General features: G+C 70.9%; 56 protein-coding genes and 1 riboswitch (1 of these 57 cut by a window edge). Of the genes, 33 read left to right on the forward strand and 23 right to left on the reverse strand.

The genetic code is table 11. From position 1 onward, the window contains the following. Positions 1-79: 79 nt before the first annotated feature. On the reverse strand, positions 80-1735 hold the full coding sequence (locus ABD073_RS01280; protein WP_343871898.1) for a peptide ABC transporter substrate-binding protein: 1656 nt from the start codon (positions 1733-1735) through the stop codon (positions 80-82). A 347-nt stretch (positions 1736-2082) separates the two neighbouring features. On the opposite strand from ABD073_RS01280, the gene secY reads away from it, so the two are divergent. The 4 genes from secY to ABD073_RS01300 all read left to right on the forward strand — a co-directional run bounded on the left by secY (position 2083) and on the right by ABD073_RS01300 (position 6642). Next, a complete protein-coding gene (gene secY, locus ABD073_RS01285) occupies positions 2083-3399 on the forward strand; it encodes a preprotein translocase subunit SecY (protein WP_343871899.1) in 1317 nt (438 codons plus the stop codon). Next, entirely contained in the window at positions 3396-3971 is a 576-nt protein-coding gene (locus tag ABD073_RS01290; RefSeq protein WP_343871900.1) for an adenylate kinase, read from the forward strand. Before secY ends, ABD073_RS01290 begins: the two co-directional genes overlap by 4 nt. Next, positions 3971-4810, forward strand: a complete 840-nt coding sequence (map, locus tag ABD073_RS01295) for a type I methionyl aminopeptidase (protein WP_343871901.1) — start codon at positions 3971-3973, stop codon at positions 4808-4810. Before ABD073_RS01290 ends, map begins: the two co-directional genes overlap by 1 nt. A 125-nt stretch (positions 4811-4935) precedes the next feature. Further along, the gene (locus tag ABD073_RS01300) at positions 4936-6642 is read left to right on the forward strand and encodes a formate--tetrahydrofolate ligase (protein WP_343871902.1); all 1707 of its coding nucleotides are present in this window, start codon (positions 4936-4938) and stop codon (positions 6640-6642) included. A 66-nt stretch (positions 6643-6708) separates the two neighbouring features. Here the strand turns inward: ABD073_RS01300 and ABD073_RS01305 are convergent, their stop codons facing one another. Beyond that, positions 6709-7788, reverse strand: a complete 1080-nt coding sequence (locus ABD073_RS01305; protein ID WP_343871903.1) for an NAD(P)H-dependent glycerol-3-phosphate dehydrogenase — start codon at positions 7786-7788, stop codon at positions 6709-6711. 209 nt (positions 7789-7997) lie between these two features. Here ABD073_RS01305 and ABD073_RS01310 point away from each other — a divergent pair, with 209 nt between their 5' ends. After that, on the forward strand, positions 7998-8372 hold the full coding sequence (locus ABD073_RS01310) for a DUF1707 SHOCT-like domain-containing protein (protein ID WP_343871904.1): 375 nt from the start codon (positions 7998-8000) through the stop codon (positions 8370-8372). Positions 8373-8396: 24 nt separating this feature from the next. On the opposite strand, the gene ABD073_RS01315 is transcribed toward ABD073_RS01310, so the two are convergent. Then, positions 8397-8690 carry a YciI family protein gene (locus ABD073_RS01315; RefSeq protein WP_343871905.1) on the reverse strand — a complete coding sequence of 98 codons (294 nt, stop codon included), beginning with the start codon at positions 8688-8690 and terminating at the stop codon, positions 8397-8399. A gap of 164 nt (positions 8691-8854) precedes the next feature. Between ABD073_RS01315 and infA the strand changes: the two genes are divergently transcribed. From infA to ABD073_RS01360, 9 genes are all read left to right on the forward strand, one after another. Beyond that, complete coding sequence (infA, locus tag ABD073_RS01320; RefSeq protein WP_094763903.1) at positions 8855-9076, forward strand: translation initiation factor IF-1; 222 nt, start codon at positions 8855-8857, stop codon at positions 9074-9076. Positions 9077-9176: 100 nt separating this feature from the next. Beyond that, complete coding sequence (rpmJ, locus tag ABD073_RS01325) at positions 9177-9290, forward strand: 50S ribosomal protein L36 (protein ID WP_002514836.1); 114 nt, start codon at positions 9177-9179, stop codon at positions 9288-9290. 325 nt (positions 9291-9615) lie between these two features. Beyond that, entirely contained in the window at positions 9616-9990 is a 375-nt protein-coding gene (gene rpsM / locus ABD073_RS01330) for a 30S ribosomal protein S13 (protein ID WP_343871906.1), read from the forward strand. 47 nt (positions 9991-10037) lie between these two features. After that, the gene (gene rpsK / locus ABD073_RS01335; protein ID WP_343871908.1) at positions 10038-10448 is read left to right on the forward strand and encodes a 30S ribosomal protein S11; all 411 of its coding nucleotides are present in this window, start codon (positions 10038-10040) and stop codon (positions 10446-10448) included. 31 nt (positions 10449-10479) lie between these two features. Beyond that, on the forward strand, positions 10480-11085 hold the full coding sequence (gene rpsD / locus ABD073_RS01340) for a 30S ribosomal protein S4 (RefSeq protein ID WP_343871909.1): 606 nt from the start codon (positions 10480-10482) through the stop codon (positions 11083-11085). A 181-nt stretch (positions 11086-11266) separates the two neighbouring features. Continuing rightward, complete coding sequence (locus ABD073_RS01345) at positions 11267-12289, forward strand: DNA-directed RNA polymerase subunit alpha (protein WP_343871910.1); 1023 nt, start codon at positions 11267-11269, stop codon at positions 12287-12289. A 34-nt stretch (positions 12290-12323) separates the two neighbouring features. Then, positions 12324-12962 (forward strand): 50S ribosomal protein L17, encoded by a 639-nt coding sequence (gene rplQ / locus ABD073_RS01350; RefSeq protein WP_343871911.1) that lies wholly within the window; start codon positions 12324-12326, stop codon positions 12960-12962. Positions 12963-13040: 78 nt separating this feature from the next. Beyond that, positions 13041-14156 (forward strand): glycosyltransferase, encoded by a 1116-nt coding sequence (locus tag ABD073_RS01355; RefSeq protein ID WP_343871912.1) that lies wholly within the window; start codon positions 13041-13043, stop codon positions 14154-14156. Then, the gene (locus ABD073_RS01360; RefSeq protein ID WP_343871913.1) at positions 14153-14767 is read left to right on the forward strand and encodes a hypothetical protein; all 615 of its coding nucleotides are present in this window, start codon (positions 14153-14155) and stop codon (positions 14765-14767) included. The genes ABD073_RS01355 and ABD073_RS01360 overlap by 4 nt, the downstream gene beginning before the upstream one ends. Positions 14768-14852: 85 nt before the next feature. Here ABD073_RS01360 and ABD073_RS01365 read toward each other — a convergent pair whose 3' ends face one another. Then, positions 14853-16079: a resuscitation-promoting factor gene (locus tag ABD073_RS01365; protein WP_343871914.1), complete on the reverse strand. Its 1227-nt coding sequence runs from the start codon at positions 16077-16079 to the stop codon at positions 14853-14855. Positions 16080-16235: 156 nt separating this feature from the next. Beyond that, complete coding sequence (locus ABD073_RS01370; protein WP_343871915.1) at positions 16236-16838, reverse strand: superoxide dismutase; 603 nt, start codon at positions 16836-16838, stop codon at positions 16236-16238. A 295-nt stretch (positions 16839-17133) separates the two neighbouring features. Here ABD073_RS01370 and ABD073_RS01375 point away from each other — a divergent pair, with 295 nt between their 5' ends. Both ABD073_RS01375 and ABD073_RS01380 read left to right on the forward strand, forming a co-directional pair. Then, entirely contained in the window at positions 17134-17907 is a 774-nt protein-coding gene (locus ABD073_RS01375; protein WP_343871960.1) for an ABC transporter ATP-binding protein, read from the forward strand. Between the two features lie 5 nt (positions 17908-17912). Further along, positions 17913-19475, forward strand: a complete 1563-nt coding sequence (locus tag ABD073_RS01380; protein WP_343871916.1) for a hypothetical protein — start codon at positions 17913-17915, stop codon at positions 19473-19475. Between the two features lie 45 nt (positions 19476-19520). Here ABD073_RS01380 and ABD073_RS01385 read toward each other — a convergent pair whose 3' ends face one another. The 11 genes from ABD073_RS01385 to trmB form a co-directional block, all read right to left on the reverse strand. Next, entirely contained in the window at positions 19521-20126 is a 606-nt protein-coding gene (locus ABD073_RS01385; protein WP_343871917.1) for a response regulator transcription factor, read from the reverse strand. Then, complete coding sequence (locus ABD073_RS01390) at positions 20123-21232, reverse strand: sensor histidine kinase (protein WP_343871918.1); 1110 nt, start codon at positions 21230-21232, stop codon at positions 20123-20125. Before ABD073_RS01390 ends, ABD073_RS01385 begins: the two co-directional genes overlap by 4 nt. Beyond that, a complete protein-coding gene (locus tag ABD073_RS01395; protein WP_343871919.1) occupies positions 21229-21987 on the reverse strand; it encodes an ABC transporter permease in 759 nt (252 codons plus the stop codon). Before ABD073_RS01395 ends, ABD073_RS01390 begins: the two co-directional genes overlap by 4 nt. Then, the gene (locus ABD073_RS01400) at positions 21984-22922 is read right to left on the reverse strand and encodes an ABC transporter ATP-binding protein (protein WP_343871920.1); all 939 of its coding nucleotides are present in this window, start codon (positions 22920-22922) and stop codon (positions 21984-21986) included. The genes ABD073_RS01395 and ABD073_RS01400 overlap by 4 nt, the downstream gene beginning before the upstream one ends. Positions 22923-22970: 48 nt before the next feature. Further along, positions 22971-23801: an ECF transporter S component family protein gene (locus ABD073_RS01405; RefSeq protein ID WP_343871921.1), complete on the reverse strand. Its 831-nt coding sequence runs from the start codon at positions 23799-23801 to the stop codon at positions 22971-22973. Further along, positions 23798-25393 (reverse strand): ABC transporter ATP-binding protein, encoded by a 1596-nt coding sequence (locus ABD073_RS01410; RefSeq protein ID WP_343871922.1) that lies wholly within the window; start codon positions 25391-25393, stop codon positions 23798-23800. Before ABD073_RS01410 ends, ABD073_RS01405 begins: the two co-directional genes overlap by 4 nt. Then, the gene (locus ABD073_RS01415; RefSeq protein ID WP_343871923.1) at positions 25390-26604 is read right to left on the reverse strand and encodes an energy-coupling factor transporter transmembrane component T; all 1215 of its coding nucleotides are present in this window, start codon (positions 26602-26604) and stop codon (positions 25390-25392) included. The genes ABD073_RS01410 and ABD073_RS01415 overlap by 4 nt, the downstream gene beginning before the upstream one ends. Before the next feature lie 2 nt (positions 26605-26606). After that, positions 26607-27209 carry a hypothetical protein gene (locus ABD073_RS01420; protein ID WP_343871924.1) on the reverse strand — a complete coding sequence of 201 codons (603 nt, stop codon included), beginning with the start codon at positions 27207-27209 and terminating at the stop codon, positions 26607-26609. Positions 27210-27321: 112 nt separating this feature from the next. Then, positions 27322-27394, reverse strand: a riboswitch (adenosylcobalamin-variant (AdoCbl-variant) riboswitch). Between the two features lie 13 nt (positions 27395-27407). Next, positions 27408-28049, reverse strand: a complete 642-nt coding sequence (locus ABD073_RS01425; RefSeq protein ID WP_343871925.1) for a class I SAM-dependent methyltransferase — start codon at positions 28047-28049, stop codon at positions 27408-27410. Then, on the reverse strand, positions 28046-28879 hold the full coding sequence (truA, locus tag ABD073_RS01430; RefSeq protein WP_343871927.1) for a tRNA pseudouridine(38-40) synthase TruA: 834 nt from the start codon (positions 28877-28879) through the stop codon (positions 28046-28048). Before truA ends, ABD073_RS01425 begins: the two co-directional genes overlap by 4 nt. Next, positions 28876-29649 carry a tRNA (guanosine(46)-N7)-methyltransferase TrmB gene (gene trmB / locus ABD073_RS01435; protein WP_343871928.1) on the reverse strand — a complete coding sequence of 258 codons (774 nt, stop codon included), beginning with the start codon at positions 29647-29649 and terminating at the stop codon, positions 28876-28878. The genes truA and trmB overlap by 4 nt, the downstream gene beginning before the upstream one ends. A 260-nt stretch (positions 29650-29909) precedes the next feature. On the opposite strand from trmB, the gene ABD073_RS01440 reads away from it, so the two are divergent. Next, positions 29910-30452 carry a DUF2087 domain-containing protein gene (locus ABD073_RS01440; RefSeq protein WP_343871929.1) on the forward strand — a complete coding sequence of 181 codons (543 nt, stop codon included), beginning with the start codon at positions 29910-29912 and terminating at the stop codon, positions 30450-30452. Between the two features lie 13 nt (positions 30453-30465). Here the strand turns inward: ABD073_RS01440 and ABD073_RS01445 are convergent, their stop codons facing one another. Beyond that, on the reverse strand, positions 30466-31200 hold the full coding sequence (locus ABD073_RS01445; protein WP_343871930.1) for a DsbA family oxidoreductase: 735 nt from the start codon (positions 31198-31200) through the stop codon (positions 30466-30468). A 113-nt stretch (positions 31201-31313) separates the two neighbouring features. Between ABD073_RS01445 and ABD073_RS01450 the strand changes: the two genes are divergently transcribed. Next, complete coding sequence (locus ABD073_RS01450; protein WP_343871931.1) at positions 31314-31778, forward strand: SRPBCC family protein; 465 nt, start codon at positions 31314-31316, stop codon at positions 31776-31778. A gap of 167 nt (positions 31779-31945) precedes the next feature. Here the strand turns inward: ABD073_RS01450 and ABD073_RS01455 are convergent, their stop codons facing one another. The 3 genes from ABD073_RS01455 to ABD073_RS01465 all read right to left on the reverse strand — a co-directional run bounded on the left by ABD073_RS01455 (position 31946) and on the right by ABD073_RS01465 (position 36180). Next, a complete protein-coding gene (locus tag ABD073_RS01455; RefSeq protein ID WP_343871932.1) occupies positions 31946-34033 on the reverse strand; it encodes an elongation factor G-like protein EF-G2 in 2088 nt (695 codons plus the stop codon). Between the two features lie 81 nt (positions 34034-34114). Continuing rightward, complete coding sequence (locus ABD073_RS01460) at positions 34115-34813, reverse strand: MOSC domain-containing protein (RefSeq protein WP_343871933.1); 699 nt, start codon at positions 34811-34813, stop codon at positions 34115-34117. Further along, complete coding sequence (locus tag ABD073_RS01465) at positions 34801-36180, reverse strand: glycoside hydrolase family 125 protein (protein ID WP_343871934.1); 1380 nt, start codon at positions 36178-36180, stop codon at positions 34801-34803. The genes ABD073_RS01460 and ABD073_RS01465 overlap by 13 nt, the downstream gene beginning before the upstream one ends. A 112-nt stretch (positions 36181-36292) precedes the next feature. On the opposite strand from ABD073_RS01465, the gene treZ reads away from it, so the two are divergent. The 5 genes from treZ (at position 36293) to ABD073_RS01490 (ending at position 41814) form a co-directional block, all read left to right on the forward strand. Continuing rightward, positions 36293-38068 (forward strand): malto-oligosyltrehalose trehalohydrolase, encoded by a 1776-nt coding sequence (gene treZ, locus ABD073_RS01470; protein ID WP_343871935.1) that lies wholly within the window; start codon positions 36293-36295, stop codon positions 38066-38068. A gap of 161 nt (positions 38069-38229) precedes the next feature. Further along, entirely contained in the window at positions 38230-38673 is a 444-nt protein-coding gene (gene rplM / locus ABD073_RS01475) for a 50S ribosomal protein L13 (RefSeq protein ID WP_343871936.1), read from the forward strand. 29 nt (positions 38674-38702) lie between these two features. After that, a complete protein-coding gene (gene rpsI, locus ABD073_RS01480) occupies positions 38703-39236 on the forward strand; it encodes a 30S ribosomal protein S9 (protein WP_343871937.1) in 534 nt (177 codons plus the stop codon). 106 nt (positions 39237-39342) lie between these two features. Further along, on the forward strand, positions 39343-40695 hold the full coding sequence (glmM, locus tag ABD073_RS01485) for a phosphoglucosamine mutase (RefSeq protein ID WP_343871939.1): 1353 nt from the start codon (positions 39343-39345) through the stop codon (positions 40693-40695). A 117-nt stretch (positions 40696-40812) separates the two neighbouring features. Further along, complete coding sequence (locus ABD073_RS01490; protein ID WP_343871940.1) at positions 40813-41814, forward strand: bile acid:sodium symporter family protein; 1002 nt, start codon at positions 40813-40815, stop codon at positions 41812-41814. Here ABD073_RS01490 and coaA read toward each other — a convergent pair whose 3' ends face one another. Next, on the reverse strand, positions 41815-42798 hold the full coding sequence (gene coaA / locus ABD073_RS01495; protein ID WP_343871941.1) for a type I pantothenate kinase: 984 nt from the start codon (positions 42796-42798) through the stop codon (positions 41815-41817). A 148-nt stretch (positions 42799-42946) separates the two neighbouring features. Between coaA and glmS the strand changes: the two genes are divergently transcribed. The 5 genes from glmS to ABD073_RS01520 all read left to right on the forward strand — a co-directional run bounded on the left by glmS (position 42947) and on the right by ABD073_RS01520 (position 47704). After that, the gene (glmS, locus tag ABD073_RS01500) at positions 42947-44794 is read left to right on the forward strand and encodes a glutamine--fructose-6-phosphate transaminase (isomerizing) (RefSeq protein ID WP_343871942.1); all 1848 of its coding nucleotides are present in this window, start codon (positions 42947-42949) and stop codon (positions 44792-44794) included. Between the two features lie 190 nt (positions 44795-44984). After that, positions 44985-45452 carry a tetratricopeptide repeat protein gene (locus ABD073_RS01505; protein WP_343871943.1) on the forward strand — a complete coding sequence of 156 codons (468 nt, stop codon included), beginning with the start codon at positions 44985-44987 and terminating at the stop codon, positions 45450-45452. 2 nt (positions 45453-45454) lie between these two features. Then, positions 45455-45811 carry a holo-ACP synthase gene (locus ABD073_RS01510; protein ID WP_343871944.1) on the forward strand — a complete coding sequence of 119 codons (357 nt, stop codon included), beginning with the start codon at positions 45455-45457 and terminating at the stop codon, positions 45809-45811. A gap of 16 nt (positions 45812-45827) precedes the next feature. Then, positions 45828-47246 (forward strand): NAD(P)H-hydrate epimerase, encoded by a 1419-nt coding sequence (locus ABD073_RS01515; protein WP_343871945.1) that lies wholly within the window; start codon positions 45828-45830, stop codon positions 47244-47246. Further along, positions 47243-47704 carry a hypothetical protein gene (locus ABD073_RS01520; protein ID WP_343871946.1) on the forward strand — a complete coding sequence of 154 codons (462 nt, stop codon included), beginning with the start codon at positions 47243-47245 and terminating at the stop codon, positions 47702-47704. Before ABD073_RS01515 ends, ABD073_RS01520 begins: the two co-directional genes overlap by 4 nt. Here ABD073_RS01520 and ABD073_RS01525 read toward each other — a convergent pair whose 3' ends face one another. After that, on the reverse strand, positions 47705-48850 hold the full coding sequence (locus ABD073_RS01525) for a glycosyltransferase family 4 protein (protein ID WP_343871947.1): 1146 nt from the start codon (positions 48848-48850) through the stop codon (positions 47705-47707). A 521-nt stretch (positions 48851-49371) separates the two neighbouring features. Between ABD073_RS01525 and ABD073_RS01530 the strand changes: the two genes are divergently transcribed. From ABD073_RS01530 to tsaD, 5 genes are read left to right on the forward strand one after another with little or no spacing between them, the layout of a single operon-like run. After that, the gene (locus tag ABD073_RS01530) at positions 49372-51705 is read left to right on the forward strand and encodes a DEAD/DEAH box helicase (RefSeq protein ID WP_343871948.1); all 2334 of its coding nucleotides are present in this window, start codon (positions 49372-49374) and stop codon (positions 51703-51705) included. 44 nt (positions 51706-51749) lie between these two features. Then, entirely contained in the window at positions 51750-52682 is a 933-nt protein-coding gene (gene tsaE / locus ABD073_RS01535; RefSeq protein WP_343871949.1) for a tRNA (adenosine(37)-N6)-threonylcarbamoyltransferase complex ATPase subunit type 1 TsaE, read from the forward strand. After that, complete coding sequence (tsaB, locus tag ABD073_RS01540) at positions 52679-53344, forward strand: tRNA (adenosine(37)-N6)-threonylcarbamoyltransferase complex dimerization subunit type 1 TsaB (protein ID WP_343871950.1); 666 nt, start codon at positions 52679-52681, stop codon at positions 53342-53344. Before tsaE ends, tsaB begins: the two co-directional genes overlap by 4 nt. Next, positions 53341-53811 (forward strand): GNAT family N-acetyltransferase, encoded by a 471-nt coding sequence (locus tag ABD073_RS01545; RefSeq protein ID WP_343871951.1) that lies wholly within the window; start codon positions 53341-53343, stop codon positions 53809-53811. The genes tsaB and ABD073_RS01545 overlap by 4 nt, the downstream gene beginning before the upstream one ends. Continuing rightward, a complete protein-coding gene (tsaD, locus tag ABD073_RS01550; protein WP_343871952.1) occupies positions 53804-54847 on the forward strand; it encodes a tRNA (adenosine(37)-N6)-threonylcarbamoyltransferase complex transferase subunit TsaD in 1044 nt (347 codons plus the stop codon). Before ABD073_RS01545 ends, tsaD begins: the two co-directional genes overlap by 8 nt. Positions 54848-54956: 109 nt before the next feature. On the opposite strand, the gene ABD073_RS01555 is transcribed toward tsaD, so the two are convergent. Beyond that, positions 54957-55345 carry the 3' portion of a hypothetical protein gene (locus ABD073_RS01555; RefSeq protein ID WP_343871953.1) on the reverse strand. The gene runs 346 nt beyond the window's last position, so only the last 389 of its 735 coding nucleotides appear in the window; its start codon lies off the right edge, out of view; its stop codon occupies positions 54957-54959.

The raw sequence follows: 55345 nt of genomic DNA on the forward strand, positions 1-55345 counted from the left end.
TCGGACGGGCCGACGCACCACCGGATGTGCGGGTCGGGTGCCGGGGGCTGTGGCCGTCACCACGGCCCCCCGCACGGGATCACTTGGTGCTGATCGCGCTCAGGTCCAGGGTCCCGAAGGGGGTCACCTTCACATTGGTCACCTTGGTGGACCAGGCCACCGGGGTGGCCGCGCTCCACAGCGGGGCGGTGGGCAGGTCGGTGGCGAGCATCGCCTCGGCCTCCTGGTACAGCTTGTTCGCCTCCTCCGGGGTGGTGGCGGCAGCCGCCTGCTTCAGCTTGGCGTCGAAGGCGGGATTGTCGTACTTGGCGTCGTTGGAGGCCGCACCCTTGGCATAGATCGGGGTCAGGAAGTTCTCGATCGAGGGGTAGTCCATCTGCCAGCCGCCGCGGAAGCCGCCCTTGAGCTCGCCGGCCTTGATCTGGGTGCGCAGGGTCTTGAAGTCCGGGGTGATGTTCACCTGGCAGTCCATGCCCAGGTTGGCCTTCAGCTGGTTGCACACGGCATCGGCCCACAGCTTGTGGCCGCCGTCGCCGTTCACCGAGATCTGGAAGGTTCCCTTGTAGCCGCCGGCCGCCTCGTAGGCGGTCTTCGCCGCGGCGGCGTCGAAGGTGCAGGAGTCACCGCAGGCGCCGGCCTTGTAGCCGTCCACCACCGGGGCCACCCAGCTGGAGGCAGGGGTGCGGGTGCCGTTGAAGACCTGCTTGGTGATCGACTCCCGGTCGATGGCGCGGGCGATCGCCTTGCGCAGCTCCGGCTTGCCCTTCAGCTGCTCGTCGGCGGGGGAGAAGGTGAGCACCTGCATGACGCCGGAGTCACGCACCTGGGTGCGGTCCGCGCCCAGGGTGTTCTTCCACTGGTCGTTGGCCAGCTGGTCGGAGGGGATGATGTCGGTGAAGTCGATCTGGTCGGCCATCAGGTCCGCATAGGCAGCCGCGGCGTCGTTGTAGATCCGGTAGGTCACCTTGTCCACGTGCGGCTTGAAGCTGCCCGCGTACTCCGGGTTCTTCTCCAGCACGATCTCGGTGGCGGTGTTGGAGGTCACCTTGAAGGGGCCGGCGCCGATCGGCTGCTTGCCGAAGGACTCGGACTTGGGATCGGTGAAGAAGGTGTCGGGCTGGGGCGAGAAGGCCGTGTAGCCCAGGCGCACCGGCAGGTTGGAGACCGGCTCGCTGGTGGTGATGGTGAAGGTGTGGTCGTCCACCACCTTCAGGCCGGACAGCTTGTCGGCCTTCGGCTTGGTCTTGCACTCCTCGTCGCTGCACTGCAGGTCGGCGTAGCCGGCCACCGGCTCGAAGAAGTAGCCGTTCTGCTGGCCGTTGGGCATGTAGGCGGCGTAGTTCCAGGCGTCGACGAAGTTCTTGGCCTTCACCTCGGTGCCGTCGCTGAACTTGTAGCCGGGCTTGATCTTGACCGTGAAGACCTTGTTGTCCTTGGTCTCGATGCTCTCGGCGATGTCGTTCTCGGGAGCGGCGGTCTCGGAGTTGTAGCGGACCAGCTTCGCGGTCACCGCGTCCACGACGTTGCCGCCGCAGACCTCGGTGGTGTTGGAGCCGAGCAGCGGGTTCTCGGGCGTGCAGCCACGGATGATGATCGCGCCCCCGTCCTTGGTGGCCGCGGCATCACCCGAGCCGGAGCCGGATGCGGCGGGAGTGCTGGAGCTGCCTCCGCAGGCGGTCGCCGCGAAGGCGACGGTGGCCATGGCGGCGGCGGCGAGAGAGCGAGAAACTCGCATGAAGTGCCTCCTGTGTGGTGGGGACCGTGCCCCCTGGATCGACAGTGCGCCCCGCCGTCCCGTGGTCGACGTCGGCCCCGGGCACCTGCTGCGGTGCGGTGGCCGAAAAGCTACACGCGCGCTCCCGGGCGGGGAACAGCCTCGGCGCCGGTGACATCACATCGTTACCTTTTTGATCACATCGGCCCAAGCTTTGCCGGGAGGCGCGAGGGTGCGGGCCCCCGGCGTCGATGTGGGTTTGGGCTGCAACGGTTGATAGGCTGCCAAGGCTGTCCGCCGTCGGCGGGAGCATGCCCAAGTTCCACGGCCGTCGGGGCCGCGCCGGACGATCGAAGAGAGTTCCACGAATGCTGTCAGCCTTCGCCAATGCGTTCAGGTCACCGGACCTTCGCAAGAAGATCCTGTTCACCCTGTTCATCCTGGCCGTCTTCCGGCTGGGTTCCACGGTGCCGGCGCCCAATGTGAACATCGCACGAATCGACGAGTGCCGCCGGCTGGCCGAGGACGGCAGCGCGGCCGGGCTGTACTCGATCATCAACCTGTTCTCCGGCGGCGCCCTGCTGCAGCTGAGCATCTTCGCGCTGGGCATCATGCCCTACATCACCAGCTCCATCATCCTGCAGCTGCTCACCGTGGTGATCCCGCGGCTGGAGACGCTGAAGAAGGAGGGCGCCGGTGGTCAGCAGAAGATCACCCAGTACACCCGCTACCTGACCCTGGTGCTCGCGGTGCTCAATGCCACCGCCTTCGTCACCATGGCGCGCAACGGCCAGCTCTTCCAGGGCTGCGAGGGCATCATGTACGACGAGGGCATCTTCCCGATCATCGTGATGATCCTCACCATGACCGCCGGCACCTCGATCATCATGTGGATGGGCGAGCTGATCACCGACCGCGGCGTGGGCAACGGCATGTCGGTGATGATCTTCACCCAGATCGCGGCGCAGTTCCCCACCTCGCTGTGGGCCATCAAGACCTCCCGCCAGGGCGCGAACGCCTGGCTGGTCTTCGCGCTGGTGATCGCCATCGGCCTGCTGGTGATGGCCGCCATCATCTTCGTCGAGCAGGCGCAGCGCCGCATCCCGGTGCAGTACGCCAAGCGGATGGTGGGACGCCGGCTGATCGGCGGCACCTCCACCTACATCCCGGTCAAGGTGAACCAGGCCGGCGTCATCCCGGTCATCTTCGCCTCCTCGATCCTGTACCTGCCGGTGCTCTACGCCACCTTCCAGCCGGACAGCCCGGCGGCGCGCTGGATCTCGGCCAACTTCTCCGGACAGGGCAGCCAGCACCAGCCGCTGTACAACCTGGTCTACTTCCTGCTCATCATCGGCTTCACCTACTTCTACGTCGCCATCACCTTCAACCCGGTGGAGATCAGCGACAACATGAAGAAGTACGGCGGCTTCATCCCCGGCGTGCGCGCCGGCAAGCCCACCGAGGACTACCTGGCCTACGTGCTGAGTCGCCTGACCGCCCCCGGTTCGCTCTACCTGGGCCTGGTGGCCCTGATCCCCACGCTGGCCTTCGTGCTGCTCGGGGCCTCGCAGAACTTCCCCTTCGGAGGAACCTCGATCCTCATCATCGTGGGCGTGGCGCTCGACACCGTGAAGCAGATCGAGAGCCAGCTCCAGCAACGCAACTACGAAGGATTCCTGAAGTGAGACTTCTCATCATGGGCGCCCCCGGCGCCGGCAAGGGCACCCAGGCCAAGCTGATCAGCAACCACTACCGCATCCCCGCGATCTCCACCGGGGCGATCTTCCGCGCCAACATCGCCGCGAAGACGGAGCTGGGCAAGCGGGTCGACGAGCTGATCCAGGGCGGGAACTTCGTGCCCGACGTGATCACCACCGCCGTCGTGGCCAAGCGCCTGATGGAGCCCGACGCCAAGGGTGGCTTCCTGCTGGACGGCTACCCCCGCACCAGCGAGCAGGTGGAGGCCCTGGACATCATCCTGGCGGACCTGCGCACCAACCTGGACTGCGTCGTCTCGCTCGACGTGGACATCGACCAGCTGGTGGACCGGCTGCTGAAGCGCGCCCAGATCGAGGGCCGCGCCGACGACAACGAGGAGACCATCCGCCACCGGATGGCCGTCCACCAGGCCGAGACCGCCGAGCTGATGGACATCTACCGCGACCGCGGCATCCTGGTGAACGTCGACGGCGAGGGCACCGTGGACCAGGTGGCCGAGCGGATCTTCGCCGCCATCGACAAGTTCAGCGGCCGCTGATGTTCTCCCGCGGGATCGAACGCAAGACGCCCGAGCAGGTCATCGCCATGCGACGGCCCGGGCTGGTCGTCGCCCGGATCCTGGCCGAGCTGGAGACCATGGTGGCGCCCGGCGTCACCACCGGTGAGCTGGACGCCGCCGCGCGCGAGATGCTCGCCGAGATGGGGGCCACCAGCAACTTCCTGAACTACGGAGCGGAATGGGGCTACCCGCCCTACCCGGGTGTGGCCTGCATCTCGGTCAACGAGGAGATCGTGCACGGCATCCCCGGCGAGCGCACCCTGGCCGAGGGAGACATCGTGAGCGTCGACTTCGGCGCCATCATCGACGGCTGGCACGGCGATGCCGCGCGCACCTTCGAGGTGGGGCAGGTCTCGCCCGAGGCGCACCAGCTCAGCGTCGACACCCGTGAGTCGATGTGGGCCGGCATCGGCGCCGCACGGCTGGGCGGTCGGCTGAGCGACATCTCCCATGCGGTGGAGCAGTCGGTGCTGGGCACCGGCCGTGGCTACGGGATCGTGCGGGAGTACACCGGCCACGGCATCGGCACCGCGATGCACCAGCCGCCGGACGTGCCCAACTACGGCAAGCCGGGCAAGGGTCCCAAGATCACCGAAGGACTGGTGCTGGCCATCGAGCCGATGCTGGTGCTCGGCGACGAGGAGACCGCCACCCTGGAGGACGACTGGACCGTGGTCACCCGCGACGGCTCCTGGGCCTCCCACTGGGAGAACACCATGACCGTGACCCCCAAGGGGCTCTGGGTGCTGACCGAGCTGGACGGCGGCGAGGCGGAGCTCACCGCCCGCGGCCTGCCCTTCGGTCCACTCGCCGACTGAGGACCACTTGGACGGCCCGAACCCTCACGGGGGTTCGGGCCGTCGTTGTCCCGCTGGCCCGGCGCCGCGATGATTTGTGGCGGGGCTGGCTGACGGCAGGAAATTGCGTGCTGTTTACTGGGGTCATGCCTACGAATTCTCTGCCCTCCGACCTGGAGATCGCTCGCGCAGCGCAGCTCGAGCCGATCGAGGACATCGCCGCGGCCGCCGGCATCGACGCCGCCCGCCTGGAGCACTACGGACGCCACGTGGCCAAGGTGGACCTGGCCGCCGTCGACGACCTGGCCGATCGTCCCGACGCCAGGTACGTCGTGGTCACCGCCCTGACCCCCACGCCGCTGGGGGAGGGCAAGACCACCACCGCGGTGGGGCTGGCCCAGGGTCTGGCGCAGCTCGGCAAGCGCTCGATGCTGGCCCTGCGCCAGCCCTCGATGGGCCCCACCTTCGGCGTCAAGGGCGGTGCCGCCGGTGCCGGCTACTCCCAGGTGGTACCGATGGAGACGCTGAACCTGCACCTGACCGGTGACTTCCACGCCATCACGGCGGCGCACGACCTGCTCAGCGCCATGATCGACAACCACCTGCACCACGGCAACGAGCTGGGCATCAACCCCTGGTCCATCTCCTGGCGTCGGGTGGTGGACATCAACGACCGTGCGCTGCGCAATGTCATCGTCGGCCTGGGCGCCAAGCTCGACGGCGTGCCGCGCCAGACCGGTTTCGACATCACCGCCGCCAGCGAGGTGGGCGTGATCCTGGCCCTGGCCACCGACCTGGCCGACCTGCGGGCGCGGCTGGGGCGGATCGTGGTGGGCTACACCTTCGAGGGGAGGCCGGTGACCGCCGAGGACCTGAAGGCAGCCGGCGCGATGGCCGTCATCATGCGCGAGGCGATCAAGCCGAACCTGATGCAGACCATCGAGCACACCCCCGTGCTGATCCACGCCGGGCCCTTCGGCAACATCGCCACCGGCAACTCCTCGGTGATCGCGGACCGGGTGGGCATCAAGGCCTCCGACTACCTGCTCACCGAGGCCGGCTTCGGTGCCGACATGGGCGCGGAGCGCTTCTTCAACGTGAAGTGCCGGGTCTCCGGACTGCGCCCCGACGCGGCGGTGCTGGTGACCACGGTGCGCGCGCTCAAGACCCATTCCGGGCGTCACAAGGTGGTGGCCGGCAAGCCGCTGCCGCCCGAGATGCTGCAGGACAACCCCGAGGACGTGCGGGCCGGCGCCGCCAACCTCACCAAGCACATCGAGATCGTGCGCTCCTTCGGGGTGGCGCCGGTGGTGGCCATCAATGTCTTCCCCACCGACCACCCCGACGAGCTGGAGACCGTGCGCGAGATCGCCGAGGCGGCCGGGGCCCGGGTGGCGATGAGCACCCACGTCGCCGACGGTGGTCAAGGCGCCGTCGACCTGGCCCGGGTGCTGGTGGAGGCCTGCGAGGACGAGACGGACTTCGCCTTCACCTATGCCGACGACGACTCGCTGGAGGAGAAGCTGCGCAAGGTGGCCACCCAGGTCTACGGCGCCGAGGGCATCGAGCTGTCCGCCCAGGCCCGCAAGGACCTGGCGCACTTCGAGGAGCTGGGCTTCGGCCAGCTGCCCGTGGTGATCGCCAAGACCCACCTGTCCATCTCGCACGACCCGACGCTGCGCGGGGCCCCCACCGGCTGGCGGCTGCCGGTGCGCGAGGTCCGGCTGGCCGCCGGCGCCGGCTATGTCTACGCCATCTGCGGCGAGATGCGCACCATGCCGGGGCTGGGCAAGCACCCCGCCGCCGAGCGGATCGACCTGGACGAGGACGGCCAGATCGTCGGCCTGTTCTGAGCCCGGGCACGACGACGCCCCCGCAGCCGGGCTGCGGGGGCGTCGTCGTTCAGCAGCGGGGCAGGCTCAGCGGCCGTCGCCGTGCTGGCCGAAGAAGGTCTTCCACGGCACGTCGACGGGCTTGTCCTCGCCGACCACCTCGTAGAGGTGGCGCAGCAGCGGGAACTGCTCGGGCGGGACCACGCCACGCTCGGTGAGCTTCTTCAGGGCCTCGCCCACCACGACGATGCAGGTGGCCCCCTCCAGGGTGACGCCGGGCATCTGGGCCTTGGCCTCGCTGAAGGTCATGCCGGTGCCCACCAGGGTGCCGACCTTGACATTGCGGCCGCCCATCGAGGTGACGAAGCAGTCACCGATGCCGGCGATGCCCATCACGGTCTGCGGATCGCACTCCAGCAGCTGCAGCCACTCCTGCATCTCGATGGAGGCCTGGCCGAACAGGGCGGCGCCGTAGTTGTAGTTGACGTACAGCGGATCGGACTCGCCGCTCTCCTCGAGCATCCGGGTGAGGGTGCCGTGCATGAAGCCGGCGCCGAAGGCATAGCAGTTCTTGGTGGCGGCCATCAGCTCGATGCCGGTCAGGTCGGTATTGGTCCACACGTGGTAGAAGTCGGTCTCGAAGAGCTCCTTCCACATGTCCAGGGCCGCCTGGTCCTTGCCGGCGAAGGTGACACAGGTGTGGCGGTGCACGGCCACCTCACCGGCGATCGAGGGCCCGGCGATGGCCGACCAGGTGACCTGGTCGCGCACCTCCTCGGGCACCTGGCGCATCAGCACGTTGGGCAGGATGTCCAGGTTGCCCTGGTCATCGGCGCGCATGCCCTTGGCGAGCGCGATGACGTGCATCCCCGGGCGCAGCAGGCCCGCGAGCTGCTCGCCGGCCCACTCCACGCCGAAGGAGTTCACGCCGCTCATCACCAGGTCGACGCCCTCGAACGCCTCGGCGGCATCCTCCAGCTGGTAGGCGGTCGTGCCCTCGGGGACCTTGAGCTTCAGGTTCGGGTGGATGCCGGTCTTCTGGATCGAGTCGATGATCTCGCGGTCCAGGTGGGTGCCCACCAGCCGCACGGTGTGCCCGTTGTCTGCCAGAGGGGTGGCCAGCGCGGTGGCCATGATGCCGGAGCCGAGAACGACGAGAGTCGCCATGGAATGTCCTTTCGATGTGACGCGTCCTGGTCGGGCGACCTCGCCCGACAGCGTCCCTGCCCCCACCACGCTAGTCCGATCGGCGCCCCACGAACAGGGATCGCCGAGCAGGATTCCCATATTTTGTGTGAATTTTCCCCTGCTCGACGATGTGGCCCGTCCCGGGCAGCAGGCTGGGTCAGGCGCTGGCTCGCGGCTACGCTGGAGGCGTGAGCAACCTGCCGATCTCCTCCAAGTACCGCAGCACGCCCGAGCGCCCCGTCGACGAGGCCGAGCGCGAGGACCTGACCAAGCGGCTCAACGAGGCCTTTGAGGCGGGAACCGTCAGCCAGGACGACTACCGCGCCCTGCTGGACCGGGTCTTCGCGGCCCGCAGCCTGGGTGAGCTGGTCCCCGTCGTGGAGCAGCTGCCGGCGAAGTCCACCCACGACCAGCCCGAGCTGGTGCGTCAGGAGGGTGACCTGCCGCCCGGTGAACTGCTGCCCGCCGGGATGAGCCAGGCCACCGCCAGCACGGTGATGAAGGCGATCAGCGGCGCCGGTGTGCTGGTCATCCTGCTGGCGGCGCTGATCCTGCTCTTCTGAGCCGGCGGCTCACCGGCCTCGGGGTCAGTCCCGTCCGGCCAGGACGCCGATCACCGGGTTCCACTCGGCGACGTCGGTGCGGGCCACCAGCCCGAGCTGCTGGAAGGGGTCACCGGCCAGCAGGGCCCGCACCTGCTCCTCGCTCTCGGCCCGCAGCAGGATGAGCGCGGTGGCGGGGCTGGTGCCGAGCATCGGACCGGAGGCCACCAGCTGGTCACGGGCCGCCAGCTCGGAGAGGTAGGCGCGGTGCGCGGGGCGGTTCTCGTCCATGGCGACGGCGTCGTCGGCATAGGTGTAGATGACTGCGTAGTAGGCCATGGCGGTGAGCCTAGCGAGGCCCGCCAACTGATTTGGCCGCTCTGGACTGCTGGCGTAGAGTGGTGTGTCGGTCACCTGTGTCCCCGCACCCGCGGGGTTGCGCAGATGGTCGTTCGTGCCCTCGTCCGGACGGTCGGGGGAGCAGTCGAAGAGATTGAGAGTCCATGGCCAAGAAAGAGGGAGCCCTCGAGCTTGAGGGAACCGTGGTCGAGTCCCTGCCCAACGCGATGTTCCGCGTCGAGCTGGTGAACGGTCACAAGGTACTCGCCACGATCAGCGGCAAGATGCGGCAGCACTACATCCGCATCCTCCCGTCCGACCGAGTCGTCGTCGAGCTTTCTCCGTATGACCTGACTCGCGGACGCATCGTCTACCGCCACAAGTGATCCCTGGGGCCGGGCAACCGGTCCCGCAGCAGACACATCCACCACAGAACTGGGGACGGCCCTGTGCCCAACCGGTTCGCCGATCGAAAGAGAAGCTCGAATGAAGGTTCAGCCGAGCGTCAAGAAGATCTGCGACAAGTGCAAGGTGATTCGCCGGCACGGTCGCGTGATGGTGATCTGCGACAACCCGCGCCACAAGCAGCGCCAGGGCTGACCAGCCAGGCAGTGCTGCCCCTCCGTTGAGGGGCGACGGGCGGTGACTCGCAGAACATCGCAGGTGCACGGTCACCCGTCGGGCAACCGACGAGGCACCTGCCGGACAACTCAACAAACGTGAACGCAAGGCCGGAGATGAATACCGGTCGCACCCCTGGACGAAGGCCAGGGCCCCGACGGCAGCCAGCAGGCCGCCACAAGGCATCGGGGACGCGTCACGCCACACACCTTCGCGGCCCAGAGACCGAGCTCCACAACCCGCTGGAAACGGGGGAGCGCCCCGCAAGGGGACCCGGGTCGACAGATTGAAAGGTAACCGCCTGATGGCACGCCTCATTGGTGTCGACCTCCCGCGCGAGAAGCGTCTGGAGGTCGCCCTGACCTACATCTTCGGCATCGGCAAGACCCGTGCCAAGGAGACCCTGGACGCCACTGGCATCAGTGGTGACATCCGTGTCCACACCCTCACCGACGACCAGCTGGTCGCCCTGCGCGACCACATCGAGGCCAACTACGAGACCGAGGGTGACCTCCGTCGCGAGGTCGCTGCCGACATCCGTCGCAAGATCGAGATCGGCACCTACCAGGGCCGTCGCCACCGCGCCGGGCTCCCGGTCCGCGGCCAGCGCACCCGCACCAACGCTCGTACCCGCAAGGGCAAGAAGAAGGCCGTCGCCGGCAAGAAGAAGGCGCGCTGACCTCGCGGTTGGTGCAGACACGACAGATTCCAGGAGAGAACTGACACATGGCTACTGCAGGCCGTAAGGGCGCCGCCGCCAAGACCAAGGTGCGCCGCAAGGAAAAGAAGAATGTGGTTGCCGGCCAGGCCCACATCAAGAGCACGTTCAACAACACGATCATCGCCATCACCGATCCCACCGGTGCTGTGATCTCGTGGGCCTCCGCCGGCACCGTCGGTTTCAAGGGCTCGCGCAAGTCGACCCCCTTCGCAGCGCAGATGGCGGCCGAGGCCGCCGGCCGTCGTGCGATGGACCACGGCATGAAGCGCGTGGACGTCTTCGTCAAGGGCCCCGGCTCCGGCCGTGAGACCGCCATCCGTTCGCTGGGAGCCATCGGGCTCGAGGTCGGCGCCATCGCCGATGTCACCCCCGTGCCCCACAACGGCTGCCGCCCGCCCAAGCGCCGTCGCGTCTGATCCCGAGAACACAGAAAAGGACTGATCAACAATGGCCCGTTACACCGGCCCCATGACCAAGAAGTCCCGTCGTTACGGGACCGACCTGGTCGGCAACGACAAGGCTTTCGAGAAGCGCCCCTACCCGCCGGGCGTGCACGGCCGCGGCCGTACCAAGGACAGCGAGTACTCGCTGCAGCTGCGTGAGAAGCAGAAGGCCCGCTTCGCCTATGGCGTGCTGGAGAAGCAGTTCCGCCGCTACTACGCCGAGGCCGACCGCGTCCCCGGCAAGACCGGCGACGCCCTGCTGCAGATCCTCGAGAGCCGTCTGGACAATGTGATCTACCGCGCCGGCTTCGCGCAGACCCGCCGCCAGGCGCGTCAGCTCGTGGTGCACGGCCACTTCTTGGTCAACGGCCAGAAGGTGAACATCCCCAGCTTCCGCGTCAGCCAGTACGACGTCATCGACGTCAAGCCGAAGTCCATGGACCTGCACCCGCTGGTGGTGGCCCGTGAGACCCACGGCGAGCGCGAGGTTCCCGCCTGGATGGACGTGCGTCCCAACAAGATGCGCATCCTGATCCACCAGCTGCCCACCCGTGAGCAGATCGTCGTGGACGTCCAGGAGCAGATGATCGTCGAGCTCTACTCCAAGTGAGGTCCTGCGGCCCTGGGCCGCACCGGTAGCGGCCCAGCGCCACTGCCACCGTGCCTCACCCGGCCTGGTCGGGGCGCCCTGCGGGGCTCCCCGACCCGGCCCGTCCGGTGCCATCACATGTCGGTTGGCACCAACACCCACCCTGGTCCTCAAATAGCGGGGGACCGAGAAAAGGAACACGATGCTCATCGCACAGCGTCCGACCCTGTCGGAAGAGGCCGTCGGCGAAAACCGTTCGCGCTTCATCATCGAGCCCCTGGAGCCCGGCTTCGGCTACACCCTGGGCAACTCGCTGCGTCGCACCCTGCTGTCGTCCATCCCGGGCGCGGCCGTGACCAGCATCAAGATCGAGGGCAACCAGCACGAGTTCTCGACCATCGAGGGTGTCGTCGAGGACGTCACCGAGCTGATCCTGAACCTCAAGAACCTGGTGCTGTCCTCCGAGGAGGACGAGCCCGTCACCATGTACCTGCGCAAGCAGGGTGCTGGTGAGATCACCGCGGCCGACATCCAGCCCCCGGCCGGTGTGGAGATCCACAACCCGGAGCTGCACATCGCCACCCTGAACGAGAACGGCAAGCTCGAGATGGAGCTGGTCGTGGAGCGTGGCCGTGGCTACGTCTCCAGCGCGCTGAACAACAACCCGGACGCCGAGATCGGCCGCATCCCGGTCGACTCCATCTACAGCCCCGTGCTGAAGGTCACCTACAAGGTGGAGGCCACCCGCGTCGAGCAGCGCACCGACTTCGACAAGCTGATCGTCGACGTCGAGACCAAGCCCGCCATCCGTCCCCGCGACGCCATGGCCTCGGCCGGTCGCACCCTGGTGGAGCTCTTCGGCCTGGCCCGTGAGCTCAACGTCGACGCCGAGGGCGTCGAGATCGGCCCGTCGCCGGTCGACGAGCAGCTGGCGGCCGACCTGGCCCTGCCGGTGGAGGACCTGAACCTGACGGTTCGCTCCTACAACTGCCTCAAGCGCGAGGGCATCCACACCGTGGGTGAGCTGGTCTCGCGCAGCGAGCAGGACCTGCTCGACATCCGCAACTTCGGCTCCAAGTCCATCGACGAGGTCAAGCTGAAGCTGCACGAGATGGGCCTGTCCCTGAAGGACTCCGCTCCTGGCTTCGACCCGCTGCAGGCTGCGGATCGTTACGAGGACGACGTCGAGGGCGACGAGGACTTCGCCGAAACCGAGCAGTACTGAACCGCTCTGCTGACCAAGAATCTGGAGAACTGACATGCCTACACCCACCAAGGGTCCCCGCCTCGGCGGCACCCCCACGCACGAGCGGATCATCCTGGCCAACCTGGCCAGCCAGCTGTTCGAGCACGGCCGGATCACCACCACCGAGACCAAGGCGAAGCGCGTTCGCCCGCTCGCGGAGAAGCTGATCAGCAAGGCCAAGCGCGGCGACCTGCACAACCGTCGCCTGGTGCTGAAGACCATCACCGATTCCGGTGTGGTCCACACCCTGTTCACCGAGATCGCCCCGCAGATGGCCGATCGCGACGGTGGCTACACCCGCATCACCAAGATCGGCAACCGCAAGGGCGACAACGCCCCCATGGCCGTCATCGAGCTGGTGACCGAGGCCGTCGTCAAGAAGCCGGCTCGCTCCAAGGCCGCCCAGGCCGAGGACGTCAAGAGCCAGATCGCCGGTGCCTCCGCCGCCGAGACCCAGGCTCCCTCCGAGGCCGAGGTGGAGGGTGACGCCACCCCCGCCGCCGACCAGTCGGAGACCCCCGCCGTCGTCGAGAGCACCGAGAACATCGAGGCTCCCGAGCAGGGCGAGGCCACCGAGCCGGCCGTCGAGGCCGCCGAGGTCGAGTCCGGCACCACCGCGGACGCCGACGAGACCAAGGTGGAGCAGGCCTGATCCGTCCGCTATACGAACCGCCCGAGGGGCGCCCCACCACGGTGGGGCGCCCCTCGTCGCGTTCGCTAGGCTCGGGCCATGACTTTGCGGATCGCCCAGCTGGCCAACTTCGTGGGTCCGGTCTCGGGCGGCATGAGGGTGGCGATCGACGCCCTGGGCCAGGGCTATGTCGAGGCGGGTCACGAGCGCATCCTGGTGATCCCGGGTGAGCAGGACAGCACCACCGAGACCGAGCACGGCATCGTGGTGCAGGTGCGTTCGCCGCGGATCAGCCGCGACTACCGCATGGTGGCGACCCCGTGGCGGGCGCTCAAGGTGCTGGAGCGCTTCCGGCCCACCTCGGTGGAGGTGAGCGACAAGTGGACCCTCTCCCCGGCGGCGCGCTGGGCCCGGCGCCACCAGGTGGGCTCGGTGCTGTTCAGCCACGAGCGGCTCGACGACATGCTCTCCGGTTGGCTGCGGGCCCAGTTCGGCGTCGAGACCGCCGTCGGCGCCCTGAATCGGCGCCTGGTCAAGGAGTTCGACGCGATCGTGGTGACCAGTGACTATGCCGCCGAGGAGTTCGCGGACCTGGGCGCCGACCTGGTGAAGGTGCCGCTGGGCGTCGACCTGGCCACCTTCGACCCCAGCCGTGGGCAACCGGCCGACGACGGTCTGGTGAAGCTGTGCTACGTGGGCCGGATGTCGCACGAGAAGAACCCCGAGCTGGGCATGCGGGCGGCCATGGAGCTGCACCGTCGCGGCCTGCCGGTACGGATGGACCTCTACGGCGTGGGCCCGGACCTGGAGCGGATGAAGGCCGAGTCCGCCGGCTACCCGGTGAGCTTCCACGGCTTCGTCAGGGGCCGCGAGAAGGTGGCGGAGGCCTTCGCCCGCAGCGACATCTCGATGTCTGTCTGCCCCTCGGAGACCTTCGGCCTGGCGGTGCTGGAGGCCTTGGCCTGCGGCACGCCCGTGGTCACCAGTGACCGCGGGGGCGCCCACGAGCTGGTGGACGCCGGCTCGGGGGAGAGCGGCCCGCCCGATCCTGCCGGACTGGCGGATGCCGTGGAACGGCTGGTGCCCCGGCTGGGGCCGGACCTGCGCCGGGCCGCCAGGGCCCGCGCCGAACAGTTCACCTGGGCCGCCAGCGTCGAGCGGATGCTGGAGCTGCACCACCGGATGGCCGACAAGTACCAGGAGGCAGGCCGATGAGCCGCACGTCGAGAACCCTCGCCCTCACCGGGGCATCCGCCGCCCTGCTGGCGCCGGCCCTGCTCACCGCCCCGCGGCCCACCGGGCCGGGCCTGGACGTGGAGCAGGTGACCAGCAGCTGCCGTGCCAGCGGTCTGGCGGGCTGGGAACTGGTGGACCGTGCCACCCGCAGCGTCCACGACGGCTTCACCCACCACTCGCTGTGGCACCTGTGGGAGAGCCCGACGCAGGCCCTGCGGCACGGCCGCGGCTGGTCGGGACAGTACAACCGGGCGCTGGCCCAGGTGCTGCGCTCACTGGGCTTCCAGGTGGTCGTGGTCCATGCCAGCCGGGTGCGCGGCCTGGGTCGCAACCCGTGGTGGCAGACCGGCCACACCTGGCTGCAGGTCACCCACCAGGGCCGCACGCTGGACGTCTGTGCCTCCCGGCCGGACAACCGTGCCGGGCAGGTGGGCTTCGTGCCGATGACCCAGGTGCGGCCGGTGCACCCGTGGACCCGTGAGGTGGTCACGGCCGCGCTGGTGCCCGTGGTGGCCGTCGAGGGCTGGCGGATGCTGCTGGGCGGTGATCTGCCGCGCTGGCTCTACCGGGGCTTCGACGAACCGCTCTGAGACGCCATCACGGTCCTGTCCCGACGACGAAGGGCCGGCCGCTCCCGAGGGGGAGTGGCCGGCCCTTCGTGCTGCCGAGGTTGGCTCAGGCGGCGTGCGCGCAGCCCCAGGGCTGCAGGCCACGCTGGGCGTAGAGCTTGTTGGCGATGGTGATCTGCTGGGCGCGGCTGGCCAGGTTGGCCGTCGGGGCGTAGGCGCCGCCGCCGTTGGCCAGCCAGGTCTGGCGGTCGAACTGCAGGCCGCCGTAGTAGCCGTTGCCGGTGTTGATGGACCAGTTGCCGCCCGACTCGCACTGCGCGATCCGGTCCCACATGGCCGCGCGGGCCAGGTTGGAACCGCCGGCGCTGCTGGAGCTGCTGCTCGAGGCGGTCTTCGTCGAGGCCGTGGCGCTGGTCTTCTCGGCCGGCTTCGAGCGGGTGCTCGACGAGGAGGAGCTCGACGAGGAGGAGCTGGTGGAGGCCTTCTCCACCTCGGGCTCGTCCTGGCGGGTGCCCACGGTGACCTTCTCGGTGACGGGCTTGGTGGTGACCTTGCTGCTGACCAGCTTCTTGCCGGTCTGCTTGCCGTCGGTGAGGGTGATCAGCCAGGTCTTGGTGGTGACGCCGTCCTTGCCCTCGGTGGTCACCTTGGTGGTGCCCGCGTCGAGGCTGTCGGAGCGGGTGCGCACCGTCTCGTGCTCGATCGGCTCGGTGCTGGTGGTCTGCTTGGTGGTGACGCGCTGCACGGTCACCGCCAGCTTGTCCGTGACAGGAGCGTTCAGGGCGGGCTTGACGACGTCCTTGGCGCCCACGGCGATCTTCTGCTCGGCGAGCAGGTCCCTGACGGTGGCGGCGGTGGACTCCACCGAACTCTTCTTGCCGGCCACCACCAGGCTGACCTGCTTCGGGGTCACCACGTCCACGGCCAGGCCCTGGCGGCCCAGCGGCGTGGAGCGGCTCACCGAGGTGCGCGCATCCGCGTCGGTGACGCCCAGCTGGCGCAGCGCATGGTCCAGGGTGGTGGCGGTGGTCCACACCAGCGTCTTCTTGCCGTCCAGGGTGACGGTGAGGGGGCGGCCGTAGTTGACCGTGATCTCGGTGCCGTCGCTGATCGGGCTGTTGCTCGACGGGACGACCGAGTCGTGCTCGCCCAGCGTGATGCCCTTGGCCTGCAGGGCGTCGGCCACGGTGCCCCCGAAGGTGTGCACCTCGGTGGCCGGTGCGCCGTCGACAGCCACCTGGACCTCCTTGTCGGCGACGGTGTACCCGACGCCGCCCAGGGCGGCCACGGCCGCCGTTGCTGAGGCGATGATCCCGATGGTCTTGTTCTTCACTGCGCTCCCTCGTCCTTGGCTTCCTCCATTGTGCAACCTTGCTGAGAAAATCCCGAACGGGACGCGGGTTTTCTCAGGTTCGCCCCAGAAGCGGGCCCCAGGACGCGAAGAGCCCCCGCCACGAGGGGGCGGGGGCTCATCGGAACGGCGGGCGGCTCAGGCCTGACGGGCCTTGGTGAGGCGCTCGGTGACGTCGGCCCAGTTGACGACATTCCACCAGGCCTCGACGTAGTCGGCCTTCACGTTCTTGTACTGCAGGTAGTAGGCGTGCTCCCACATGTCGAGCTGGAGCAGCGGGGTCTGGCCCAGCGGGACATTGCCCTGCTGGTCGAAGAGCTGCAGCACGTTGAGGCGCTTGCCCAGGCCGTCCCAGGCCAGCACGGACCAGCCGGAACCCTGGATCGCCTTGGCGTTCTCGTTGAACTGCTTCTGGAAGCCGTCGAAGGAGCCGAAGAACTCGTCCAGCGCGCTGGCCAGCTCGCCCTCGGGGCGGCCGCCGCCGTTGGGGGTCATGTTCTTCCAGAAGACGGAGTGGTTCACGTGACCGCCCAGGTGGAAGGCCAGGTCCTTCTCCAGCTTGTTGATGTTGGCGAAGTCACCCTTGGCGCGGGCCTCCTCCATCTTCTCCAGCGCGGTGTTGGCGCCGTCCACGTAGGTCTTGTGGTGCTTGGAGTGGTGCAGCTCCATGATCTCCGGAGCGATGTGCGGGGCCAGGGCGCCGTAGTCGTAGTCGAGATCGGGCAGGGTGTAGACAGCCATGTTCTCCTCTTCCGTCAATCACCGGGCGGGGTGGCCCGGCGGGGCCCGGTGGTGCGGCCCATGTAGCGGTCAACCCCGATGCTAGGCAATTTGTTCCCGACCCGCGAGGGCTGCGGCGACGATTCAGCCCGTGGTGAAGACGGCTGGCCTGCGCTCCGGCAGGCGGTCGGGGGGGCGGCCGTCCTCAAGTGGTGCGCTGGGGTGCTGCTCTGCACGATCGGACGTTGTGGCGGGCGGGTGCGCGGAGTTGGATGGAGGGGTGATCGCCCAGAACCCGCCGGCGGTGCCGGCCCTGATGATGCACGGCCTGTGCAAGGCCTTCGGCAGCCCGGCGACCGGCTGGAAGGTGGCCGTCGACCAGCTCTCGCTGCGGGTGCCGGCCGGCTGCCTGTTCGGACTGGTCGGGCCCAACGGTGCGGGCAAGACCACCAGCCTGTCGATGGCCACCGGCCTGCTGCGTCCCGACGCGGGCCGCGTCGAGGTCTGGGGCCATGACGTGTGGAGCGACCCTGCCGGGGCGAAGGCCGTGATGGGCGTGCTGCCCGACGGGATGCGCCTGTTCGACCGGCTCAGCGGGCTGGAGCTGCTGCGCTTCAGCGCCCAGATGCGCCGGGTGCCGCCCGACCAGGTGGAGCAGCGTTCCCAGGCGCTGCTGGAGGCGCTCGGGCTGGCCGGGGACGCCAACACACTGGTCTGTGACTACTCGGCGGGCATGACCAAGAAGATCGGGCTGGCCTGCGCCCTGGTGCACAACCCGCGCCTGCTGGTGCTCGACGAGCCGTTCGAGGCGGTCGACCCGGTCTCCGGGCAGGCGATCCGGCAGATCCTGCGCGACTTCGTCGCCGGGGGCGGCACCGTGGTGCTGTCCAGCCACGTGATGGAGCTGGTGGAGAGCCTGTGCGATGCCGTGGCGGTGGTCTCCGCCGGACGGATCCTGGCCGCCGGCACCGTCGAGCAGGTGCGCGCCGGGCGGAGCCTGCAGGAACGTTTCGTGGAGATGGTCGGCGGCGGGCGAGCGGATGCAGGAGAGGGGCTGACATGGTTGGGACACTCGTCCGCCTCAAACTGAGGCTGATGTCGCGCGCCCTGCGGGGCAAGGCCGTGCTGATCCTGGGCGCGGTGCTGGCAGGGCTGTACCTGCTGGGCGCCTTCGCCGTCATCGCCGGCGGCCTGTTCCTGCTGCGGGGCGAGGCGCTCGACCTTCGCGGCGGGCTGACCACCGCCGGTTTCGCAGCCCTCACGCTGGCCTGGCCACTGACCACGCTGGTGGTGGTGGGCTCCGACCAGACCCTCGACCCGGGACGCTTCGCGCTCTACCCGGTGCGGGCACGCCAGCTGCTGCCCGGGCTGCTGGTGGTGGGCCTGGTGGGCCTGGGTGGGATCTTCACCTGCGCCTGTGCGCTGGCCTACGTGGTGAGCTGGTCTGCCGACGCCGGCCAGATGGCCGCGGCCGTGGTGGGCGCCGTGCTGGGCGTGCTGACCTGCGTGCTGCTGGCCCGCACCCTGACCAGCTGGTTCTCCAGCGCGCTCACCAGCCGCCGCTACCGCGATTCCGCCGCGCTGGTGCTCGGCCTGTTGGGCATGGTCTTCGGTGTCGGCGCCCAGTTCCTCGGCCGCTGGGTGCAGGCTGCCGACCAGGTGGCCGACCGGGCCCGGGCGATGGCCGGTGCGCTCGGTTGGAGCCCGCTCGGGTGGGCCTGGTCGCTGCCCTGGGCGGTGGGACGTGGTGACTGGCTGGCCGCGGGCCTCCGGCTGGCGCTCGCCGCCGGCCTGGTGGTGCTGCTCTGGTGGGCCTGGGGGCGGGCCCTGGATCGCGCGCTGGTCAGCCCGCTGGAGGCACGCAGCGGCGGGGGCAGGGCCAAGGAGCACGGCCTGGCCGACCGGCTGGTGCCCACCGGCCCGGTGGGTGCGATCGCGGGACGTTCGCTGCGCTACTGGCGACGAGACCCTCGCCACCTGGTGCAACTGGCCAGCGTCGCGCTGATGCCGGTGCTGATCGCCGCCCCCGTGCTGGTCAACCAGGGCGACTCGATGTCGATGGGTCGTGGCGTGCTCGCCTTCCCGGTGGGGGCCATGATCGTGGTGATGGGCATGGTGGTGGCCCAGGAGATCGGCTACGACGGCAGCGCCCTGTGGATGGAGATCTCCGCCGGGGTGCGGGGCCACGAGGACCGGCTGGGCCGGCTGGTGGCCTGCGCCTGGCTGCTGCTGCCGCTGGTCCTGGTGATCGACCTGGTCTTCCTGGCGGTGAGCGGCTACTGGTCCGAGGCCCCCGCACTGGTCGGCGCCTCGCTCGGCGCGACGCTGGCCTGCGCCGGGGTGGGCAGCGTCACGGGCGCGCTGTGGCAGGTGCCGCAACCGCCGCCCGGCAACGGCGGCCTGGCCCGCTCCTCCGGTGGAGGCGTGGCCGCACTGCTGATGTCGCTGGCCAGCATGGTGGGCGGGCTGGTGGTCAGTGCGCCGGTCTGGCTGCCCGCCCTGCTGCAGGATGCGATCGGCCACTGGGTCGGCTGGGCGCTGCTGCCCTGGGGGTTGGCCTATGGCTGTCTGGCCTGCTGGCTCGGCATCCGGTGGGGTGGCTCCCTGCTGGAGCGGCGCTGGCCGGAGGTGCTGCGTGAGGTGACCTGGACCGGCTGACGGTTCCTGACCCGCCTCGGCACCGCCAGGCATGGCTGTCCGCCCTCAGAGCCAGCCCTTGTCCTGGGCCTCCCGGGCGGCCTCGGCGGCACTGCTGGCGTCGGTCTTGCCGATCGCCGAGGAGAGGATGTTGCGGACCGTGCCGGGGGACAGGTGGAGCCGGCGTGCGATCTCGGGCGCGCGGTGGCCGAGCAGGGCGATGCGCAGCACGTCGCGCTCACGGGCGGTCAGTGGAGAGGCACCTCCCAGCAGCGACTCGGTGGCCAGGGTGGGGTCGACCACGCGCAGCCCGGCGTGGACCCGCCGGATGGCCTCGGCCAGCTCGCAGGCCGGCGAGTCCTTGACCACGAAACCGCAGGCTCCGCCGTCGAGTGCGCGACGGACATAGCCCGGCCGTCCGAAGGTGGTCACCACCAGCGCCCTGACCCCCGGGGCGGCGTCGGCGAGCTCGGCGATGACCTGCAGGCCGTCGCGGCCGGGCATCTCGATGTCGACCAGACAGACGTCGGGGGCACTGGCGCGGACGGCGGCGAGCACCTCGTCGCCGCGACCGACCTGTGCGACGACCTCGAGGTCGGGCTCCAGGCCGAGCAGGGTGGCGAGGGCCTCGCGGAACATGGTCTGGTCGTCGGCCAGCAGCACCCGGATCACAGCTGCACCTCCAACCTGGTGCCGCGCCCCTCGGGGCCGGCATCGATGGTGAGCCGGCCCGCGGCGGCCTCGACGCGCTGGCGGAGGCCGGAGAGCCCGTTGCCCTCGCGGCCGCGCATGCCTCCCCCATCGTCGCCGACGACCAGGCTGGAGGGGCCGAGCACCACGACGCAGTGGCCGGCGCCGGAGTGACGCACGACGTTGGTGACGGCCTCACGCAGCGCCCAGGCGATGACGGTGCGGTGACGCGGGTCCACCACGGCGGGGTCCTCGGGCAGGTCCCCCGTGATGCCGGCCCCGTCGAGCGCGGACCGGGCGGAGGCCAGCTCGTCGGCCAAGGTGGGGACCCGCAGTCCGACAACCGTCTCGCGGACCTCGACCAGGGCGGAGCGTGCCAGCGACCTGATCTCGGCCAGCTCGGTGCGGGCCCGCTGCGGATCCGCGTCCAGCATCCGCTCCGCCACCTCGGTCTTGACGACGACCAGGGTGAGGGAATGGCCGAGCAGGTCGTGGACATCACGCGCGACCCGGTCACGTTCCCGGGCCAGTTGCAGCGCGTCGCGGGCCTGGGAGTACTTCGCATCCTTGTCGCCCACCACCCGGCTGAGGGTGCTGATGGAGATCACCGAGACCAGCACGATCCCGAAGAAGGACCAGTTGCCGAACTGCCCCCGCGCCAGGGGCAGGCCGACGGCGGCCGGCAGGAGGGCCAGTGCGAGCGGCAGACCGGCCTGCAGGGGCAGTGTGTAGATGGCGAAGCTGGCCAGGAAGGGCGTCATGGCCAGCGCATCGAGACCGATCACCGGCACCGTCGCCAGCGACAGGAGGAGCAGGCCGGCGAGCCAGGCCCCCGACACGGGATCGAGACGGCCCTCGCGGCCCGAGCCCCACTGCCGGTCCATGCCCACCGTGAAGGCCGCCCCGAAGCTCACGACCAGTGCGACGGTCACGGCGCGCTGCCAGGGGGCGTGGGGCGCCTGGACCGCGCTGATGAGCGGTCCCGTCAGGAAGACCAGCCAGACGGCGGCGAAGAGCCAGCCGTAGCGCGACCAGGGACTGGGCAGGCCTTCCGCAGCATGCTCGGGCCCGGTGGGCAGGGGGCTCACTGCCGATGACGGCTGCGCCGCACCAGCAGGATCGCCAGCCCGGCGAAGACCAAGAGCCATGCGGCCACGTTAGCGGTAGGGATCCACAGCGACTCCTGCTGCAGCGACCCGTCGCGCGCCAGCACCATCCCGTCGGTGAGCGGCCGGCGCGCCAGCTGCGAGACGCCGTACAGCGGCGTGAGGCGGGCGAGGGTGAGCATCGTGCCCGACAGGGGCATGAAAAGGCTGCCCAGGAAGGCCAGGATGACCAGTGAGCCGCTGGCCGCGCCGGCCGCCGAACGGGACCTCAGCCCCAGCCCGAAGCACAGCCCGTACAGGGAGAAGACCACGGAACCGAGCAGCGCGAGCAGGGCGCTGAGCAACCAGACGCTGGCCTCGGCCCGTGCCCCGGTGGCGGCGCCGATCGTGTAGATCAGCGCCACGGGGAGGGCCGCGATGGTGATCGCGGAGGCTGCCTTGACCATCACGAAACCGCGGTCGGTGAGCGGGGTGAGGCCGAGCTGGCGCCCCCAGCCGAGCATCTTCTCGGTGGCGGCGGCCGCGCCGACCGACGAGGTGGCGGTCACCGCTCCGTACATGGCCATCGAGATCATGATGTGGGCCGCGATGTTGCCCCGGCCGACGTCCTGCTCCGCGTAGGACTGGGTGGCCCCGAAGACGACATACATGAAGGCCGGCAGTGCGACGGTGAAGAACAGGCCGATCCGGTCGCGGAACTCGCGGAGCAGTTCGTAGCGGTAGTAGGTGGGATTCATCGCGTGGCTCCGCTCAGGTCCTGGCCGGTCAGTTCGAGGAAGGTCTGGTCCAGCGATCCGCGCGAGACCTCGAGCTCGCGGCCGCCCAGGTCGAACAGGGCACGGGCGACCGCGTCCGAGTCGTGGCACCGGACGGTCAGCCGAAGGCCACCGTCGGGGGCCTGGCTGGCACCCGTGTCCAGCACGCCGGGCATGGCCCGCACCGCGGCGCGGGCCTGGTCCGCCCGCGCGGGGGAGAGGTCGGCGGAGACCGTGCGGGCGCTGGTGCTGGCCCGCAGCTCCGCGGTGCTCCCGTCCGCCACCACCTTGCCGTGGGCGACCAGCACGATGCGCTGGGCGAAGGCCTCGGCCTCCTCGAGATAGTGGGTGGCGAAGATCACCGTCCGCCCGGACTGCGCATCGCGGTGCATGGTCTGCCAGAACTCGTGGCGCGCGGAGACGTCCATGCCGGCGGTCGGCTCGTCGAGGACCAGCAGCTCGGGCGACGGGAGCAGGGCCAGCGCGAAACGCAGCCGTTGCTGCTCGCCGCCCGAGCACTTCAGCACCCGGCGGCCGCGCAGCGGTTCCAGCCCGGCACGCGCGATCACCTCGTCGACACCCAGGTGCCGGCGGTACATCGACGCGACCAGCCGAACGGTCTCCTCGACGGTGAGGTCGTCCAGCAGGCCCCCGGACTGCAGGACGGCCGAGACCTTGCCGTCGAGGACGGCCTGCCGGGCGCCGGTCCCGAGCACGCGGACGCTCCCGGCGCTGGGTTCGGTCAGGCCCAGGACCATGTCGAGGGTGGTCGTCTTGCCGGCCCCGTTCGGTCCGAGGAAGGCCACGATCTCACCGCTGCGGACCACCAGGTCCAGGCCGTCCACGGCCACGACGGGATCCGAGGCGCCCGGGAAGACCTTGCGCAGGCCGGACAGTTCGAGGACTGGCGTGTTCATGGCACCCACTGTGCCGCCCGGCCTGCCCCCCGGGGCGATGGTCAAGCGTCAGTGCTTCGACGTGACACCTGTCACCCGGCTCTCCCCGGCCTCGACGAAGTGGGCGGTGCGGGCCGCGCGTCGCAGCACCCGCAGCAGGGGAGCGCCCAGTGCCCCGATCAGCACCGCATTGCTGATCGCGCGCCCGGCATCCCAGGCCATCGCGGTGGCCAGCTTGTAGAGGGCGAAGACGTGCAGGTTGCGCAGCGGCCCGGCCGCCGGGTCGAAGGAGAGCTGGGTGCCGTTGCCCAGGTTGAAGGGCCAGAAGGCGAAGTCCATCACCCAGCCGTAGCCGAAGCCGGCCACGAAGCCGTAGGCCGCCAGCAGGGCCACCTCCGCGGCGCCGCGCAGCCGCGGCAGCAGACCGGCGCCCAGCCCCACGAAGCCCGCGGCGATCATCTGGTAGGGCAGCCAGGGCCCGACGCCGCCGGTGAGCAGCGCGGAGGTGAACAGGGTGGTGGAGCCCAGCACGAAGCCGAAGCCGGGCCCGAAGACCCGCCCGGCCAGGATGATCGGCAGGTAGACCGCCTCCAGGCCACCGGTGCCGGCACCCAACGGCCGCAGCACCGCGCCGACGGCGGTGAGAACGCCCAGCATGGCCAGCGCCTTCACGTCCAGGTCATTGCTGGTCAGCTCGCTGAGCACCACGGCCAGCAGGGCGGGCAGCACCAGTGCGAAGAGCAGCGGGCCCAGCTGGGCCTGGTCCAGGTGGGCCGAGGGCGGCACCAGCAGCGGCCAGGTGAAGGCCAGCAGGCCGGCCAGGGCCACCACCGCCAGCATCAGCCACTGGTGGCCGCGCACCCGCACCGCGTCGGCGCGTCGAGGCTCGGGAGCCTTCATGGCGCCAGCCGCCGCACCTCGGCGGCGGAGAGCAGCGGCGAGGGGCGGAAGACCTTGGCCACCTGCGGCGCGAAGGCCGGTGAGCTGGTGAGCACCTCGCGGGTCGGCCCGTCGGCCACCACGTCGCCGTCGGCCATCACCAGGGTGCGGTCGCAGCAGGCGGCGGCGAACTCGACGTCGTGGGTGCTGAGCAGGATGCAGCGTCCGTCGGCGGCCAGCCGGCGCAGGATGGTGCGCAGCTGCTCCTTCATCTCGTAGTCCAGGCCGCGGGTGGGCTCGTCGAGCAGGATGACGCCCGGCTCGCTGGCCAGCTGGATGGCCAGCACCAGCGCCAGCCGTTGCCCCTCGGACAGGTCACGCGGGTGGCGCTCGGGCGGCAGGTCGGCGCCCAACCCCTGCAGCAGCGCGGCGGTGGTGCCCGCGGGCACACCGGACTCGGCGTCGGCCTGGGCGCACTCCTGCTCGACGCTGTGCAGGTAGAGCAGGTCGGCGGCGCTCTGCGGCACGAGGGTGACCAGGCTGCGGGCGGTGGCCGCGTCCACCGCGCGGGGGTCCCGGCCGCCCACCACCAGCCCACCCGTCGAGGGCAGGGCGCCCTGCATCGCCCACAGCAGCGAGGACTTGCCGGCACCGTTGCGACCCATCAGGGCGGTGATCGTGCCGGGGGCGAAGCCCACCCGAAGGTCGTTGACGGCCAGCACGTCGCCGCGCTGCACCGACAGGCCCTGCAGCTCGACGGCCAGCGCCCCGTCCGGGCCGGGGCGCCAGGGCTCGGGGGCGGGGGCGATGCGCAGTTCTTCGGCGATCACCCGTCGCCGGGCCTCGCGCACGCTCAGCGGCACCTGCTGCCAGTCGAGCCGACGGGCCAGGGCGGCCAGCGGCGGCACCACGTCGCAGCGGCCCAGCAGCTCGCGGGCCGGGCCCAGCTGCACCCCGCCGGTGCCGTCCAGCCAGGCCACCGAGTCGGCGGCCTGCATCACGCGCTCCAGCCGGTGCTCGGCCAGCACCACGGTCATGCCGACGTCGTGCACCAGGGTGGTGATGGCGCCCAGCACGTCCTGGGCCGCGGTGGGATCGAGGGCGCTGGTGGGTTCGTCGAGCACCAGCACGCGCGGCTGGGCGGCGAGCACGGCGGCGATGGCCACCCGCTGCTGCTGGCCGCCGGAGAGCTCGGTGAGCGCGCGGCCGCGCAGGTCGGCGATGTTCATCAGGTCGAGGGTCTCCTCGACGCGCTTGCGCATCGCCGCCGGGCTCAGCCCCAGCTGCTCCATGCCATAGGCCAGCTCGTCCTCGACCCGGTCGGTGACGAAGCTGACCAGCGGGTTCTGTCCCACCCAGCCCACCAGGTCGGCCAGCTCGCGGGGGCGGCAGTCCCGGGTGGAGCGGCCGTCGATGCGGACCTCGCCGGACATCGTGCCGCCGCTGAACCAGGGCACGAGCGCATTGATCGCGCCCAGCAGGGTGGACTTGCCGGTGCCGGTGCGGCCCACCACCAGGCACAGGTCGCCCTCGGGGATGGTGAAGCTGGCCTGGCGCAGCACCGGGTGCGCGGCGTCGGCATAGCTGATCGTGACCTGGTCGAAGCTGATCACAGGCTGTCCTTCGACGGTGCCGGGGTGAGCACGGCGGGCAGCGCCAGGGCCAGGGCGGTGAGCGGCATCAGCGGGTGCAGCTCGGGCCACTGCGGCGGGCTGGTGACCGGTGTCATGGCACCGGGGGCCAGCTGGAGCAGCAGCAGGCTGAGGGCGACGGCGGCCAGGCCGCAGCAGATGGCCCCGGTCTCCGCGGGAAGCCAGGGGTCGGGCCGGTAGTGGCTGATGGCCAGCCGTCGTCCTGAGATGCGCAGGCCGGCCACCACCAGGCCGAGACCCACCAGGATGCCGGCGACGCCGAGCAGCGTGGCGCCGGGGATGCCCAGCACCGCGAAGCTGCCCAGCACCATCAGCATCATGCCGCCCAGCAGGGTGGTGGCGGTGGCGCGGCCCAGCGGTTGCAGCGACAGGGTGCGCCCGTAGCCCCGCGACTCCATGGAGGCGGCCAGCTGCATGGATCGCTCGATGGAGTCCTCCAGCACCGGCACCAGCAGGCCGCGCAGGGCGCCGCGCCCCCGGCTGGTGGAGGCCCGCAGCCGTCGGGCGCGACGGACCCGCTGCCCGGACTCGATCAGCTGCGGCGCCACCGAGAGGGCGATCACCACCGCGGTGGAGATCTGGTGCAGGGCCGGGGGCACCGACTTCAGCGCCCGGCGCGGGTTGGCCAGTGCATTCGCCGCCCCGACGCAGACCAGGATGCCGGCCAGCCGCAGCGTGTCGTTGAGGGTGAAGAGCAGGGCGTCGAGGGTGACCGGGCCGCCGAAGTGCAGGCCGGCCAGCCAGTCCGGCGCGGTCCACGAGGGCAGGGTGAACAGCACGGTGCCGCTGCGCATCCGCCCGATCACCACCTGGAAGAACATCCGCATGGCCAGGATGAAACCTGCCAGCAGCAGGTAGGCGCGCACCGAGCGGGCCCAGGGCGCGCGGGTGCGGCGGGCCAGCACCACGGCCACCACGGCGCCGATGCACAGCAGCAGCATCAGCGGGTTGAGGGTGAGCGAGATGGCGGTGGCGGCGCACAGCGCCCAGCCCCACCAGGCCCACGGGTGCAGGCTGCGTCTGGGCCCGGCGCTCCTGCGGGTCTCCGCGGCCGACTCGGGCCGGGTGCCGGGCCGGCGGTCGCGCGGGTCCAGGGCAGGCTGCGGCCGGCCGGCGTCGACGCGGGGCGCCGTCGCCGGCAGCTCGCGCTCGATGCCGACCAGCCTGCTCATGCTCAGGCCTTGCGACGGCGGGCCAGCACCAGGCCCGCGATGGCGGCCAGGGCCAGCACGGCAACGGTGGTGATGACGCCCCAGGGGGTGCCCTTGCTCTCGCCAGCCGGGGCGGTGGCCTCGGCGGAGGCCGAGGGCGAAGCGGAGGCGTCGGTGGCGGCGGGCAGCGATGCGACGGCCGGCATGCTGCACTCCTTGCCGTAGCACCAGCCCTCGAGGGTGCCGGCGGCCGGGACGCTGTTGTCGGCGCCCTTCTCGCTCATCTTCCAGCCACCGTCCTTGGTGCCGAGCCAGTAGTGCCAGTAGTTGCCGTCGAACTTGGCCGGGCAGGTGGCCGGCTCGCCCTCCATGGCGCAGACGAAGCCCTTGGCGTCCTTGGTGACCTTGACGCCGGCGTCGGTGAGCAGCTGGCTGCCGGTGGCGGCCTTCTCGACGCACCTGTTGACCAGCAGCTCACCCTTGGAGTCCTGGATGGCGAGCCAGACCTTGCCCTGGTCGAGGCAGTCGGTGGCGTCGTTCATCGGGGCGGCCTGGGCGGCCAGCGGGGCGGAGGCCAGGGCGGCGAGGGCCGCGGTGGTGGCGAGGGCGGTGCGCAGGGTCTGCACGAGGGGTCCTTTCGGGTGGGCCCGCGCCTCGAGTGCCAGCGTCGGGAACCACCGGAATGACCGGGCGGTCCTCGGCTCGGCCCGCTCTCCGCGACAGGCATGATGAGTCCGAACCATGCCAGGCATTCCGACTGTGACGGCTGCGGGTCAGTCCCGGACTTGCACCGGGTTCCCCTGGACGTGGTTACCCGCCAGAGACTACTGCAGCCCTGCCGGCCGCTGCACGGTGGGTGCGGCCCCGGTTGCCACGGGCCGACGCACCTCGAGCACCCGGAAGCCCTTGTGCGAAGCCAGTCGGGTGCACTCCCAGCCCTGCTCGCCCAGCCAGCGCTGCAGCGAGTCGGCGCCCAGGTTCTTGCCCACCACCATCACGGCACGGCCCTGCGGGGCCAGCCGCGGCAGCCAGGTGAGCAGCAGCTCGTGCAGCGCCGCCTTGCCGATCCGGATCGGCGGGTTGGACCAGATCTCGTCGTAGCGGACCTCGGGATCGGCCTGCTGGGGCAGCAGCGTCCGCACCCGGTCATCGGCACCGGCACGACGGGCGTTCTCGGCGGTCAGGGCCAGCGCACGTTCGTTCACGTCCACCGCGTCGACGGTGCTGGTGGGGCACTCGGCGGCCAGGGCCACGGCGATCGGACCGTAGCCGCAGCCCAGGTCGAGCAGCCGAGCGCCGTCCTCGGGAGGGGGCAGCTCGTCGAGCATGATCCGGGTGGCGGGGTCCAGCCGGGAACCGGAGAAGACGCCGTTGGCGGTGACCAGGACGTGCTCGCGGCCCCAGATGGTGGCGCGTACCTCGCGACGCTTCTCCTCGCCCTCGGGGGTGGTGAAGTAGTGGCTCATCGCTCCTCCTCGTCCAGGCTGGGTGTCTCGTCCAGGGTGCGCACGGCGCGGGCCAGCTCGGCGCGCTCGGCCAGCCGGTGGTCGGCGGGATAGCCCACCTCCTCCAGGCACAGGCCCTTGGCGGGCATCACCGTGACGCCGTTGTGGCGCTTCGGGCTGGCCATCACCTCGGCCAGCCAGGCCTCGTCGCGGGCCCCGGTGCCCACCGCGGTCATGGCGCCCATCAGGGAGCGCACCATGGAATGGCAGAAGGCGTCGGCGACGACGGTGAACTCCACCACCCCGTCGGCGCGCCGCGCGGCCTGCAGCCCGGTCAGGGTGCGGATGGTGGTGGCCCCGTCGCGGGGCTTGCAGAAGGGCGCGAAGTCGTGCAGGCCCAGCAGCATGGTGGCCGCCGCATTGGCCCGCTCCAGGTCGAGGTGGCCGCGCAGCCCCACCACGTGGCCGCGCAGCAGCGGGTCGGGGATGCTCTCGGTGTCCCACAGCCGGTAGCAGTAGCGGCGCCAGACGGCGGAGAAGCGGGCGTCGAAGCCCTCGGGGGCCTCGCGCACCGACGCGATGACGATGTCGCCGTCTAGCACCCGGGAGAGCCGGTGCTGCAGCCGGGAGGTGTCCACCTCGTCGGCCAGGTCCAGGTGGGCCACCTGGCCGCGGGCGTGCACGCCGGCATCGGTGCGTCCGGCCACGGTGAGCTGCACGGGGGAGGCCAGCCGCAGCACCTGTGTGGTCCAGCGTTCCAGTTCTCCCTGCACGGTGCGCAGCCCCGGCTGGGCGGCCCAGCCGGAGAAGTGGGTGCCGTCATAGGCCAGGTCGAGCCGCCAGCGCCTCATGAGCTCTTCCGGTAGGTCAGGTCGTGGATGGTGCGGCCGGCCGCCAGGCCCTTGCGCTCGTACTTGGTCACCGGGCGCAGCTCCAGGCGGGGCGCCCAGCCGGTGCCCTCGGGGTCCGAGGGGTCGAGGTGCTCATTGGTCAGGCCCTCGGCGACGTCGAGCACCTCGCGCATCCACAGCGCGTAGTCCTCCCAGTCGGTGGCCAGCCGCCAGCGGCCGCCGTCGACCAGCCGGCTGCGCACCAGCTGCGCGAACTCGGGGCTGACCAGGCGACGCTTGTGGTGGCGGCTCTTGTGCCAGGGGTCGGCGAAGAAGAGCCACAGCTCGCTGATGCTGCCCGGTGCGAAGAGTCGCTCCAGACCCTGCTGGCCGTCGGCCATCACGATCCGCACGTTGTCGACGCCCTCGCGCGCCAGCTTGCCGAGGGTGTTCGCGACCGCGGGCTGGAAGACCTCGAAGGCCACCACGTTCGCCTCCGGATGGGCGGCCGCCATGGGCACCAGGGAATCACCCGTGCCGGAGCCGATCTCGACGATCAGCGGGGCCCGTCGCCCGAAGACCTCGTCCCAGTCGATGCTGGCGTCCTCGGCGATGGAGGTCTCGGTCTCGCCCTCGGACACCCGCACCACCCGGCTCTGGTTCCAGGTGGTCCAGGCCTTGAGCTGGGAGTCGTTCATCCGGGCGCTGCGGCGCACGAAGCTCACCACGTCGCGGCGGACGCGACGTTCTCCGGTGCGGCGGTGGGGCTCGAGCGGTGGCGGTGTGGGCACCGGGCAAGCCTACCGGCGACGGGGCTGGGGGCCGTCGCCGCGACGGCTGCGTGACGCCCAGTGGCCCGGGCGGAAATCCGGGTGCGCCGCAGCGGACGGTCTGGCACAGTGGTGGTGACGGCGCCGCCCGCGCCGAGCTCGCGCGAGGACCCCAGCTCCCGCGTCACGGCGAAGGGGAGCAGATCCTCGGGCACCTGGACTTGTCGTTCTCGTCCGACCGTGGTGCCGTGCTGGGGGCGTGCCCGTGGTCGAGGTGAGAGATGACTCGAGACAAGGACTTCAAGGCGCTGGTGCGCTCCCGGATGCGCGAGACCGGCCAGACCTACACCGCTGCGCGGGCCCACCTGGCCGACGAGCAGGAGGCCGGTGGTCGGGGAGGGCCCGGCGGTTCCGGCGCCACCCCGGCCCCGAGCGCCCAGCCGGTGCTGCAGGAGAGCGAGCGCTGGCGCCTGGCCCGGGAGGAGCAGGAACGCGTGGTGGGCCGCTTCGTGGGCGACGGACGCCTGGTGAACTTTCCCGCCCGACGCCGGGCCCGGGCGCACGTGCTGCTCCACCTGGCCGCCCGTTTCGAGCGCGGACGCATCTGGAGCGAGCCCGAGGTGAACCAGCGGTTGGCCGAGGTGGTGGAGGACCACGCCTTCTGGCGTCGCGAGCTGGTGGACTACGGCTACCTGGAGCGCGAGGCGGGCCGCTACTGGCTGGCCCGCCGGCTTCCGGTGCGTCCGGCGCACATGGCGCAGGAGATCCCCGACTGGGAGGCGCTCTGGCTACCGGGGCACCTGGGGCTGGGCGATCCCGCCTGAGGACCGCCCGCGATCAGGCACAGCCCTCGGGGCCGCAGGCCTCGCCCTCGGTGGCCAGCGGCGCCAGCACGGGCTGCTCGTTGGCCTGCTTCTCGCTCCACACCTGCTGCAGGGCCTGGACGAAGGCTTCGGTGGGCTGGGCGCCGGAGATGCCGTAGCGCTGGTCCACCACGTAGAAGGGCACGCCGCTGATCCCCAACGAGCCTGCCGTGGCGACCGACAACTGCACCGCCTCGTCCAGGGAGGCGTCGTCGATGGCCCGGAGGGCCAGCTGCTCCTCCATCCCGCAGGCGACAGCGGCCTCGACGAGCACCTCGTCGTCGCCGATGTCCATCCCCTGCTCGAAGTGGGCGCGCATCAGCCTCTCGTTGAGGCGACCGACCAGTCCGTCGGCCCGGTTCTGCTCGGTGGTCCGCCGGGCTGCCTGCAGCAGGCGGTGGGCGCGTCGGGAGCTGGCGACCACCAGGCTCTCGAAGTCATAGGCCAGCCCCTCCCCGGCGGCCACCTCGGTGACCTGGGCCAGCATCTGCGCCACCTGCTCGACGGGCATCTGCTTGCGCTCGGCCAGGTACTGCGCCTCGCTGCCCTCGTAGCGGGTGGGCAGCTCCGGGTCGAGCAGGAAGGAGTGGTAGTCGACCTCGAGCTGGTCGGCGAAGGGCAGCTGTGCCACGGCGGCGTCGAAGCGACGCTTGCCGATCAGGCACCAGGGGCAGGCGATGTCGGACCAGATGTCGATCTGCAGGGTCATGGCGTCGAGGCTAACGCGGCTTTGAACGTGCTACCCGCCAAGGCTGCCCGGCGCCTGATCGCGCAGGGCGAAATGGCTTGCCGCGCTGCCGCAGCCCTTGCAGTGTGGAGCCCATGGCTGACAACGAGAACGTGACCGTCTCCCGCGTCATCGACGCCCCGGCGAAGGACATCTACGAATTCCTGACCCTGCCCCGCAACCACGTGGCACTCGACGGCTCGGACATGGTGCGTGGCGCCGTGAACGGCGACCAGCGGCTGTCCGCGGTGGGCGACGTCTTCACCATGGACATGTACGCCGACAGCCAGGGTGGTGACTACCAGCGCGACAACCACGTCAGCGGCCTGGTGGAGAACAAGGTGGTGGCTTGGAAGCCGGCCAAACCGGGGGAGCAGCCCGGTGGCTGGGAGTGGGTCTACACCCTCGAGCCGCAGGGCTCCGAGGCCACCGAGGTCACCCTCAGCTATGACTGGAGCGAGGTCACCGATGCCAAGCTCAAGGCGCGCTTCCCGATGATCCCGAAGGAGGCCCTCGAGGCCTCGCTGGGGAACCTGGCCCAGGCGGTCTCGGAGAAGTGACCCCACGGACCCGGGTCCTCGGACCCGGCGTCGGTGTGGTGGGCATCACCTGGGTGCCTCCGGATGATGACCGCCACACCGACATCTGAAGAACAGCCAGTTTCCACTGGCTTGGGTACAACGCGGCAGGGCCCCGCACCCCTTGGGGTGTGGGGCCCTGCTGAATACTACGCCCTGTCGAGCAGTTTCTGCGCCAGCTGCGGCGGCACCAGCTCGTAGCCGTGCGGGCTACGACGGAAGGAGCCGCTGCCCCGGGCCAGGCCACGCAGGTCCACGGCATAGCGTTCCAGCTCGGCCACCGGGACCAGGGCCCGCAGGATCGACTGGCCGGCGCCGTCGGTGTCGGTGCCCAGCACCTGGCCCCGCCGGTTCGACAGGTCGGTCATCACCGCGCCCAGGTACTCGTCGGCCACCCGAACCTCCACCTCGTCGACGGGTTCCAGCAGGGCGACGTTCTGCTCGGTGGCCGCCTCCTTGAGCGCCTGCGCTCCGGCGGACTGGAAGGCCATGTCGGAGGAGTCCACCGAGTGCGCCTTGCCGTCGTGGAGGGTGACCTGCACGTCGACCATCGGGAAGCCGTAGACCGTGCCGCGCTCCATCTGGGCCCGCACGCCCTTCTCCACCGAGGGGATGAACTGGCGGGGCACCGCGCCGCCCACCACCTTGTCCACGAAGGCGAAGCCCGCGCCCCGCTCCCGGGGCGCGATCTCGATGTCGCAGACCGCGTACTGGCCGTGCCCGCCGGACTGCTTGACATGGCGGCCGTGGGCCTTCGCCGGCGCGATGAAGGTCTCGCGCATCGCCACCTTCACCGGCTCGGTGGTCACCTTCACTCCGTAGCGGTCGTTCAGCCGGCCCAGCAGCAGGTCGGTGTGCGCGGTGCCCATCGTCCACAGCAGTTCCTGGTCGGCCTCCACGGTGCGCTCCAGGCGCACCGTGGTGTCCTCGACCACCAACCGGGCCAGCGCCCCGGCGAGCTTGTCCTCGTCATTGCGGGTGGCGGGCTTCAGCGCGGTGGGCAGCAGCGGTTCGGGCTGCATCCAGGGCTCCACCAGAGCGGGGGAGTCCTTCGCGCTGAGCGTGTCGGAGGTCTCGGCGTGCGAGAGCTTGGCCACCAGCACGATGTCACCGGAGATGGCGACGTCCTTGGTCTTCAGCTCCAGGCCCACCGGGAAGGCCAGCGGGCCGATCTTCTCGTCCTCCTCGTGGCCCGGGTGGTGGGCGTCCTCGGTGCCGGTGAAGACCTCGCGGTGCCCGGCGACGTGCACCACGTCGTCGGTGCGCAGCGTGCCGGAGTAGATCCGCACCATGGACTGCCGGCCGGCATAGGGGTCGGAGGTGGTGCGGATCACCTGGGCCACCAGCGGGCCGTCGGGATCGCAGCCGATCTCCACCAGGTCGGTGCCGTCCACGGTGGTGATGGTGGGCATCGCCTTCTCCGCCGGGGTGGGGAAGCCGTTCTCCACCAGCCGCAGCAGTTCCTCGGTGCCCACCGCATTGGAGACCTGCACCGGGATCACCGGGAACAGGGTGGCGCGGCTCATCGAGACCAGCAGGTCGCGGCGCACCTGGTCGACGGCCAGCTCCTCGCCCTCGAGGTAGCGCTCCATCAGCGAGTCGTCCTCGCTCTCGGTGATCACGCCCTCCAGGAAGTCACCCCGGTAGGCGGCGATCTGCTCGGCCTCCTCCTGGCTGGCCGGGCGGGTGCTGCTCTGGCCGCCGCAGTACTCGTGCACGTTCTGGGTGACCAGCGACATGTTGCCGACGATCTCCCCACCACCGTCGGTCAACGGCAGGTAGGCGGGCACGATGCCCTCGCCGAGCACCTGACGGCACTGCTCGACGGCACTGGTGTAGTCGCCGCGCTCCACGTCGAGCTTGGTGACCACGATGGCGCAGGGCATCTTCACGGCCTTGCACTCGCGCCACAGCGCGGCGGTGGCGTTGTCGACGCCGTCGGCGGCCGAGACCACGAAGAGGGCGGCGTCGGCGGCGCGCAGGCCGGCGCGCAGCTCGCCGACGAAGTCGGGATGGCCGGGGGCGTCGAGCAGGTTGATCACCACGTCGCCGCTGGAGACCGACGCGAGGGTGAGGGCGGCGGCACGCTCGGTGTCGTCCTTGGCGGGCCGGTGCCCCGGGATCCGGGCGGCCAGCAGGTTGTCGAACAGTGTGGTCTTGCCCGACCCGGACGACCCGACCAGGACCACATTGCGTAGGTCGACGGGGCTGGAGACCTTGTTTGCGGAAGCGCTCACCTTTGAACTCATGGCAAAACATTGCTCCCCTGTGAGCCCTCCGACAAGGGCAGATGGTTGTGGGGAATGCCACAGCCACGGTCAGCCCGGCAGCAGCGCTGCCTCCAGCTCGCCGAGCGCCAGGCTCCCCGGCGCCAGCACCCGGCAGCCCCAGCCGAGCAGCACCCCGGGGCGCAGGCGGCCCAGCAGGCGCTGGTCGCGTCGCCCGGTCACCGGGTGGTGGTCGATCACCAGGCAGCGCTCCAGTGGGGCCTCCACGTGCAGCACCACGGGCCCGAGCCGCAGCCGCATCCCCGGCTCCGGACGGATCGGCTCGGCACGGTCGTCGAGCACGATGTTGGGCCGGTAGCGGTCGGTGTCCAGCGGCAGGTCGTCGAGCTCGGAGCGCAGCAGCAGGCTCACCGGGGAGGACCAGATGAATCCCCGGCGCCCCGTGGTGCGGGCCAGCAGCAGCTCCTGGCCGGCGGCCTCGGAGAGCCTGCGCGCCACCTCGCCGCCGTGCACCAGCGCGCTGAAGCGACGGTCGTAGTACAGGACGGTGCGCTCCCGGCCGTCGAGCAGCAGGTCGTCCGGCCCGGGCAGCTCCGTGGGCTCCACCCGCAGACCGGCCAGCCAGGGCAGGTCGGTGGCGCGGACGCAGCGCAGGTCAGGGGTGACCGGGGACCAGAGCCGGTCACCCTCGATGCCGTCGCCGTCCAGCTCCAGGCGCTCGGCCGACAACCAGCTGGTGCCCTTCACAGGGCTCCAGCCCAGCCGCTCGACGCTGGTCACCGGGCCCACCGGACCTCCTCGTCGCCGTGGGCCAGCTGGTCCACCAGCTCGCAGAACATCATGTTGGCCCAGCTGAACCATGCCCGGGTGAAGTCGGCCGGGTCGTCGACGTGGAAGGACTCGTGCATCATCCCGGTGTCCGCGGTGGTGGCGGCCAGCAGCCGGGCGAGCCCGACGGCCTCCTCGCGCGAGGTGGCGGTCAGGCCCTGGACCGCCAGCGCGATCGGCCAGACGCGGGCGCCCGGGGTGTGCGGGCTGGAGATGCCGCTCGCTGCCCGGCCCCGGTGCCACCAGGGATTGGCGCCGCTCAGCACCCGCGCCCGGGTGGCCAGGTAGTCACGGTCCTGGCGGTCGACCCCGGCGGTCAGCGGCAGACCCAGCAGGCTCGGCAGGTTGGCGTCGTCGGCGGCCAGGCTGCCGCCCAGGCCGTCCACCTCGTAGTACCAGCCGCCCTCGGGGTGGTGGGCGTGGGCCGCCACGCCGGCGCGGATCTCCTCGGCCAGGCGCTCGCAGCGCAGTGCCAGCGGCTCGTCGGCCCAGACCTCGCGAGCCAGCTCGGCGGCCAGGTGCAGGCTGTGCGCGGCGGTGAGATTGCCGGGCACGTTGTAGCCGAAGGTGCAGGCATCGTCGCTGGGCCGAAAGCCCTGCCAGGTCATCCCGGTGCGCGCCACCGGGGCACCCCGGCCGCGGCGCGGGAGGCTCTCGGAGGCCTGGCGCCGCAGCACCGCGTCCAGCCGGACGAAGCGGTAGTCGGAGGACTCGTGGTCCTGCTCCAGGCGCCACAGCTCCACGACCCGGTCGAGGCCGGTCCGCACCTCGGAGCCGAGGTGGTCGGGCTGTCCGGTGGCCCGCCAGAGCTGGTGGGCGAGCTGGATCGGCAGCGCGAGCGAGTCCAGCTCGTACTTGCGCTCCCAGATCCACGGGTCGGCGCCCAGCCGCCAGACGTGGTCGTCCAGCAGGTGGTGGGTGCCGCCCACCGGCCCACGGTTGAAGGCATTCGCGCGCCGGTCGTGGCCCAGCAGGTGCCACTGCATCCGCACCACGCCGCGCAGCATCCCGGCCACCTCGGTGCTGTGGGCGGCCAGCGCCAGCCAGGGGCGCATCTGGGCCGAGGAGTCGCGCAGCCACATCGCCGGGATGTCGCCGGTGACGACGAAGACGCCGTCGCGGCCGGGGCGCAGGGTGCGCGTCCAGGTGTCGCCCATCAGATCGCGGTAGAGCCTTCCCATCCCGTGGCCGAGCGCGGTCTCGACGGCCTCACCTCGCTGCTCCAGCAGTGCGCGCACCGGTTCGGGCAGCGGCAGGGGCTCGGGCGGGCGACGGCTGCCGGGGCGCAGCAGGGCGGGCACCAGCGTGCCGGGGCGGGGCAGGGGCATGGGCCAAGGCTAGTTCGCCCTCGGCGTGGAGGCTGCCCACGGCTGGCGGCGATGTCGGCGGCAGGCGCTAGGTTGGTGAGCACCCCCGCACGCAACCCCTCAGGAGATCCCTGTGCCTCTGTCCTTCGATGTCTGGGCCCCCACCCCCGAACGCGTCGAGCTGGTGGTCGACGGCCAGACCGTCGAGCTGCAGCGCGCCGAGGAGGGCTGGTGGCGCCTCGGCGACGAGCACGCCGACCTGGCGGTGGACGGGGCACGCTACGGCTACCGGCTGGACGGCTCCGAGCAGGTCTACCCGGATCCGCGCTCGCGCTGGCAGCCCGACGGCGTGCACGGCCTGAGCCAGGCCTACGACCCGGCCGGCTACAACTGGGCCGACGGCGACTGGACCGGCCGCCAGCTGGCCGGCCACTCCATCTACGAGCTGCACGTGGGTACCTTCACCGAGCAGGGCACCCTGGTGGCGGCCATCGAGCGGCTGGACCACATCGCCGAGATGGGCTTCGACTTCGTCGAGCTGATGCCGGTCAATGCCTTCAACGGCGTCCACGGCTGGGGCTACGACGGCGTCTGCTGGTACGCGGTGCACGATCCCTACGGCGGTCCGCGCGCCTACCAGCGCTTCGTCGACGCCTGTCACCAGCGTGGCCTGGGCGTGGTCCAGGACGTCGTGTACAACCACCTGGGCCCCAGCGGCAACTACCTGCCGCTCTTCGGCCCCTACCTGGACGAGAGCGTCAGCACCCCCTGGGGCGGCGCGATCAACCTCACCAAGCAGGACTCGGACCACGTGCGGCGCTACATCATCGACAACGCCCTGATGTGGCTGCAGGACTTCCACGTCGACGGGCTGCGGCTCGACGCGGTGCATGCCCTGATCGACACCTCCGCGATCCACCTGCTGGAGGAGCTGTCGGTGGAGGTGGGTGCGCTGAGCGCCTTCCTGGGCCGCCCGCTCTCGCTGATCGCGGAGAGCGACCTGAACGACCCGCGGATGATCACTCCGCGCGAGGCCGGCGGCTACGGTCTGGACGGGCAGTGGAGCGACGACTTCCACCACGCCCTGCTGGCCAATGTCACCGGTGTCGATTCCGGCTACTACGCCGACTTCGCCAGCCTCGACGCGCTGGGCAAGGTGCTGGAGAACGGCTTCTTCCACGACGGCACCAAGTCGAGCTTCCGGGGCCGGCGCCACGGGCGACGGCTGGACACCCCCACCCTGCCCACCTGGCGGCTGGTGGTCTGCAGCGACAACCACGACCAGATCGGCAATCGCGCCGACGGGGCCCGGCTGGCCGCCATGTGCTCCACCCGGCAGCTGCAGATCTGCGCCCTGCTCACCCTGCTCAGCCCCTACACCCCGATGGTCTTCATGGGGGAGGAGTGGGGTGCCTCGACCCCCTTCCGCTTCTTCAGCTCCCATCCCGAGCCGGAGCTGGCCGAGGCGGTCAGCAAGGGCCGGCTGGAGGAGTTCGCCAAGATGGACTGGGATCTGTCCACCATCGTGGACCCGCAGTCGGAGGAGGCCTGGCGCAGTTCGGTGCTGGACTGGGGCGAGGTGGACGGCGACGTGCACCGCGAGATCGCCCAGACCTATCGCGAGGCGCTGGCCCTGCGCCGCACCTATCCCGACCTCACCGACCCCCGCTTCGAGTGGGTGCAGACGCTCTTCGACCCGGACTCGCACTGGTTCCAGCTGGACCGCGGCGAGACCATGAGCGTGGTGGTCAACTTCGACGCGGACCCGGTGGAGATCGAGCTGGAGGACTCCTCCGAGGTGCTGCTGCGCGTCGGCGACGTGCAGATCGTCGAGGGAAAGGTGCTGCTGGGCGCCTACTCGGGTGCGGTGCTGCACCTGACCCGTGATGCCCTGGTGGGACGCTCCTGACCAGCGCCGTCGATTCCGGCACCGGCTCGTTTTGACCCGTGCCGGGGCCGCGGGGTAGCCTGAGTCGCTGTTGCGCCTTGGAATGGTCGTGGCGAGGAATCGCCGACCGTGACTGCGCTGCCCAACTGTTCAGCAATCTAACGGAAGATGGTCTGCGACCCGTGTCTACGTACAGCCCGAAGCCTGGCGAGATCACCAGGAATTGGCATGTGATCGATGCCGAGAACGTCGTCCTCGGACGCCTCGCGGTGACTGCCGCCACCCTGCTGCGCGGCAAGCACAAGGCCACGTTCGCCCCCCACGTCGACGGCGGTGACTTCGTGGTCATCATCAACGCCTCGAAGATCGCGGTGACCGGCAACAAGCGCACCGACTCGATGCGCTACCGCCACTCCGGCCGTCCCGGTGGCCTGACCGCCACCCCGATCGGCGAGCTGCTCGACAAGGACCCGCGCAAGGCCGTCGAGCTGGCTGTCTGGGGCATGCTGCCCAAGAACAAGCTGAGCCGTCAGCTGATGAGCAAGCTCAAGGTCTACGCAGGCCCGGAGCACCCCCACGCCGCGCAGAAGCCGCAGGTGTACGAGATCACCCAGATCGCCCAGTGACGATCGAAACCGTGAGCCAAGGAACAATTGTGTCTGAGACCGTAGAGACGACTGACGAGAACCTCGAGACCGAGGTCACCCCGTTCACCGACGAGAACGATCGCGAGATCGCCTACCGCACGGATTCGAACCCGACCCCGGCCACCAACCCCTCGGGTCGCGCCGCGGTGATCGCCGCCGGCGGTGCCACCGGTCGTCGCAAGGAGGCCGTCGCCCGCGTCCGCCTGGTGCCCGGCAGCGGCCAGTTCTCGATCAACGGTGGACGCAGCCTCGAGGACTACTTCCCGAACAAGGTTCACCAGCAGATCGTCAACGAGCCCTTCGTGACCGCCGGTGTCGCCGACTCCTATGACGTGATCGTGCGCATCAACGGTGGCGGCATCACCGGCCAGGCCGGTGCCCTGCGCCTGGGCATCGCCCGTGCGCTGAACGCCATCGACGAAGAGGCCAGCCGTCCCGCCCTGAAGAAGGCCGGCATGCTGAGCCGCGACGCCCGCATCAAGGAGCGCAAGAAGGCCGGTCTCAAGAAGGCCCGCAAGGCCCCGCAGTACAGCAAGCGTTGATCCTGCGCTGCACCAGCAGCACGGCTCGCGAAGGCCGCCATCCCATCGGGGTGGCGGCCTTCCGCTTGTCCGGATCCGGCCCGTGCGGGCGGTAGGCTCGTGTCCCATGGCTCGACTTTTTGGCACCGACGGCGTGCGCGGACTGGCAAACAAGGACCTGACGGCCGAACTGGCCCTGGACCTCTCGGTGGGCGCGGCCCACGTCCTGGGCGAGGCGGGCGTCTTCGGCGCCAAGCGCCCCACCGCCCTGGTGGCCCGTGACCCGCGCGCCTCGGGTGAATTCCTGGAGGCCGCCGTGGTGGCCGGCCTGGCCAGCGCCGGCGTCGACGTGGTGCGGGTGGGCGTCGTGCCCACCCCCGGCGCCGCCTTCCTGGTCAACGACGGCAACTACGACCTGGGCGTCATGCTCTCGGCCTCCCACAACCCGATGCCCGACAACGGCATCAAGTTCTTCTCCCGCGGCGGCGTGAAGCTGGACGACACCCTGGAGGACGCGATCGAGGAGCGGATGGGCGAGGAGTGGGAGCGTCCCACCGGCGCCGCTGTGGGTCGCGTCACCGACGACCACGGGGCCGTCGAGGCCTATGTCGCCCACCTGGTGCGCAGCCTCGGCAGCGAGGGCAGCCTGGAGGGGCTGAAGGTGGTCCTGGACTGCGCCAACGGCGCCTCCTCCATGACCGCCGTGGCGGCCTTCGAGACCCAAGGTGCCGAGGTGGTGGCGATCCACAACACCCCGGACGGCGAGAACATCAACCGCGACTGCGGCTCCACCCACATGGGCGACCTGCAGGCCAAGGTGGTTGAGGTGGGCGCTGACCTGGGCCTGGCCTTCGACGGCGACGCCGACCGCTGCCTGGCCTGTGACGCCGAGGGGACGCTGATCGATGGCGACCAGATCCTGGCGATCCTGGCGCTGGCGCTCAAGGAGGACGGCAAGCTGCACTCCGACACCGTGGTGGCCACCATCATGAGCAACCTCGGCTTCGTCAACGCCATGCGTGAGAACGGCATCCGCGTCGACCAGACCAAGGTGGGCGACCGCTACGTGCTGGAGAGCATGAATGCCAACGGCTTCACCCTGGGCGGCGAGCAGTCCGGCCACGTCATCATGAGCGAGTTCGCCACCACCGGCGACGGCGTGCTCACCGGCCTGCACATCGCTGCGCGGATGGTGCAGACCGGCAAGAGCCTCAGGGAGCTGGGCGCCGTGATGACCCGCCTGCCGCAGACCATGATCAACGTCAAGGACGTCGACAAGCTGCGTGCCGGCATCGACCCGCAGATCCAGTCGGCGGTCAGCGCCGCCAACAAGGAGCTGGGCACCACCGGCCGCGTCGTGCTGCGTCCCTCGGGCACCGAGCCCGTGGTCCGCGTCATGGTGGAGGCCGAGACCATGGAGCGCGCCCAGCAGGTCTGCGAGGAACTCGCGGACGTCGTCAAGGAGCGCGTCAGTCTCTGAACCCTTCCCGGCCCGGCGCCGGCACCACGGGCCCGTCACCAGCGGTGGCGGGCCCGTGGCCTGTCCGCTGGCTGGTCAGGGCCTCGCGGGCGTCGCCCGATGCCTAGCCTCGGCCGCATGACGTCACCCGCCCAGACCCCCGCGGCCCCCACCGCCCCCATCCCCGAGGCCCCCGTGCGGGCCGGGGAGGAGCGCAGCGCCCGGATCGCGGTGACCGTCTTCCCGCTGCTGATCCTGGCCGCGGCCGCTTTCGGCTTCTTCGTGCCCGGTGCCGCCAAGCAGATCACCCCGCACGTCACCACCCTGCTGATGCTGATCATGTTCGGCATGGGCCTGACGCTCACCGTGCCGGACTTCGCCCTGGTGGTGCGGCGCCCGCTGCCGGTGCTGCTCGGCGTGGTGGCCCAGTACGGCATCATGCCGCTGCTCGGCTACGGCGTGGCACAGCTGCTGGGGCTGTCCCCGGAGCTGGCGGCCGGCGTGATCCTGGTGGGCTGTGCCCCCGGCGGCACCGCCTCCAACGTGATCAGCTACCTGTCCAAGGCCGACACGGCGCTGAGCGTCACCATCACCTCCATCTCCACCCTGCTGGCCCCGCTGCTCACGCCGCTGCTGACGCTCTGGCTGGCCGGCACCTACATGCCGGTCGACGGCGCCAAGATGGCCGGCGACATCGTCAAGATCGTGCTGCTCCCCGTGCTGGGCGGCCTGGTGCTGCGGCTGCTGCTGGGCCCCTGGGTGAAGCGCATCCTGGGCCTGCTGCCCTGGATCAGTGTGCTGGCCATCTCCGGCGTCGTGGCCGGGGTGGTGGGCCCGTCCGCGGACAAGCTGGTCAAGGCCGGTGGCATCGTGCTGCTGGCGGTGGTGCTGCACAACTGCCTGGGCTATGCGCTGGGCTACGGCTTCAGCCGACTGTTCCGGCAGAGCGAGCGCACCGCCCGCACCGTCGCCATCGAGGTGGGCATGCAGAACTCGGGACTGGCAGCCGGCCTGGCCGGGGCCTACTTCAGCCCGGTGGCCGCCCTGCCGGGTGCGGTCTTCTCGGTCTGGCACAACATCTCGGGCGCCGTGCTGGCGATGGTCCTGCGACGCACCGCTGAGCGCCACCAGAGCTACTGATCAGATCTTGCGGATCCGCACGCTCTCCACGTCGTGGTCCGCGCCCTTGCGCAGGATGACCGTGGCGCGCGGGCGGGTGGGCTGCACGTTCACGCGCAGGTTGGGTCCGTTGATCTCGTCCCAGACCTGGTTGGCGAAGGCGATCGCCTCCGCATCGCCCATCGTGGCGAAGCGGGTGAAATAGCTGTCGGGATCGCTGAAGGCGGTCTCGCGCAGCGCCAGGAAGCGCTCCACGTACCAGCGTCGGATGTGCTGCTCCTGCGCGTCGACGTAGACGCTGAAGTCGAAGAAGTCGCTCAGCGCCAGGCCCACCGCGCCGTCGCTGCGGGTCCGGGCCGGCTGCAGCACGTTCAGGCCCTCGACGATCAGGATGTCCGGCTGGCGCACCACCTCCACCTCGTCGGTGATGTCGTAGGTGATGTGGGAGTAGACCGGGGCGCTGACCTCGGGGACGCCGGACTTCACGTCCACCACGAAGCGCAGCAGGGCGCGCCGGTCGTAGCTCTCCGGGAAGCCCTTGCGGTCCAGCAGTCCGCGTCGTTCCAGCTCGGCATTGGGGCGCAGGAAGCCGTCGGTGGTGATCAGGTCCACCTTGGGACGGCCGGGGGAGCGGGAGAGCAGCTCGCGCAGCAGGCGCGCCGTGGTGGACTTGCCCACCGCCACCGAGCCCGCCACGCCGATCACGAAGGGGGTGCGGCGCACCTCCAGCTCCAGGAAGGCATTGCTGGCGCGGTAGAGGTGGCCGGTGTGGCGCATGTGCAGGTGGATCAGCTGGGTGAGCGGCAGGTAGACCGCCTCCACCTCGTCGCGGCCGGTGGGGTCGCCCAGGCCGCGCAACCGGGCGAGCGTCTGCTCGTCGAGGTCGATGTCGGTGTGGTCGGCCAGCCCGGCCCAGTCCCCGCGGCTGAGTTCCACGTAGGGTCCCGAGGGGTTGTCGTCCTCGGGGGAGGCCTGGCCGCCGCCGTCGTGCTGAAGGTCTGTCATCGTTGCGCGCCGAATCGCGGTGCGGCGCCTCCTCAGGGGCTAGATTCACACTGCGGGGGCGTTGCTGTCCATCCGGCCGCAGCCCGTCCCTCGGTGCGGTTGCGGTGCGCATTCGCAAAACGCTCAATGGTTTTGTACACTTCTTGCCATGTGTGGAATTGTGGGATATATCGGGCCGCGCAGCGCCCAGGACGTTGTCATTGAGGGCCTTCGTCGGCTCGAGTACCGCGGGTACGACTCCGCGGGCATCGCCGTCGAGGCGGACGGAAGGATCGAGGCCCGCAAGAAGTCGGGCAAGATCACCAACCTGGACGCTGAGCTGGAGGCCAACCCGCTTCCCGCCAGCAACCATGGCATCGGCCACACCCGGTGGGCCACCCACGGCGGCCCCACCGACCAGAATGCGCATCCCCACGTGAGCCAGTCCGGCCGTGTCGCGCTGGTGCACAACGGCATCATCGAGAACTTCGCCGAGCTGCGCGCCGAGCTGGAGGGCCAGGGCGTCAGCTTCACCTCCGAGACCGACACCGAGGCCGCCGCCCAGCTGCTGGGCAAGCTGGTCGACGAGGGCACCCCGATCGCGCAGGCCATGCACCAGGTGGCCAACCGCCTGCAGGGCGCCTTCACCCTGGTCGCCATCGACGGCCAGGACCCCGAGCGCGTGGTCGCCGCCCGTCACGACAGCCCCCTGGTGGTGGGCGTCGGCGAGGGCGAGAACTTCCTCGGCTCCGACGTCGCCGCCTTCCTCGAGTTCACCCGCGAGGCCATCGAGCTGGGCCAGGACCAGGTGGTCGAGATCACCCGCGACGAGGTCACCATCACCAACTTCGACGGCACCGAGGCCACCGCCGTCAAGCCGTACCACATCGACTGGGACATCGCCGCCGCCGAGAAGGGTGGTTACGACTGGTTCATGCGCAAGGAGATCTACGAGCAGCCCCAGGCCGTGGCCGACACCCTGCTGGGCCGCTACGACGCCGAGGGCCAGCTCACCCTGGACGAGGTGCGCATCAGCCCCGAGGAGCTGCGTCGCATCAACAAGATCGTCATCGTGGCCTGCGGCACCGCCTACCACGCCGGTCTGGTGGCCAAGTACGCCATCGAGCACTGGACCCGCATCCCCTGCGAGGTCGACATCGCCAGCGAGTTCCGCTACCGCGACCCGATCATCGACCCCAACACCCTGGTGGTGACCATCAGCCAGTCCGGCGAGACCGCCGACACCCTGATGGCCATCCGCCACGCCCGCGAGCAGCACGCCAAGGTGATCGCCATCTGCAACACCAACGGCGCCACCATCCCGCGCGAGTCCGATGCCGTGATCTACACCCACGCCGGCCCCGAGCGCGGCGTCGCCTCCACCAAGGGCTACCTGACCCAGGTGGTGGCCTGCTACCTGCTGGGTCTCTACCTGGCCCAGGTGCGCGGCATGAAGTACGGCGACGAGATCAAGGCCGTCACCGACGAGCTGGCCACCATGCCCGAGAAGATCCAGAAGATGCTCGACGCCGACCAGCAGGTGCTGGACATGGCCGCCGAGCTGAAGGACGACCCGTCCTTCCTCTTCCTGGGCCGCCACGTGGGCTACCCCTCGGCCCTGGAGGGTGCACTCAAGCTCAAGGAGATCGCCTACAAGCACGCCGAGGGTTTCCCGGCCGGCGAGCTGAAGCACGGCTCCATCGCCCTCGTCGAGGACGGCATCCCGATCTTCATCGCCGTTCCGCCGCAGGGTCGCGACCAGCTGCACGACAAGGTGGTCTCCAACATCCAGGAGGTGCGTGCCCGCGGCGCCAAGACCATCGTCATCGTGGAGGAGGGCGACGACTCGGTGGTTCCCTATGCCGACGTCATCATTCGCCACCCCAAGGCCTCGACCCTGCTCCAGCCGATCCTGTCGATCGTGCCGCTGCAGCTCTTCGCCTGCGAGGTGGCCACCCAGCTGGGCCACGACGTCGACCAGCCCCGCAACCTGGCCAAGTCCGTCACGGTTGAATGAGGGAAGGGGGACGACCCCCTTCAACCCCCGCGCCCTGGGTGCGTTCACGGTTCGCTCGTACCTCGCTCACCGGCACGCAGGGAACGGAAGGACGGGGACGACCCTCTCCAATCCCCGCGCCTGAGTTCAACACTGCCCCCGCCCTTGTGGCGGGGGCGGTGCTGTGCCTGCAGCCGGTAGGCTCGCGCTCGTGAGCGAGCAGATCGAGCAGGGGCCCGGCTGGCAGATGGACCGCACCACGCTGCGGCCCACCATCACCGACGCCGAGGCCTTCCGCGCGGACCGGCAGGCCGACCCCTACACCGAGGTGCTGGTGGCGCTGTGGGGCGGGGACCCGACAGGCGCCGAGCAGCTGCTGGCCGACCAGCCCGATGCCTTCCGCACCCGGGCGCTGCGCGCCGACGCGCTGCGCGACCAGGGCCGCCACGACGAGGCCATCGCCGCCTACCGTGAGCTGCAGGCCTCCTCCCCGGCCGGGGCGCAGTCGCTGCTGGCCTACCACCTGGGCATCGCCCTTTTCGACGCCGGCCGCCCGGCCGAGGCCGTCCACGAACTCTCCCAGGCCCTGATGCTGCGCCAGAGCGGCGGCTCCTCACCGGCCACCGTCGCCAGCACCCGCCACGCCCTGGCCGTCGCCACGAGCCGCACCGGGAACTGAGCATGGCCGTCGTCGGGGTCGGCATCGACCTGTGCTCCATCGCGCGCTGGGAGGCGATGCTGCAGCGTCGGCCCGGCCTGCTGCAGCGCATCCTGAACCCGGCCGAGGCCGCCACCTCCACCGCCTCGCAGGCCGCCCGCTGGGCCGCCAAGGAGGCGCTGGCCAAGGCCATCGGCGCGCCGGCCGGCATGGCCTGGCTGGACTCCGAGGTGGTGCGCACCGAGTCCGGTGCGCCACGCTTCGAGGTGCGGGGCAGCGTCGCCGCCCGCGTCGCCGAGCTGGGCATCACCACCATCCACCTGTCCATGTCCCACGACGGTGGCATGGCCACCGCGATCGTGATCTGTGAGGACGCATGAGCCGAGAGGAGCCGGCATGATCGCCGTCCACACCGCCCAGCAGGTGCGCGAGGCCGAGCAGGCCTTCTTCGCCGCCAACCCGGGCGTCGACCTGATGCAGCGCGCCGCCGATGGCCTGGCCGAGGCCGTGGAGAACTTCCTCGAGGGACGCGGCCCCGGCGTCGACGGTGCCCGGCTGCTGGTGGCTGTCGGGCCCGGCAACAACGGCGGGGATGCCCTGTTCGCGGCCGCCCGGCTGGCCCGTCTGGGGTGCCGGGTGGAGCTGTGGGCCACCCACGGCGACGCCCACGAGGCCGGCCTGGCGGAGGCGCAGGCAGCCGGCTGCCAGCAGATCGACGCCGGCCAGGCCACCACGGCGCTGGCCGAGGCGGACCTGCTGCTCGACGGCGTGCTGGGGATCGGCGGACGCCCTGGGCTGGATGCGCCGGTGGCGACGCTGGCCCGCGAGGCCCGTGACCTGGGGATCCCGGTGGTCGCCGTCGACCTGCCCTCGGGGCTGGACGCCGATTCCTCCACTCCTGCCGAGGAGAGCTTCCACGCCACGCTGACCGTCACCTTCGGTGCCCTGAAGCCCTGCCACGTGCTGCAGCCGGCCGCCTCGCGCTGCGGTGAGGTGCGCCTGGTGGACATCGGGCTGGAGCTGGGGGAGCCCTGGGCGCTCGCCGCCGCGCCCGGCGACATCGCCCAGCGCTGGCCCCTCCCCGGCCCCACCAGCGACAAGTACTCCCGCGGCGTGGTGGGCATCGACACCGGTTCGGTGCACTACCCGGGTGCCGCGGTGCTGGGCACCGTGGGTGCGCTGCACGCCGGCGCCGGGATGATCCGCTTCTGCGGCCCCGGGCCTGCCGATGGCCTGATCCGCGCCGCCCTGCCCAGTGTCACCCACGGCGAGGGCAGGGTGCAGGCCTGGCTGGTGGGCTCCGGTTGGGGCGACGAGCCCGGCGACGCCGAGCGGTTGGCCGGCCGCCTGGCCGACGGCCTGCCCACCGTGGTCGACGCCGATGCGCTGCGCCTGCTGCCCGACCATCTGCCGGCCGGCTGCCTGCTCACCCCGCATGCCGGAGAACTCGCCCGCCTGCTCGATGTGGAGCGTGAGGAGGTCACCGCCGACCCGATCGGCCACGCCCGTGCCGCTGCGGACCGCTGGCAGGCGGTGGTGCTGCTCAAGGGCGCCACCCAGTACGTGGTGCAGCCCGACGGGGCGGTGTGGCTGGCCGTGCCGGGACCGCACTGGAGTGCCCAGGCCGGCTCCGGCGACGTCCTGGCGGGGATCTGCGCCACCCTGCTCGCCGCAGGGCTCGACGCGGCCCGGGCGGCGCTGCTGGGAGCCTCGGTACAGGCGATGGCGGCGCGACGTCGTCCCGGTCCCTACCCGCCCGACGACATCGCTCGCGAGGTGCCCGCCGTGGTGGGCGGCTTCGAGGTGGTGCGGTGAGGCGCGTGGACCACGCCCAGCGGGTCCACCCGACGGCGATCCTGCTGCTGGGGGCGGGCATCGTCCTCGCGATGGGCGCCAGTTTCGCGCTGCTGCAGCCGCACCGCAGCCGGCTGCCGATCAGCGCCGGGTTGCCCCTGGCACTGGTGGGCATCGCGCTGACGCTGGTGGTGCTGATCCGCTGGGGCCACTTCTGGCTGCGCCACTACGTCTGGGGCGTCCTGGGTGGCACGGCCGCCCTGGTCGTGGCCGTGACCGCCGGGGTGCTGGTCAATGCCCCGTTGGTGGTGCTGCCGCGCCGGACCATGCTGGTGGGCTCCTTGGCGGGCACCACCGGATGCGGGCTGGGCCTGGGGCTGCTGGGCCTGTTCGAGGCGGACCGCGAGATGCGTCACCACCTGTGGTGGGTCGGCGCCTTCATCGTGCTGCTGCCCGGGCTGGTCCTGGTGCTCGGCTGATCAGCGGGTGGAGTTGGTGAGCCGCGGGATCCGCACCCCGGTGCGCACCGCCTCGCGGTAGTGGCCCACCAGCTGCTCGCAGATGAAGGGCCAGGTGCGGTGCTCCACGCTGGTGCGGGCGGCCTGGCCCATCGCCTGGCGCTTGTAGTCGTCGCCCACCAGGTCCGCGACGTAGCCGCGCAGCTGGTCCAGTCGGCCGGGCTCGTAGAGCCAGCCGGTGCGCGAGGGGTCCACCAGGTCGATCGGGCCACCGCGGCGCGGGGCGATCACCGGCAGCCCGCTGGCCTCGGCCTCCTGGATCGACTGGCAGAAGGTCTCCAGCTCACCGGTGTGCACGAACAGGTCGAAGCTGGCCAGGCAGCGGGGGAGCTCGTCGCCGGTCTTGAGGCCCAGGAAGAGGGCCTGCGGCAGCTGGCGCTCCAGCTCGGCGCGCTCCGGGCCGTCGCCGATGATGACCAGCCGGATGCCGGGGATGTCGGCGATGGCGGCCAGGTGGTGCACGCTCTTCTCCGCCGCCAGCCGTCCCATGTAGCCGACGATCCGCTCGCCGTTGGGGGCCCAGGAGCGGCGCAGCTGCTCATCGCGCCGCGCGGGGTGGAAGCGCGTGGAGTCGACGCCGCGCGCCCAGATCCCCACCCGCGGGATGCCCTGCTGCAGCAGCTGGTCGCGGGCATAGGTGGAGGGGGCGAAGTTCAGCGTCGCCAGGTTGTGGGCCTGCTTGAGCCGGTACCAGAGCACCGGCTCCAGGGCGGGGAAGCCGTACTGGGCGGCATAGGTGGCGATCTCGGTCTGGTAGATCGCCACCGAGGGGGTGTTCAGCCGGGCCGCGCTGAGCGCCGCCTTGTAGCCGATGGCGAAGGGGGCTGCCAGGTGCACCACGTCGGGGCGGAAGTCAGCCAGCGCCCGCTCGATCATGAAGCGGGGTGCGGTGTTCACGCGCACGTCGTTGTAGCCGGGCAGGCCCACCGAGGCCAGCGGCACCACCGGGAAGCCGAGGTAGTCGTGCGGGACGCGCCCGCCGTCGTTGGGGGCGAGCACCATGGCCTCGTGGCCGGTGGCCCGCAGGTGCTCGAGCATCCTGAGCACCGAATTGGTGACACCGTTCACCTGGGGAAGGAAGGACTCCGCCGCGAAAGCTACACGCACATCTCGATGGTAACCATGTGACCAGGCCTCACCGCCCAGCCTGGGCCACCAGCGGCTGAACGTTGGGCGACGAAGCTGAACAGCCGACGACGCACATGAACCACACGCGAAGGCACCCTGGGCGAGTGGTGGCGGCCGGGGTGGCGGCTGGCCACTGGCAGCCGGCTGAGCCCCGGATCGTCACCGATTCGTTGCGAAACGCCCTTGACTGGTAGTGTTGCCATCTGAAAGGGCAATTCGCGGGTCACCTCCCCGAGGTCGACCAGCGGTAGTTGCCCCATGATGCGAATCAGTTGCAGCTTGGATGAGGCGACCAATTCGCCACCCAAGCGCCTGACGCCACATGGCCCATCCAGCCCCGGCTTCGAGCGCCATGTTCCGCCGCCATCACCTGCGTTGTGAAAGTGCATGTTGGTGCGCCGCGGTTCCATCCGTCTCCTCGACGAGGAACGGCCGAACCAGTCGAGACACCATCGGCTGCCCCGACGGGCGCCCAGCGGCGCCCAGAAGTGAGTACCACCATGCCCCGTCCCACCCCGCACGGCCGCAAGGCCGCCAAGGCCCCCGGTTTCAAGCCCGCCAAGAAGGCTGGCCCCAAGAACCGTTGGAGCAACGAGCAGCGCGCCGCCCAGGGCCACAAGCCCCGCAAGGCCTGGGAGCCCCGTGAGGAGCGCCAGGACCGCGGCTACCGCTCCGACGACCGTCGCGACCAGCGCTCCGACGACCGTCGCGACTTCCGCGCGGATGATCGTCGCGGTTTCCGCGCGGATGATCGTCGTGATGCCCCCCGCACCGACAGCCCCCGCACCAGCGACTCCCGCGGCCGCAACTTCGAGTCCGCCCGCCCCAGCGATGAGCGTCGCGGCTACTCCTCCGAGCGCCGGGAGGGCGGCTTCGGCGGCCGCGCCCCCCGCAAGTTCGAGCGCGATGACCGCGGCCACCGCGGTGACCGTCGTGATGAGCGCAACGAGCGCCCCCGTTTCGAGCGCGACGACAAGCCGCGTTTCCAGCGCGACGACCGCCCGCGCCGTGACGACCGTCCCCGCTTCGAGCGTGACGACCGTCGCGACGATCGTCCCCGTTTCGACCGCGAGGAGCGCGGTGCGCGCCCCGGTTACGCCTCGCGCCCGGTGCGCCAGGAGCCCCCGACCCGGTGGGAGCCCCGTGCCGAGCGCAAGCCCTGGGACCGCCCCGAGCGCCCCCGTCGCGAGGAGCGTGGCGATCGTCCCCGCTTCGAGCGTGACGACAAGCCGCGCTTCGAGCGTGACGACAAGCCGCGCTTCCAGCGTGACGACAAGCCCCGCTTCGACCGCGACGAGCGTCGCGGCCGTGACGAGCGTCGCCCGGCCTGGGGCCGCGACGAGAAGCCGCGCTTCAACCCGGAGCGTCGCGAGGACCGTCCCTTCAGCGAGGACCCGGACCAGATGAGCTGGACCGCCACCGACCTGGGCGAGATCGACGAGACCGGTGTGGAGGAGGGCCAGGGCTTCGCCGCCCTCGGCGTGCCGAAGATCATCGTCGCCGCGCTGGACAAGCAGGGCATCACCGCCCCCTTCCCGATCCAGGCCGCCACCATTCCCGACGCGATCGCCGGGCGTGACGTGCTGGGCCGTGGCCAGACCGGCTCGGGCAAGACGCTGGGCTTCGGCCTGCCGATGCTCACCCGGATCTCGCAGGCGGACCCCACCGGTGGCGCCCCGCGCGGCCTGGTGCTGGTGCCCACCCGTGAGCTGGCCCTGCAGTGCGCCGACGTGCTGGCCCCGCTGGCCAAGACCCTGCGCCTGGACCTCACGCTGATCGCCGGCGGCATGGGCTACGGCCCGCAGCTGCGCGCCTTCGAGCGTGGCGTCGACATCGTCGTGGCCACCCCCGGCCGTCTGATCGACCTGCTGGAGCAGGGCGCCGTGGACCTCTCGCAGGTCATGGTCACCGTGCTCGACGAGGCCGACCACATGGCCGACCTGGGCTTCATGCCCGCCGTGACCACCCTGCTCGACTCGGTGCCGGCCGACGGCCAGCGCCTGCTCTTCTCGGCCACCCTGGACCACGCCGTGGACCGGATCGTCAAGAAGTACCTGCACGACCCCGTCACCCACCAGGTGGACACCGACCGCGCCTCGGTCAGCACCATGGAGCACCAGCTGCTGCAGGTGCTGCCGCACGACAAGAACGCCATCACCGCGGAGATCGCCAACCGCAAGGGCCGCAGCGTCCTGTTCGTCCGCACCCAGATGGGCGCCAACCGCGTCGCCGAGCAGCTGCGCGGCGCCGGCGTGATGGCCGGTGCGCTGCACGGCGGCCTGACCCAGGGTGCCCGCACCCGGATCCTGGCGGCCTTCAAGGAGGGCACCGTCCCGGTGCTGGTGGCCACCGACGTCGCCGCCCGCGGCATCCACGTCGACGACGTGAGCCTGGTGCTCGAGGTGGACCCGCCGATGAGCTCCAAGGACTACCTGCACCGCGCCGGCCGCACCGCCCGCGCCGGTGAGAAGGGCGTGGTGGCCTCCATCGTGCTCCCGCACCAGCGCAAGACCATGGCCCGCATCGCCGGCCAGGCCGGCGTGAAGGTGGACCCGCTGCCCGTGCGCCCCGGCGACGAGAAGCTGCACGAGACCACCGGTGCCCGCGTCTGCGAGAGCGCTCCCATCGAGGAGGCCGAGTACGAACGCCTGATCGCCCCGCGTCGCGGTGGCGGCAAGGGTGGCCCCCGTCAGGGTGGTTACAAGGGCGGACGTGGCGGCGGCTACCGCGGCCAGGGCGGCGGTGGCTACCGCGGCCAGGGCGGTGGCGGCCGACGCTTCGGCAACGACCGTGGCGATCGTGGTGGCAACCAGGGCTGGCGCCGCGAGCGCTGAGCCACGCCCGGCACCGCCGGTGACGAGGACTAGAGTGGGACGACGTGACTGACACCTCCGTGGACCTGCGCATCGCCGGGGCGGCTGACGCCCCGGCGATGCTGCGGCTCGTCCACCTGGCCTTCGGCGCCCGGCCGGCGGTGGACCCGCCCGCCGCCGCGCTGTCCGACACGCTGTCCGACATCGAGGAAGCGCTCGAGGCCTCGCCCGGCGTGGTGGCGGAGGTGGACGGCCAGATGGTCGGCTGCCTGCTCACCTCGCTGAACGGCACCGTGGGCGGCCTGCACCGCGTCAGCGTCGATCCCGAGGCCCGCAAGCACGGCGTCGCGGCCGTCATGGTGCGCGGCGCGTGCGAGGTGCTCACCGACCTGGGGGCCCGCCGCGTCGAGATCCTGTGCCGTCGCGAGTTCCCCGAGGTGAAGCAGTGGTGGACCAAGCACGGCTTCAGCGAGGTCGGCGCCCAGCCGCTGGGCTGGACCATGGGCCACGAGCTGCCGGCCCGCCACGTGGTGGCCACCGGCGAGGCGATGCAGGAGCTGGGGGAGCGGCTGGCCGGCCTGCTGCGCGCCGGCGACGTGGTCGTCGCCTCCGGGGACCTGGGCGCCGGCAAGACCACCCTCACCCAGGGCATCGGCCGCGGCCTCGACGTCGACGGCCCCGTGATCTCACCCACCTTCGTGCTCAGCCGGGTGCACCGCTCGCGCAGCGGCGGCCCCGACCTGGTGCACGTGGACGCCTACCGGCTCGGCTCCGAGGCCGAGCTCTTCGACCTGGACCTCGACCTGACCCTGGCCGACTCCGTCACGCTCGTCGAGTGGGGCGCCGGGCTGGCCGAGGGTCTCGCACCCGCCGTGCTGGACGTCGACATCCGCCGCAGCACCGATCCGCAGGACGAGACCCGCGTGGTCTACCTCACCGGCTTCGGCGAGCGCTGGCAGGGCGTCGACCTGCACGACCTGACGAAGGACGACCGATGACCACCTGGACCCTGGGCCTGGACACCTCCACCGACATCTGCCTGGGCCTGGCCCGCGACGGCCAGGTGGTGGCCTCCGAGCTGATCGCGGACCGCCGCGGCCATGCCGAGAAGCTGATGCCCGCCGTGGTGGAGCTGTGCCGTGGCCAGGGCATCGCCGTCTCCGACGTGACCGAGGTGGCCGTCGGCCTGGGCCCCGGCCCGTTCACCGGGTTGCGGGTGGGCATCGTCACCGCCCACACCATCGCCTCGCTGGCCGGCACCACGATGCACGGCGTGTGCAGTCTGGACGTCGTGGCCTGGCAGTGGGCCCACGGCGAGCAGCCGCCCACGGGTGACTTCGTGATCGCCTCCGACGCCCGCCGCAAGGAGCTCTACTGGGCCCGCTACGGTGCCGACGGTCGCCGCATCGGCGAGCCGCAGGTCAGCGCCCCCAGCGAGCTGCCCGACCTGCCGGTGGCCGGCCCCGGTCGCGAGGCCTGGCCCCAGATCTTCGTCGACGGACCGGACACCCTCGACGCGGGCGTGCTGGCCGCGCACTGGGCCGAGCTGCCCGATGCCGGCTCCGACGCGCTCTACCTGCGCAAGCCCGATGCCGTGGCCCCCACCACCCGCAAGTCCACCTTGGTGGGCCAGCGGCTCACCCTGAAGGCGCCCCGGTGATCTGCGCCGCCGCCCGCGACCTCGACGTGCCCGCCATCCTGGAGCTGGAACAGGGCTCCTTCCCGGCCGCGGAGCAGTGGAGCGAACAGGCCTGGCGCGAGGAGCTGCAGGCCGGCGACCGCTTCGTGATCACCGCCCGCGATGCCGAGGACCGGGTGAAGGCGGCCGCCACCTTCCAGTGCGTCGCCGACACCGCAGACCTGCACCGCATCATGGTGGCCCGCGAGCACCGCGGCGAGGGGCTGGCCAAGCAGCTGATGCAGGCCGGCATGCAGTGGGCCCAGGCCATCGGCGCCAGCCGGATGCTGCTGGAGGTCCGCGAGGACAACGAGGCCGCGCTCGGCCTGTACGACGGCTGCGGCTTCGAGCAGCTGGCCCGTCGCGAGAACTACTACGGACCGGGGGCGCACGCCCTGGTCATGGCCGCACCGCTGGCCGACGAGAAGGACGAGGCAGACCATGAGTGAACCGCTGATCCTGGGCATCGAGAGCTCCTGCGACGAGACCGGCGTGGGCATCGTGCGCGGCAACGAGCTGCTGGCCAACGAGGTCGCCAGCTCGGTGGAGCAGCACGTCCGCTTCGGTGGCGTGGTGCCCGAGGTGGCCTCCCGGGCGCACCTGGAGGCCATGGTGCCGGCCCTGGAGCGCGCCCTGGCCGCCGCCGACGTGGACCTCTCGGAGCTGGACGGCATCGCCGTGACCGCCGGCCCCGGCCTGATGGGTGCCCTGGTGGTGGGGCTGGCCAGCGCCAAGGCACTGGCCGCCTGGACCAACAAGCCGCTCTACGGGCTGAACCACCTGGCCGGCCACGTGGCCGTCGACCTGCTGGACCACGGCCCGCTGCCCACCCCGGCCGGTGCCCTGCTGGTCTCCGGCGGGCACACCGAGCTGCTGGTGGTCGACGACATCGCCACCTCCATCACCCAGGTGGGCTCCACCATCGACGACGCCGCCGGCGAGGCCTATGACAAGGTGGCCCGCGTGCTCGGCCTGCCCTACCCGGGCGGCCCGGTGATCGACAAGGCCGCCCAGGACGGCGACCCGACCGCGATCCGTTTCCCGCGTGGCCTGACCGCCCGGCACGACCTGGCCAAGCACCGCTTCGACTACTCCTTCAGCGGCCTCAAGACCGCCGTCAGCCGGTGGGTGGAGACCCGCGAGCGCGACGGGCTGGAGGTGCCGCTCAACGACGTGGCCGCCAGCTTCCAGGAGGCGGTCTGCGACGTGCTCACCGCCAAGGCCGTTGACCTGTGCCAGGAGCGCGGTCTGGAGCACTTCCTGATCGGCGGCGGCGTCGCGGCCAATTCGCGGCTGCGCGGCCTGCTGGAGGAGCGGATGAAGGCCGCTGGCGTCGAGCTGCGTCGCCCGCGTCCTGCGCTGTGCACCGACAACGGCGCCATGATGGCCGTGCTCGGCTCCGAGGTGGTCAAGGCCGGCGGCAAGCCTTCCAGCATGGACATCGGCGCCAACTCGGGCCTGCCGATCTCCACCATCCTGGTCTGAGCCCTGGTCCGGGCCGCTCGGGGCCCTGGCCGGCTTCCACCGAAAGGTGGAATCCTGCTTCGCCCCTTCGGGGTTCGGCGCGCCAGCCTGGGCCGTGGGGAGCGAGCCGTCACAGATGGGCGATGGCCCGGACCAGCAGGATGCCCAGCGCCAGGGCGGGGACCAGCCAAGGAGCCACTCGCAACCACCAGCGAGCGGCCGGGTCGTCGGCGCCGCGCGGGTCCACGACGTGGTTCCCGACCTGTCGGACCGTTGCCCAGGTGGCGCCGGCCACCAGCAACGCGGCGAGCAGCCAGAGCTGCCAGGCCGACGCGGTGAAGGCCGTGGCGTCCCAGCTGCGCAGGGCGGGCATGCTGAGCTGCCAGACGGCCATGGCGGCCATGAAGCCCGCGACCCGTCGGCCGGTGGAGCTGCGCGACCAGAGGTAGACGGCGGTGGTGACCAGGCCGAAGAGCAGGAAGGCCAACACCTGGGCGAGCGTGCCCCAGCTGATGACCG

It is taken from the genome of Luteococcus peritonei (genome assembly GCF_039526385.1).
GTDB lineage: Bacteria > Actinomycetota > Actinomycetes > Propionibacteriales > Propionibacteriaceae > Luteococcus > Luteococcus peritonei.

Excerpts from the sequence above, each read along its gene's own strand:
- ABD073_RS01450 (WP_343871931.1), top strand. The coding sequence starts at position 31,314 with ATGGCTGACAACGAGAACGTGACCGTCTCCCGCGTCATCGACGCCCCG.
- ABD073_RS01530 (WP_343871948.1), top strand. The coding sequence starts at position 49,372 with ATGCCCCGTCCCACCCCGCACGGCCGCAAGGCCGCCAAGGCCCCCGGT.
- rpsM (WP_343871906.1), top strand. The coding sequence starts at position 9,616 with ATGGCACGCCTCATTGGTGTCGACCTCCCGCGCGAGAAGCGTCTGGAG.
- rpsD (WP_343871909.1), top strand. The coding sequence starts at position 10,480 with ATGGCCCGTTACACCGGCCCCATGACCAAGAAGTCCCGTCGTTACGGG.
- glmS (WP_343871942.1), top strand. The coding sequence starts at position 42,947 with ATGTGTGGAATTGTGGGATATATCGGGCCGCGCAGCGCCCAGGACGTT.
- ABD073_RS01425 (WP_343871925.1), bottom strand. The coding sequence starts at position 28,049 with ATGAGCCACTACTTCACCACCCCCGAGGGCGAGGAGAAGCGTCGCGAG.
- ABD073_RS01360 (WP_343871913.1), top strand. The coding sequence starts at position 14,153 with ATGAGCCGCACGTCGAGAACCCTCGCCCTCACCGGGGCATCCGCCGCC.
- ABD073_RS01375 (WP_343871960.1), top strand. The coding sequence starts at position 17,134 with ATGATGCACGGCCTGTGCAAGGCCTTCGGCAGCCCGGCGACCGGCTGG.
- ABD073_RS01395 (WP_343871919.1), bottom strand. The coding sequence starts at position 21,987 with ATGAATCCCACCTACTACCGCTACGAACTGCTCCGCGAGTTCCGCGAC.
- ABD073_RS01370 (WP_343871915.1), bottom strand. The coding sequence starts at position 16,838 with ATGGCTGTCTACACCCTGCCCGATCTCGACTACGACTACGGCGCCCTG.
- ABD073_RS01280 (WP_343871898.1), bottom strand. The coding sequence starts at position 1,735 with ATGCGAGTTTCTCGCTCTCTCGCCGCCGCCGCCATGGCCACCGTCGCC.
- map (WP_343871901.1), top strand. The coding sequence starts at position 3,971 with ATGTTCTCCCGCGGGATCGAACGCAAGACGCCCGAGCAGGTCATCGCC.
- ABD073_RS01315 (WP_343871905.1), bottom strand. The coding sequence starts at position 8,690 with ATGGCCTACTACGCAGTCATCTACACCTATGCCGACGACGCCGTCGCC.
- rplQ (WP_343871911.1), top strand. The coding sequence starts at position 12,324 with ATGCCTACACCCACCAAGGGTCCCCGCCTCGGCGGCACCCCCACGCAC.
- ABD073_RS01305 (WP_343871903.1), bottom strand. The coding sequence starts at position 7,788 with ATGGCGACTCTCGTCGTTCTCGGCTCCGGCATCATGGCCACCGCGCTG.
- ABD073_RS01445 (WP_343871930.1), bottom strand. The coding sequence starts at position 31,200 with ATGACCCTGCAGATCGACATCTGGTCCGACATCGCCTGCCCCTGGTGC.
- ABD073_RS01405 (WP_343871921.1), bottom strand. The coding sequence starts at position 23,801 with ATGAAGGCTCCCGAGCCTCGACGCGCCGACGCGGTGCGGGTGCGCGGC.
- coaA (WP_343871941.1), bottom strand. The coding sequence starts at position 42,798 with ATGACAGACCTTCAGCACGACGGCGGCGGCCAGGCCTCCCCCGAGGAC.
- rpsK (WP_343871908.1), top strand. The coding sequence starts at position 10,038 with ATGGCTACTGCAGGCCGTAAGGGCGCCGCCGCCAAGACCAAGGTGCGC.
- truA (WP_343871927.1), bottom strand. The coding sequence starts at position 28,879 with ATGAGGCGCTGGCGGCTCGACCTGGCCTATGACGGCACCCACTTCTCC.
- ABD073_RS01510 (WP_343871944.1), top strand. The coding sequence starts at position 45,455 with ATGGCCGTCGTCGGGGTCGGCATCGACCTGTGCTCCATCGCGCGCTGG.
- ABD073_RS01440 (WP_343871929.1), top strand. The coding sequence starts at position 29,910 with ATGACTCGAGACAAGGACTTCAAGGCGCTGGTGCGCTCCCGGATGCGC.
- ABD073_RS01490 (WP_343871940.1), top strand. The coding sequence starts at position 40,813 with ATGACGTCACCCGCCCAGACCCCCGCGGCCCCCACCGCCCCCATCCCC.
- glmM (WP_343871939.1), top strand. The coding sequence starts at position 39,343 with ATGGCTCGACTTTTTGGCACCGACGGCGTGCGCGGACTGGCAAACAAG.
- tsaB (WP_343871950.1), top strand. The coding sequence starts at position 52,679 with ATGACCACCTGGACCCTGGGCCTGGACACCTCCACCGACATCTGCCTG.
- rpmJ (WP_002514836.1), top strand. The coding sequence starts at position 9,177 with ATGAAGGTTCAGCCGAGCGTCAAGAAGATCTGCGACAAGTGCAAGGTG.
- ABD073_RS01355 (WP_343871912.1), top strand. The coding sequence starts at position 13,041 with ATGACTTTGCGGATCGCCCAGCTGGCCAACTTCGTGGGTCCGGTCTCG.
- infA (WP_094763903.1), top strand. The coding sequence starts at position 8,855 with ATGGCCAAGAAAGAGGGAGCCCTCGAGCTTGAGGGAACCGTGGTCGAG.
- secY (WP_343871899.1), top strand. The coding sequence starts at position 2,083 with ATGCTGTCAGCCTTCGCCAATGCGTTCAGGTCACCGGACCTTCGCAAG.
- ABD073_RS01415 (WP_343871923.1), bottom strand. The coding sequence starts at position 26,604 with ATGAGCAGGCTGGTCGGCATCGAGCGCGAGCTGCCGGCGACGGCGCCC.
- ABD073_RS01465 (WP_343871934.1), bottom strand. The coding sequence starts at position 36,180 with ATGCCCCTGCCCCGCCCCGGCACGCTGGTGCCCGCCCTGCTGCGCCCC.
- ABD073_RS01400 (WP_343871920.1), bottom strand. The coding sequence starts at position 22,922 with ATGAACACGCCAGTCCTCGAACTGTCCGGCCTGCGCAAGGTCTTCCCG.
- ABD073_RS01515 (WP_343871945.1), top strand. The coding sequence starts at position 45,828 with ATGATCGCCGTCCACACCGCCCAGCAGGTGCGCGAGGCCGAGCAGGCC.
- ABD073_RS01300 (WP_343871902.1), top strand. The coding sequence starts at position 4,936 with ATGCCTACGAATTCTCTGCCCTCCGACCTGGAGATCGCTCGCGCAGCG.
- ABD073_RS01380 (WP_343871916.1), top strand. The coding sequence starts at position 17,913 with ATGTCGCGCGCCCTGCGGGGCAAGGCCGTGCTGATCCTGGGCGCGGTG.
- ABD073_RS01345 (WP_343871910.1), top strand. The coding sequence starts at position 11,267 with ATGCTCATCGCACAGCGTCCGACCCTGTCGGAAGAGGCCGTCGGCGAA.
- tsaD (WP_343871952.1), top strand. The coding sequence starts at position 53,804 with ATGAGTGAACCGCTGATCCTGGGCATCGAGAGCTCCTGCGACGAGACC.